The organism is Bacillus sp. EU52 (assembly GCF_037964975.1).
In the GTDB taxonomy this organism is placed as follows: Bacteria; Bacillota; Bacilli; order Bacillales; family Bacillaceae; genus Bacillus; species Bacillus subtilis.
Genome location: NZ_CP150177.1, coordinates 1 through 57,671, shown reverse-complemented (window position 1 = coordinate 57,671; position 57,671 = coordinate 1). Strand labels below are relative to the sequence as shown.

Here is a 57,671-nt window from a genome sequence, read left to right as displayed (position 1 = left end):
GTGCAATCACACGAGTCGCACCGGCTGTTTCAAGCAGGTTAGCGAAAAGTTTAGCTGTGATTGGCTCACGGGATCTTGCTTTTCTGTCTTGACGCGCATAACCGTAATAAGGAATAACAATGTTAATCGTTTTTGCAGAAGCGCGTTTTAACGCATCTACCATAATCAGCAGTTCCATAATATGCTCGTTAACGGGGTCACTTGTAGACTGGATGATGTAACAATCACATCCACGAATACTTTCTTCGATATTAATTTGGACTTCCCCGTCACTAAATCTTGTGACAGAACATTTCCCTAATTGAACTCCAACTATATCTGCGATTTCTTTTGCAAGCTCTGGATTCGAATTCAAAGAAAAAATCTTTAAATTCTTATCTCCGTATTGATTAGACATGGATAAACCTCCGAATTTAGGATTATTTTTTATGAATATTTTTCACATAATCGTCTTTATTTACTTGTCTCGCTCTGGCAATAGCAAGTGCTTTTCCAGGTACATCTTCCGTAACAGTTGAACCTGCCGCCACATAAGCGCCTTCTCCGACTGTGACAGGGGCAACCAAGTTGGAATTGCAGCCGATAAACGCGCCATCTTCAATTTTTGTCAAATACTTATTCTTTCCATCATAATTGACAGTAATTGAACCGCAGCCCAGGTTTACATCAGTGCCTACCTCAGCATCGCCGACATAGCTTAGATGAGATGCCTTGCTTCGGTCTCCGAATTGAGTCTTTTTAATTTCTACAAAATTCCCGATCTTCACTTCATTCCCGATGACAGAATCAGGTCTGATGTGAGCAAAAGGTCCTATGTTTACATCATTCCCCACTTTACTGTGATTGACTACCGATTGTTTAATAACCGTACGGCTGCCAATGGCACTATTCATAATCTCCGTATGAGGGCCAATAATCGTATCTTCTCCGATTTGCACCTCACCTTTAATCACAGTTCCAGGGTAAATCACAGTATCGCTTCCGATAACAGCGTCAGGAGAAATATACGTATTCATCGGGTCAATCAACGTCACGCCATTTTGCATATGCCGTTTATTAATACGCTCTTTCATAAATTGTTCTGCCTGAGAAAGAGCAACTCTATCATTAACTCCGAGCGTTTCTTGGAAATTACCAGTCTGGTAAGCGGCAACAGTTTCGCCTTCATTTTTAAGAATCTCTATGACATCCGGCAAATAATACTCGCCTTGGGCATTATCATTAGACACCTGATCAATAGCCCGAAATAGCGCTTCATTGTCAAAACAATACGTACCGGTGTTGATCTCAGTTACAAGACGTTCTTCTTCAGAGGCGTCCTTATGCTCAACGATTTTTTGAACCGCTCCGTTTTCGCTGCGAATAATGCGGCCGTATCCGGTTGGATCTTCTGCAACCGCAGTTAAAATCGTAGCTTTCGCTTCTCTTTGTGTATGTTCTTTCAGCATCTGTTCCATCGTCTCTGCTGTCAAAAGCGGCGTATCTCCGCAAATGACAATTGTGACGCCTTTTTCGTCAGCAAGAAATGGCTGCGCCTGTTTTACAGCATGAGCAGTGCCAAGCTGTTCTGCTTGAAGCGCGTACTCGCTTTTATCACCAAGCTGCTTTTTCACTTCTTCCGCACCATGTCCAACAATCGTGACAAGCTTCGATAAAGATAATTTTAAGGCTTCGTCCACGACGTGCTCTACCATAGGCTTACCGCAAACTGGATGAAGGACTTTATAAAGCTTCGATTTCATTCTCGTTCCTTGTCCAGCCGCTAAAACAACTGCAAACCGCTTATCCATTTATTGGCCTCCAATATCCCTTTTATCCATAGAAAAATATATCCTAAATATCTTCTGATTTCAAGGAGACTTCATGAAGTGCAAGAATTTTCTATTGAGTGCAACTAAGTTTGAAAAATCAGAATTAAAAAAGGACCGCCGGCAAAAGGCTTATGTCAGCCCTTTCAGCAGTCCTTGCTTTTTGGTTATTTTTTAAGAAGCTCCAGCTTCTTCGAATTCTAATGCTTCAGTGTCACCCAGACGATGATACTCATTTAACACGGCATCTTGAATCTTTCCTCGCGTGCTTGAATTAATAGGATGAGCAATATCGCGGAACTCTCCATCAGGGGTGCGTTTACTCGGCATCGCAACGAAAAGACCATTGTTTCCATCAATCACACGAATATCATGTACAACAAATTCGTGATCCAGCGTGATGGATGCAATCGCTCTCATGCGACCATCGGTATTCACGCGGCGTAATCTTACGTCAGTAACTTCCACAGTAGTTCACCACCTTTTCCCTATATAAAAGCATTAGTGTATCAATTCCACGATTTTTTCTGAAATCCTGCTCGTTTTTAAAATATTTTTTGAAAAAATAGGATATAGTTACACAATTAGGTCATAAAGCTTTCATTTCGGGCATAAGGTAAATAAAAAAGTGATCCCGGGCTCTCCCAGAATCACTTTTCTTATTATTTCACCAGTGCAATAACTTCAATCTCGACTAACGCATCCTTCGGGAGTCTCGCGACTTCAACACAAGATCTCGCCGGTTTGTGAGTGTCAAAGTATTGTCCGTACACTTCGTTTACTGCCGCAAACTGTTCCATATCCGCGATAAATACAGTTGCTTTTACAACTGTTTCAAAAGAAGCACCCGCTTCTTCCAGAACCGCCTTTAAATTGCTGAATACTTGATGAGTCTGCTCCTTAATATCGCCGTTCACCATTTCGCCTGAAGGAGTCAAAGGGATTTGGCCTGAGCTGTAAAACATATTGTTGACGATAATCCCTTGTGAATAAGGTCCGATTGCCGCTGGGGCATGTTTTGTGTGGACTGCTTTTGTCATGATTCTGTCTCTCCATTCTTTAAAAGATTGTCTTTAAAAAAACGCAGAAAATTGCCATTCTGAATTTCAATGGACTTCTCTTTCATGTTGATGGTTGAAAGAGTAAGAAGTGACATATATTCGTCAACAAGACGTTCATCTACTCCTTCGGCTTCAACTAAGACGCCGATTCCCGCCACATTTGCGTTAAACTCATCCAACAGGTTAATCATACCATTAATGGTGCCGCCTGCTTTCATAAAGTCATCAATAATGAGTACGTTTGAACCCGTTTTCATGCTTCTTTTCGCAAGTGACATTGTTTGAATGCGGTTTGAGGAGCCTGAAACGTAATTAATGCTGACTGTGGAACCCTCTGTTACCTTATTGTCTTTACGAACGATCACAACAGGCACATTCAAATAGCTTGCAGCTGCATACGCAAGAGGGATGCCTTTCGTGGCAACGGTCATGACAACATCAATTTCGCGTTCTGCAAACACGGAAGCAAACAGCTTCCCTACCTTGGAGAGTACAGATGGCTTTCCTAAGATATCCGTTAAATATACATAACCGCCCGGAAGGATACGCTCAGGATTTGCCAGCGACTGTCCAAGTGTCTGCACAAACTCTTCAGCTTCAGCCTGCTTCATTTTCGGAATATATTTAACGCCTCCGGCAGCCCCGGGAACAGTAAGCAAAGTACCAATCCCCTGCTGTTCAAAGGTTTGTTTAATAATTGTTAAATCTTCACTGATCGATGATTTTGCAGATTCATACCGCTCAGAGAAAAAGGTTAGCGGTATTAACTCGTGCGGATGGGTTAACAAATAATTTGTTAAGTCCACCAATCTGCCGCTGCGACGAAACTTCATGAACTTACCCCCAAAATCCGAATATTTTAAGATCAATATAACTTAACATACGGATTTAATCAAGAGCGTTCTGTTCGCCGATCATTCTCACCGCATAAACTTGATCGCAGAAGCCTCTTAACCCGTTATAAATTCTCTGCACCTTCGACTCATACTGAACCAGTCCAAACACTGTCGGGCCGCTCCCGCTCATTAACACGGCATCTGCACCAAAGCGTTTCATCTGGTTTTTGATCATCGCAACTTCAGGATGCATATCGAGTGTAACAGATTCAAGCACATTGCCTAACCGGCTGCACATCTTCTGAAAACTCTTCTCTTCTATCGCCTCGATCATGCCTTGTACATCGGGATGCTCTATACCATCCAGTTTCAGCGCTCTGTACACTTCAGCAGTTGAAACACCGATTGTCGGCTTCGCTAAAATGACCCAGCAGTGCGGAGGCGTGCTGATATGTTTAATTTTCTCGCCGCGCCCTGTTGCTAATGCAGTTCCGCCATAGACACAAAATGAAACGTCAGAGCCAATTTCCGCTCCAAGCTCAGCAAGCGTTTCCGCGGACAGATTTAAATTCCACAGTCTGTTCAGCCCTCTGAGTGTCGCCGCCGCATCACTGCTTCCGCCGGCAAGACCGGCAGCCACCGGAATTACCTTCGTAATCATGATGGAAACTCCCTTTTTCACGTTGTATCTGTCCTTGATCAGCTTGGCAGCCTGATAAGCTAAGTTTCTTTGGTCATCAGGCACAAATCGGTTGTGGGAGGAAACCCTCACTTCATCCTCTGCAAGCTCCGTCAATTCAATTCGATCAGCTAAATCAATTGTCGTCATGATCATTTCGACTTCATGATAGCCATCCGGGCGTTTTCGGGTGACGTCAAGTGACAGATTGATCTTAGCTGGCGCTTTTTCTAAAATACGCATAGCTTTCACCTACTTCTCCATCTAAACATAAGTATGAACATTGTATCACATTTGAAGTACAGGATGAACATATCCATATTCAGCCCATTATGTATTTAAATCCAAAATAAAAAAACCAGGGAACAGCACGTCCCCCGGGTCACATCCTTATCGGTTATTCTGATTCTGAGCCATTTGCTGTTCGGCGATTTCTATAGCGCGCTTTACCATGTTACCGGCATCGCGAGCCCGAATTTCGCCCCAGCCGCCATTTTTTACTGTGTCATAAAAACCAAGGTCTTTAGCCAGCTCATATTTAAACTCATCTGACATAACTCCACGACGTCTGCCCAAACGAAACAACCCCTTTTTTAGAAGTGATAGCCATTCGTGCACGTCACGATAATATGTGACTGTTTTATCTTTTGTTAAATCAGATGGAACTTTCGTTAAAATTATTGGAAACCAAAAAAGGGCAAAACAAAAAGCAGTAAACAAAAGGTTCACTGCCCGTTAAAATGCCACTGAGCTTGCGGCGTCATCATTAAATGTCAGCTCAACAGTCTCAGTCAAAATATCAGCATAACTGTATGAAACTCTTTCAAACGAGTTCTCGTCTTGATCTAGTTGTATCACAAAAACAGAAGGGTACGTCTCAGCTAAAATGCCCGAACGCTCAATCGTTTTTCGGCGGCCACCGTTTGCTTTTAACGTCAGCCTTTTACCTAAATTCCCATCAAGCGATCTTTTAATATCGGACAACGTCTTCGCCATTGCATCCACCTCACTACATTTATTGTACAACACGAGCCCATTTTTGTCAAATAAAATTTAAATTATATCAACGTTAATAAGACGTTGTCAATAAAATTATTTTGACAAAATTCTATGATTCCTCAATTATGTTCCGCAAGTTTCGGTAAATTATGTATCATTATGTAAAATAAAAAACCCGCATAGCTCTCCTATGCAGGTTTTCAACTGTTAATTGGACTTATAAGGCATACCAATTCTCAGAACTCCTCTTGTTTCAATACCTCCAAGCCCTTTCTCTCTTGTCAGCGTATTACGGAGCACTTCCCATACATTAATCCGTTCCATAAACGGCGTAAAGCTGATCTTCGCGACGATATATACCGGATCAAGCGCATGAATATTGACTCTTGACGGTGAACTCGCAAAATTCGCACCCGCTCTGATGAGTGATTCAAAATGGGATTGGCAGGCCCCCGCAAAAATAACAAGCTGATCTAAGTGAGGGATCTTTTTTCGGGCTGTTTGAACAGTTTCAACAAAGTGCTTAGAATGTCTGTACGCATTCAAATCATCAATGCCGCCCTTTTGCTTCGAATACGCATCATGCCCTGTGATCACCAGGATATCAGGTCGATATTTGTCGAGCAATTCTTCAATAGAAGCAGACATTTTCTTTTCATGGCAATGGATGCCATAGACCGGCACTCCAATTTTTTTATAGACATTCAGGCATTTTTTCAGATATGCTTCGTCACCATCCAGATGAAGCACTTTGCCCGGCATATGGAAATAATGCTCCTGATGCTGATATTGGCTTGTCGCATAGTACTCCTGTTTTTCTCTGAGCAGTTTATAATCCTGGCGGAGCAATTCGAGCGACTCATTCATTCTGCTCTCATCTTTCTTTTTCCGCATCATCTGCTCATCTTTTTTCACTGCCACCAGATCAGAAAAATCCGAATCAGCAATCAGCCTGACTTCATCTCCATGCAAAATGGCAATTGAATTTCCTTTGCTTGTTTGCTCTATTCCTATAATTCGAAACAAAACATCCATCTGATAGGATTTTCTGGCTACCATATCCCCTATTTGAAATTGCACATTCCTCACTCCACACATAGACTAAGCCTCATCATGAAAGAAAGAGCCTTGAGAAAGCGCCTTTTTTCGCTGAGTCCAAGTTTTTTCTTATCATTGAATGAAAGGTCCTTCTCTAGCCTATGTAGCGGCAGTCCATGTGGTGCGCAAAACAAAAAGCCCTTTTAGAAAAGGGCTTTATACAATCCGTTAGACAGCGCTGCGAACTCCTCAATAGACAGGGATTCACCTCGGCGCTTACCGTCAATATTTGTTTCTTCAAGCACTTGCTCGATTGTTGATTTTTGCGCTTTTCCTTCAGGCAGATTGTTAACTAAGTTATTGAGCAGCGTTTTACGACGCTGTGCAAAGCTTGCCTTGATGAGCTGAAAGAAAAAGGATTCGTTTTCCACGTCCACTGCCGGGCCGTCTCGGAGAACCAGACGGATGACTGCGGAATCGACATTAGGCTGAGGAACAAATACGGTTTTCGGAACGATCATCACCGTTTTGGCTTCTGTATAAAACTGCACCGCGATTGAAAGCGAGCCGTACTCCTTAGATGAAGGATCAGCCGCCATGCGCTCAGCCACTTCTTTTTGCAGCATGACCACAATTCCTTTCAGCGGAAGATGTTCTTCAAGCAGTTTCATGATAATCGGTGTTGTTACGTAATAAGGAAGGTTGGCAACTACCATAATCTCATCACAATCTTGAAATTGTTCTTCAATGACCGATTTGACATCAGCCTTTAACACGTCCTGATGAATGACAGTGACATTGTCGTAAGGTGACAGTGTATCCTTCAGAATCGGCAATAATCGCTGGTCAATCTCAAATGCCACGACCTTTTTCGCCCGCTTGGCAAGCTGTTCGGTTAAAGCCCCGATTCCCGGGCCGATTTCAATGACACCTGTTTTCTCAGTCACTTCCGCATGATCAACAATTCTGTTTAAAATGTTCGTATCAATTAAGAAATTCTGTCCTAAGCTCTTTTTAAAAGAAAAACCGTATTTCTTCAGTATCTCTTTCGTTCTAATCGGTGTCGCAATATCTTTATTCATTCTGTTCCTCCCGCATAACGGTATCGAGCGCACTCATAAAATCACTTTTTTTAATTTGAAACATTTGCAGCCGTTTTTGAAGCTGTTTGCCATTTGTATAGCCGATTTTCAACAGATCACCCAGTCGTTCCCGGCGGCGTTTGGCCGCAGGCCCGCCTATTAGTCCGGCATGAATCAAATCCTCAGCTGAAATGTCACTCGGCTGCGCTTCCATCTCCTCATGCACATTTTCTAAACATGCCCTAATGCTTTCAACCGATGCATGCTCCACACCAATCCCCCGCTTGTTTTTAGGTTTGGCAAGATGCTTTGGCAAAAATGCATGCTTACAGCCGGGTACAGCCTCTGAAATGGTTTTGCGAATCTTCTCTCCCGGAAAGTCCGGATCCGTTAAAATAATGACGCCTCTGGTCTTCTGGGCCAAACGGATTTGGTCAATCACATGATCATCGATGGCTGAACCATTTGTTTCAATTGTGTCTGCATCAACAGCCAATTTGATGCGGGCCGTATCGTCACGCCCCTCGACCACAATGATCTCTTTAATTTTCATTATTTCCTCCAAGACAAAATAAAAACTTTTGTATATTCATGAAACTTTTTCTTATATCGAGCGTCTAATAAGCAGAAAATGCACTTTGTCTATTATAACGAAAAAAACAGAGGGCGCAAAACCCTCTGAATACATAAGTATATATTAATTTAAGATTTTAATTTTGACTGTTTTATTTCCCCATCGGTACGCCGATGATTTCTCTGGGAAAAAGACGTCTATCTTGTTCCCTTTAATCGCTGAACCGGTATCTGCAGCAATGGCATATCCATAGCCTTCCACGTGGACTTTGGAGCCTAGCGGAATGACATTTGGATCCACAGCGATGACTTTGGCATTCGGATTATTTTTCAAATTGACGCCTGTCGCTGTATGTCCTGAACAACCGCTGCAGCTTGCCGTATAAGCCGTAGATGATACAGTCATGACTTTGCCTGTTGATTCATTGCTGCGGGACACAACTGTTTTTGAATCACCTGAAGCACTGACCGTTTCAACTTTTGGACTGCTTTGCTTTGTGCCGACAGCAATCACTTTATCTTTGCTTTGCTCAGCTGTTTCTTCTTTTACAAGCTCTCTGGACACTTCTTTGCCGTTTTCTTTAACGACTTCGTAATGTTTTTTTAGCTTGCCTTCTTTTCCTTTTTGGACGACCTTTTCTTTCCCTTTTTCAAGAGAAGCGTCTTCTTGCTTTTTCACATCGAACGCAATCTTCTCTTCAACTACATCGGTGACCTTTTCGATACGAGTAATTGTAATATCAGCCTTTCCTTTCGTCAGCTTTGCATCTAACGCAGGCTTGATTTTATCTTCGTCTTTTATGTTCATCTTTTGCTGTTTTAAAAAGTCAGCGACCGTAGTCGAAGTCGTCCAGATCTTCTTTTGTTTCCCTGCATCATTCACAGTAACCTGAAATGCGGGCTCTATGTTAATCTTCATGTCTTTCGAAATATCTGTATCTATTGCGGGATCAATTTGATCTTGTTCTTTCACATCAACATCTTGTTCGTCCAGTAATGCACCGACCGTTTTTGCTGTTGACCATAACGTCTTTTCTTCCCCGTTTATTGTAAGCTTCACAGGTTTTGCAGCCTCATACACAACGTCCATGTCTGCTGTTATCTTTGTCTGTTTAGCAGGTGTGATCTTGTCTTCGTCTCTTGTCTTTATATCAAGCGTCTCCAAAAGATCACCGACTGTATTTGCATGTGTGCGTATATGTTTCTTTTTGCCATTGATAGAAACTGAGACTGATTGTTTCGTCAGCTCATGAGCCGCGTACGCAGTCCCGCTTCCTGCCAAAAGCAAACAAGCAGCAACCAGAATGACTTTGCTTTTGCTAAGCTTTACGGAAAACAGCTTTTTCATTTTTTGTGTGATGAAAAACGCCTCCTTCTCCTCGGAGAGATTATATAGAGTATCTAAAAGGCTGTCAACCCTCCCTTCTCTTTCTCCCAAAAGCTCAGTGTCCTCTTCATTATCCTGAAATACACTGAGAAACGGAAGAAAGACTTGTCGACAAACCTATCCTATGAGGAGAAGAAAGCATGTAGAACTTTTATAGAAAAACGCTGTAAGGGACAAGCTCTTACAAAACCCGCTAGCGTTTTTTGTCAGTTTATACGGAAAAGTCTTTTCGCATTTTCAGTCGTGATGGAAGCAATCTCTTCAAAGGTCATTTCTTTTAATTCGGCGATTTGTTCTGCCACATATTTCACATAGCTTGGCTCATTTCTTTTCCCGCGGAAAGGGTGCGGTGTGAGAAACGGGCAGTCCGTTTCAATCAGCAGCCGGTCATTGGGAATTTCCTTCACTACTTCCTTCGGTTTCTTCGCATTTTTAAATGTCACCGGTCCCCCAAATGATAAATAAAAATTCATTTTCATGCATTCTCTTGCCACTTCCGCACTTCCTGTAAAGCAGTGCATGATTCCGCCCACAGCTTCTGCGCCTTCCTCTTTTAAAATGGTCACGACATCCTCCGTTGCATCACGGTTATGAATGATAATAGGCAAATTGACCTCTTTCGCTAAGGCGATTTGTTTTCTAAACACCTCTTTTTGAATATCTTTAGGTGATTTATCCCAATGATAATCCAGTCCCATTTCTCCTATCGCTACCACTTTCTCATGAGCAGAAAGCTCTTTAATCCACGCTAAGTCTTCCTCTGTCATGTCAATAGCGTCAACAGGGTGCCAGCCAATGGCTGCATAAATAAAATCATATTCCTCAATCATTTCCATCGCACGGGTAATCGTCGGACGGTCAAAACCAACTACGACAATTCGTTCAACTTTTTCAGCTTTTGCCCGTTCAATAACCTCTTCAAGATCAGTATCATATTGTTCTGCATTTAAATGCGCGTGTGTGTCAAACAACATAAGTGAAAAACTCCTTTCTTGTCGAAACACAAAAGGTGTTCGACGAATTGTTACACGTGAAACACCTTTTGTTTTATCATTATTTAATTCTTGTGCCTTTTGGTAACGACTGATCGATAGACACGACCTTTAAAACGCCGTCTGCTTCTCCTGCAAGGATCATACCTTGAGAAAGCTCTCCTCTGAGTTTAACCGGTTTTAGATTTGTTACACAAACGAGTTTTTTTCCAACAAGCTCTTCAGGCGTATAATGCTTCGCAATGCCGGATACCACTTGGCGCTTTTCAAAACCAAGATCAAGCTGCAACTTCAATAAACGGTCTGCTTTTTTCACTGGTTCTGCCTCAATGACCTCAGCTACGCGAAGCTCTACATCCATGAATTGATCAATCGTAATTTCAGGTAAACGATCGACCTCTTGAGGCTCTTCTTCTTTTGTTTCTTCTTTCGCTGGTGCTGAACCTTGCATTTTCCCTTTGATGTAAGCAATTTCTTCTTCTGCCTCTAAACGAGGGAACAATGGCTCGCCTTTTTGTACTTTTGTATCTTTCAGCTGGCCGAAAGCTGTAATGCTGTCCCAAGCTTTTAAAGATTCATCAGTAATGCCCAGCTGCTCGAACATTTTTTCAGGTGTTTTTGTTAAGAATGGCTGAAGCAGTACCGCTGAAATACGCAATGATTCAGCGAGATGATACATAACTGATCGCAATTCTTCTTCTTTTGCCGGATCTTTCGCAAGCACCCATGGAGCTGTCTCATCAATGTATTTGTTTGTGCGGCTGATGAGCTGCCATAAAGTCGAAAGTGCTACCGAGAACTCCATATTTTCCATTGCTTTCTCATAAGCTTTCACTGTTTCTTCAGCAACAGAAGTGAGCGTATGGTCAAATTCCGTAACAGCACCTTTGTAAGAACCGATTTGTCCGTCAAAATACTTATTAATCATCGCAACAGTACGATTCAATAGATTTCCTAAATCATTCGCTAAATCATAGTTAATCCGCTCAACAAATCCTTCCGGCGTGAATACACCGTCAGATCCGAACGGCACTTCGCGAAGCAGGTAATAGCGAAGCTCGTCTAAACCATAGCGCTCAATTAATGTAACCGGATCTACAACGTTTCCTTTTGATTTCGACATTTTTCCGTCTTTCATCAAAAGCCAGCCATGCGCGAATACTTGCTTTGGCAGCGGAAGATCCAGCGCCATCAGCATAATTGGCCAGTAAATAGTATGGAATCGTACAATCTCCTTACCGACTAAATGAACATCGGCAGGCCAATATTTTTGATAAAGCTCATCATTTTCTGTATCATAACCAAGTGCCGTTAAATAGTTAAATAGTGCGTCAATCCAAACATATACAACATGCTTTGGATTTTCCGGCACCTTCACGCCCCAATCAAAAGTGGTACGTGATACTGCCAAATCCTCAAGTCCAGGTTTGATAAAGTTATTAATCATTTCGTTTTTGCGTGATTCTGGCTGAATGAATGTCGGGTTTTCTTCATAGTATTTCAGAAGTCGATCCGCGTATTTCCCCATGCGGAAGAAATAAGATTCCTCTTTGATCAATTCAACTGGGTGACCGCTGTCAGGGCTTTTTCCGCCGATGACCTCTCCCTTTTCATTCCGCTCAATATCAACGAGCTGAGTTTCCGTGTAGAACGTTTCATCAGGGATGCTGTACCAGCCTTCATACTCATCAAGATAGATGTCCCCGTTATCAAGAAGCTTTTGAAACACTTTTTCAATGACAACTTTATGCCGTTTTTCTGTCGTGCGGATAAAGTCGTCGTTTGAGATTTCAAGCTGCTTCCACAGTTTTTGAATATCTGCCGCTGCGCGATCCACATACTCCTGAGGTGTAATGTTTTCCTGTTCAGCTTTTTGCTGGATCTTTTGTCCATGCTCGTCCGTTCCCGTTAAATAGCGAACATCGAACCCTTTTAATCTTTTGTAACGTGCCATTGCATCTCCCGCGACTGTCGTATATGCATGGCCGATATGTAATTTTCCGCTCGGATAATAAATCGGTGTTGTAATGTAAAATGTATTGTTTTCTTGCGGCATCTTGAAACCTCCTAATCAGAATGTCAAAAAGCTCCCGCCCAAAGGACGAGAGCGGCGATAAGTGCAAATCATATATGAATATTATTTATATTTATCCTTTATCTATGATACCATCTTAGCCTTTAAGATCAAGAATATATACATACGCCCTGAAAAAGAATAATTAAAATTAAAAATCTTTAATGAAAATAAAAAAAGTCTGTTCGTGTCGAATTTTGTCGTATATAATCAAATGAAATAAAAAACTTTGGTTCGAAAGTCTTGATTTAAAAGGATTTTTAGTAGGATAATAGCTTTATTAAATATTTATAAAATGCTGTTATTTCGGTAGTTTCTAAGACATTACTGACTATAAGAACTAATTCTTACAATCAATAGTAAACAAAATGATTGACGATTATTGGAAACCTTGTTATGCTATGAAGGTAAGGATTTTGTCGAATAATGACGAAGAAAAATATAATTTAAACAAATAAGTATCTCTTGGGAGGAGAATGTTTATGAAATCTACTGGTATTGTACGTAAAGTTGATGAATTAGGACGTGTAGTTATTCCTATCGAACTGCGTCGTACTCTTGGAATCGCAGAAAAAGATGCTCTTGAAATCTATGTTGATGATGAAAAAATCATCCTTAAAAAATATAAACCAAACATGACTTGCCAAGTAACTGGTGAAGTTTCTGATGATAACCTTAAACTTGCAGGCGGTAAATTGGTTCTTAGTAAAGAAGGCGCTGAGCAAATCATCAGCGAAATCCAAAACCAGCTTCAAAACCTTAAATAATCATTTCTTGTACAAAAAACGTTCTTGTTATGACACAAGAACGTTTTTTTATTGCTTAATATGGTAAGCATCGTACACTTCACGCTTTGGTACATTGCGATCGACTGCTGCTTTTTTAATGGCTTCTTTAGACGTAGCGCCTTTCGAGATGTAATGCTCGACATGTTCTTTCGCAGTGAGGGTTTCCCACCATTGTTCTTCCTCATCTACCTCTTCATTATTACTTCCTTCTACGACAAGACAAAACTCGCCGCGTATCTGATCCTCGTTTGCCCATCCAATGACCTCAGATATGGTTCCTCGGATAAACTCTTCATATTTCTTAGTGAGTTCACGCGTTACAGCAATTTCCCGATCTCCTAATATCTCTGCCATCACTGACAAGGTTTCCTTCAATCTGTGAGGCGCTTCATAAAAAATGATCGTTTCCCGCCGTTTTTTAAGGGCTTCAAGCTCCTTCTTCTTTTCTTTTTTCTGTCTGTTGAGAAAACCGTAAAAGAAAAAAGGCTGCGGTACAATACCTGAAGCAATAAGAGCTGTTAATGCAGCATTTGCTCCCGGCAACGGAACAACATAACCGCCTATATCCGTAAAATCCTTTACAATTTCCGCTCCGGGATCAGAAATCGTCGGCAGACCGGCATCACTGACAAGAGCAATGTTTTTTCCCGATTTCAGCCATTCAATAATTTTGTGCCCACTGCTTTCTTTATTGTGTTCGTGATAGCTGACGAGCGGTGTTTCAATTTCATATACATGACAAAGCTTTTTCGTTTGCCTCGTATCTTCCGCAGCAATCGCATCCACTGATTTCAGCGTGTCGATCGCCCGGAATGTCATATCCTCTAGATTTCCGATTGGGGTTGGGACCAAGTAAAGAATCCCCATGTCCGACTTTCCATTAAAGCTCATTTGGCGCCTTAACATATACAGCCTCCTTGCTGTTCCGCTTTTCTTCTATATAAAGCTCTTTTTTCTTCCGAGTTAGTTTTTTGAAATAATATTCCGCCTGCATAGCTTCCCGCTTTGTTGAAAAGCTCTCGGCAAAAATTAATTCAACCGGACGTCTTACTTTTGTGTACTTTGCGCCCTTTCCATCATTGTGTGTTTTCACTCGTTTATGCAGATCGTTGGTATACCCGGCATACCAGCTATTGTCTTTACATTTCACGACGTAGAAGAAATGGTTATTTGTCTCCATATAAAATGGTCCTGATTTCTTTTGTATATTCATTTTGTTCATCATAAACGAATAAAGGAGGAAGAATTTTCAAATCCGGGCGCCCGCCTTTGATACCTTCAACCAAAATGGTATTGGCTTCTTTCCCTTGCTTCGGATAGACAAATTGTACACGTTTTGGCTCGATTTGATAAGCCTTCATCAGTTCAAAAATCTCCAGAAGCCTTCCCGGCCGGTGAACAAGAGCTGCTTTTCCCCCTTGCTTGAGCAGCTTGCTGCTGACTGAAATGACATCCTCCAGCGTGCAGTGGATTTCATGTCTTGCGATTCGGAGATGCTCGTTCATGTTTTGTTCAGTTTGTTTCGGCGTTTTAAAATACGGCGGATTGCAGGTGACAACATCATATCGATTATGTCCAAGTTTCTCCGGCATGTTTTTCAGGTCATCATGTATGATCTGGATCTGATCGTCCAACTTATTATACTCCACGCTGCGAACAGCCATATCATGCAGTCTTTCTTGAATTTCGACTCCCAGAATGTCTGCTTTTGATCTTGTACTGAGCAGCAGCGGCACAATACCATTGCCGGTGCATAAATCAACAATTTTCCCTTTTTGAATCGGAACGTACGCAAATTTGGACAGAAGCACAGCGTCCAACGAAAAAGCAAACACTGTTGGGCTTTGTATGATTTTCATGTCCTCTGCCAGCAAATAATCTAATCTTTCATCATCATGTAATGAAACCATCTTCTTATCCTTTCAGTACCTTTGAAAAAGGCTCCCGTCTTATGCGGAAGCCTTTTCCCTATTTTTTATTTAAGAATGACAGACAGAAAAGACAATCCTCTTTTCGAACACTTCCATAGTGGACATTGCAGATATGAAATCCTTCTTGATACAGACGTGCCAGATTATCATATCCTTCCCCTATATCAGTTTGCTCTGTCTTCTGTGTTTTTGATTCTTTTTTATCAGCTTTGAACTTTTCAATCTGCTGCGTCGTATCGTCCAGCCGTTTGCGCAAATGCTTGTTTTCAAGCTGTAAATGATGATTTTCCTCAATCATCTCACCGATATGCTGCTTCAAATCCCCCAGCTGCCGGTACAGTGAGCCAATTTGTTCTTCTAAGTTAATGACTGTATCAAATAACTCTTTTTTATCCAAGGTTCCACACCTCGTTAATCTGTGGTTTGTGCGGATACGACGCCCTCTTCCAAGAGCTCTTCCCAAGTATATTCTATCACTTTTTCACGGTTTATCAGTTCCACCTGAAGCACCCGTTCCAGAATATTTAGTCCGACGACCTTCGCGGGACCGTTTGCTGTCGTAATCATTTCTCCTATATCCGGAAGCTGTTCTTTTGCCGTCTCATACTCATCGTTCTCATATTTTAGACAGCACATCAATCGTCCGCAAAGGCCCGAAATCTTCGTAGGATTTAAAGACAAGTTCTGATCCTTGGCCATTTTAATGGAAACGGGTTCAAAATCTCCAAGAAACGTTGAACAGCAAAGCATTCTTCCGCAAGGACCGATTCCTCCGAGCATTTTTGCCTCATCCCTCACTCCGATTTGGCGCAGCTCAATTCTTGTCTTAAAGATAGAAGCCAAATCCTTTACAAGCTCTCTAAAGTCGACTCGGCCGTCAGCAGTGAAGTAAAAAATGACTTTATTGCGATCAAACGTGAATTCAACATCGACCAGCTTCATATCCAAGCCATGCTCAATCACTTTCTTTTGGCAGATATCAAATGCTGATAGTGCTTCCTGTTTATTTTCTTCTACAATGAGAAGATCGCGCTCGTCTGCCACACGTATCACTTTTCGAAGGGGAAGCACCACATCATGCTCATCCACCTGTTTATTTGCAATTACGACCTGGCCGTACTCAACGCCTCTGACAGTTTCTACAATTACGCAGCTGTCATGTTCTATATGAAATCCATTCGGATCAAAATAATATATTTTACCCGCTTTCTTAAAGCGGACACCAATTACATTGTACAAGCTTATCCCTCCTGCAACATTAACACCAAGTGCTCCATTAATCCTTGTACATTCACATTGGAATGAAGCCGTTTCTTTGCTTCTAAAACAGCAAGTATCTGATTCGTAACGCTTTGTTGTGTTGATTGTAGCGCATGCTGTTTTATTGATTGGAATAAGTCTTGATAAATCAATTTATCTTCATTTCCTATTTGGATGGACAACACATCACGATATATCAATAAGAGCATATCAAGACCCATTTCTTGATGGGTTTTTTCTTTGAAAAAGGGCATCCATTGATCTTGAATAAAGAAAAAAGCATGTCCTTTCCGCTGGTGTAGGACTTCATACAATTTTATCACTTTCGCTCTAGACTCTGCAAACTCATCATTTCGACTTAATTCGACTGCTTCTGCTACATTATTGGTCATGTTGGCCAGAAGCCTTGCCATATGAGGCGAGACGTCCTGTTCGATCAGTCTATCTTCAATTGCTTTCGGTTGCAAAGGCTGAAAAGGAAGGGTTTGGCATCTTGAAATGATGGTATCCAATAACCTTTGGGGCTGCTCAGTGATGAGGACGGCCATTGTGTCTTTGTTCGGTTCTTCTAAAAATTTCAGCAGGCTGTTCGCCGCATTTGCTGTCATTTGATCTGCGTGCGAAATAATATACAGCTTTTTATGCGATTCAAGTCCTGTCTTAGAAAACTCTTCTTGGAGCGCTTGAATTTGCGCCTTTTTGATTGATAAGCCATCAGGCTGAACAAGATGGAGATCAGGATGGTTCCCTGACTCTATCCGTTTACAGTTTCGGCAGCTCTCACAAGGCTCCGCGCCATCCTCCAGACAAAAGAAGCTTTTTGCAAGAAGCAGCGCGGCATCAAGCTTGCCTGTTCCTTTTTTCCCCTCAAACAAATAAGCGTGTGATAGTCTGTCCTTCTCAATACTATTATATAAAAGCTTCATCACTCTGGGCTGAAGCTCGTTCATTTCCTTCCAGGATATTGCCATTGTATCACTCTCTATGTGTAAAGGTTAATTAATAAACCTTTTATTTCGCCAATACGCTCCAGCAAATCAATTGCCGGTTTTTCCTGATCCATCATCTCTTCCGTAAGCTGTATCAATTTGTCATCTATTTCTTTCACAAGTCCCAGCGTTCTGCTGTTCCCATAAAGGTCAAAGCTTTTCGATGTTTCATGTGAAAGGCCGCTGTCCACAGCTTCTTTGACAAAACGTTTCACAAGTCCTTTAAATCTCGCTAAGTCTTTAAAATTCCGAGATTTCGTTAGCCTTTTTCCGAATGCTTCTATATCAGATAACAGCCTGGTAAGCTGATCAAGCTTCATTTTGCTGCTTTGGTTTTCCATTGATGTTTTAAACGATGCTGTGATCTCTGATGTTTTCACAGAGGGAATCTGCTTATTATCTATAAATGTACGTATATCTTTATTAATTTTCACAGTTTCAGATCCTTAAAATTGATGAAATTCATCGACTGGAAGGACAAATACTGTCGCTCCGCCAACTTCAACTTCGACTGGATAAGGGACATAGGAATCAGCATTTCCGCCCATTGGAGATACAGGGGCAATCATCTGATCACGTTTCTGCCCGTTTTCTTTAATGAGACTCAACGCTTTATTGACGCGTATATCCTCGACACCGATCATAAACGTTGTATTGCCTGATTTAAGAAATCCTCCTGTCGTCGCAAGCTTTGTGACTCTGAAGTTGTGATCCGTTAAGGTTTTCAAAAGTCTGTTGCTGTCCTGATCTTGTACAACTGCCACTATCAATTTCATCTGTGAAGGCCTCCTTTAGATTGGAAACAACGTGATCTCGTTTACATTATTATATCAACTATTGGGAAACAGGTCACAATTGAATTTTTTTCAACGCTTCATCGATCACCTTTAGAACATCCTGAACGACGAGGTCTTTGGATTGCCCGGCATCAACTGAATGATATCTTTCCGGAAATCGCTTCATCAGCTCTTGATAACCTTCTTGTACTTTTGTATGAAAGTCCAGTTTTTCTAAATCGAGCCTGTTTTTCTCCCGTGAGCCGTTTGCGTAAATACGCTTCAGTCCTTCTTCCGGATCAATTGAAAAATAAACCGTTACATGGGGCATCATATCTCCAATGGCAAATTCATTAATGGACAGAACCTCATCAATTCCAAGCCCTCTTGCATATCCTTGATACGCAAGAGAACTGTCTATGAATCTGTCGCAAAGAACGATAAACCCCTGTTCTAAAGCAGGTTTTACTTTTTCAACTAAATGCTGGCGTCTTGCAGCCGCATATAAGAGAGCTTCTGTTTTTGGGTCCATTAATGTATTGTTCTCATTCAGAATAACCTCTCGAATTTGTTCTGCAATATCTATTCCGCCTGGCTCTCGAGTTGCCATAACCTGAAGGCCTTCTGCTGTCAGTATGTTTTTGATCTCCTGCAGAACAGTCGTTTTCCCTGCACCTTCAGGACCTTCGAATGTAATAAATAAACCGCTCATGATTTCTCCTCTTCTATATAAACAAGTAGTTGTTTCTCTTTGATTTTCATATTCCCTTGAACATGCGTTTTCATGCTGATCAAGCGGCTGAGCTTTTGCACACTTTCTTTTGTTATTCTTTCTCCCGCCATAATCATCGGGATACCCGGAGGATAAGGGATGATATCTTCTGCATTCAGCCGGCCAGCTGCTTCCTCAAAGCTCACATATTCTTTCTTAAACGAATGTAAGACCTTTTTTGGATAAGGCAAGACAGTAACAGGCTGCACTCCCCATTCTGCAGAAACAAACGCCTGATCCGGAGGCATTTTCTCAATCTCTTCATCAATGCTTCTAATGGTTTCAGCATTAATTCTCCGTTTTCCTCCCAATGGGAGAACGAGCAGTACTTGATTTTCATCAGCAAGCTCAGTGAATATATTGGCACGCTCTAATATGCTTTGCAGCGTATAGCCAGAATGCCCGCGTTTTGAACGAATTGTGAGCTTTAGCGGATCCGTGATGATCAGTGGATTAGCAGGGTTAACAGCTTCTGCATTTGTAAGTGAATCAAACGTTTGTTTAAGTGTTTCTATCCGCTGCAGAATGTCAGAAAGCTTTTGTTCTTCTATAATATGCTGTACATAAGCGCGGGCAATATCTAACGAAGCCATAATCGGATAAGACGGGCTGCTGCTTTGTAATCGGTTTAAATACTCTGCCACCCGATCCCTGTTAATCCTGCAGCTGCTGTTGAGATGCAAATAAGAACCCATCGTCATGGCAGGCAACGTTTTGTGGGCCGACTGAACAACAATATCTGCCCCCATTTTTAAAGCTGAGACCGGAAAAGGCTCACCTAAAATAAAATGTGCGCCATGCGCTTCATCGACCAAAACAGGAATCCCGTAATGATGGGCTTCAGTAATGATCTCAGTCAAATCAGCACTATGTCCGTAATATGTCGGATTGGTCAGTACCAATCCTTTCGCATCTGGATATGCTTCCAGGGCCTCTTTAATTGTTCCAAGCGGAACATGCGTAGGCACATGCATCGCTGAATCAACGTCAGGTGCAAGATAAACCGGCTCAGCACCGGACAAATCAACAGCATGAAATACAGATTTATGACAGTTTCTTTGAACCAGAATTGTATCACCAGGTTCACAAACAGATAAAATCATCGCTAAGTTTCCGACAGTCGTACCATTTACCAGAAAAAAACTTTCCACCGATCCATATAATTGACTGGCAAGCTCCTGAGCTTCCTTAATCACCCCAGAAGGATGATGGAGATCATCCAGTCCTGCCAGTTCAGTTACATCAATGGTGAGAAGCGGATCGAATATTGACTTTGCGTCATCAAAAAAGACATCTCCATTGTGATGTCCCGGAACATGAAATGAATGAGAATTTCTTCTCGCATGTTGAATTAATGCTTTATATAAAGGTGTGTTCATGAAAACAATCCTTTGAATGTGTCTTCTTACACCTTATTATATCGTGCCTCTGACAGAACTTAAAGCCAGACTTACTGGTAACTATCTTTCCTTTATTGTAATCAGCTTTTGCTTCAGGTCGCCTTCCATCATCATGAGCTCTTCTTCTGCCTGACGGCGTTTGATTCGTCCTTCTTCTTGTATAGTCAGTGTTTCTTCAAGCGTGCTTATTAAGCTTTCCTGCACCTTCTTCAAGGTATCTATATCAACAAGGCCTCTTTCATTTGCCCGTGCAGTTTCAATTGTATTGGTTTTTAAAAGCTCCGCATTTTTCAGCAAAAGCTCATTGGTTGTATCAGATACTTTCTGCTGTGCATCCACTGCATTGCGCTGCCTTAAAAGCGTCAGTGCAATGGCAACTTGATTTTTCCATAACGGAATCGCTGTCACAATGGATGACTGAATCTTTTCAGCTAACGCTTGGTTTGTATTTTGAATCAGCCTGATTTGCGGTGCACTTTGGATTGTAATTTGCCTGCTCAGCAGCAAATCATGCACCCTTTTATCTAACCGGTCAGCAAATTGAATTAAATCATTCACCTCTTGAACGGCCATTTGGTTATGATCACTCGATTCAGCCTGTTGCTTCAGTTCAGGAATCGTTTTTGTTTTTAATTCCTCCAGCTTCAATTCTCCTGCAGCAATATAAACATTCAGCGTGGCAAAATATTCTTTATTTTTTTCATATAAGTGCTCTAACAGCTTGTTGTCACTGATTAAAGCATTTTTAGAGTGCTCCAGCTTCAAACTGATTCTGTCTATCTGCACACTGGTCTTTTGGTATTTAGACAGCACCTCTTGAAGAGAACTTGATACTCTTCCAAACACGCGTGCCAAAAAACCCTTTTTCTTAGATTGGAGATCATCAGGATTTACTTGCTCCAGCTTTTTCATCAGCTCTCCAAGTATTTCGCCAATCTCCCCGACATCCTTCTTTTGAACATGATTAATCATATCATGAGAAAAGTTCAGCAGTTTAGATTGAGCTTGTGAACCGTATAAGACAATGCTTTGCATATTTTTATGATCAATCTGTCCAGCAAGCTGAATTGCTTTTTCCTTGTTTTCCTCAGGAAGAACATCAACAAGCCGTACTTGCTCTTTCTCTGCTTTTACAGCCTCCGAACCTGGTATCTCTATGTTACCACCAAAAGGATCTGCCAATAATTCATCTATATGAAGGTCGCTTTGGTCTCGGTTCATCGCTCTTACCCTCTTCCCTTATTTCTTTAATGAATGTTTTGCTGCGTCTAATTCAAAGTGCAACTCGTCAATGTCATCACCCATTACTTGAGTTAAATCTTCCTCTAAACGCTTGGTCAATTCAGTAAGAGTGATGCGTGTCTCACTTAACGACATCGACAGTTCTTTGCTTTTTTTTGGGTGAGATGATAGAAAAGCATACTTCTCTGTCAATTCAACAACCGAATCGAGAGTTTGATAAAAAAATCGTTCTGCCTGATAAAACCGCTTTGGCTCTTTTTTGGTGAGGAGATAAATCCTTCTCACAATCCTTAGCATTTCTGCATTTTGCTTAAACATTTGAATGCTTTTAGCCTGAAACAAGGCTTTCCTAAGACGGATCATTTTCTGCCTTGCTTCCTCTAAGTTTTTCTTAATGTAAGCATACTCTCTTCCTGTCAATGCATGCTTTTTAAGAAATAACCGTCTTGCATTCCAGATGCCAGCTATATATACGGCTGCTCCAGAAGCAAGCCCATAAACAATAGATAAAAAAAGCGACTGGTTTAAACCGAAAAAGCTCAATATTCCAATGAAAACAAAAGTCGCACTGCTAGTTAAACTCCACATCAAAAAGTGAAAAAATCTCTGCATGAGATAATCGACTCCTGTGTCTATACTCAGTTTTAATATTATTATCTACTACGTTCAATCCTTAAACAAGTTTCATCTTCTTTTTATTATTAAGAGTACAAAAAAAGACCTTTTCAGGTCTATGAATATAATGGCGGTGTATGAATGCTCTTTAGTTTTTTTACGTAAAACGCATAGTCAGGATCAGAAGTTGATGTAGAAATTACTTTTCTCTCACAATCTAAGCATATGAATTTCGTATAAAGATGAATGCCTCTATTCTTCTCTTGATCACAAATCACACATGTATGATTAAGTTTAACTGTTTCGTCCATCTTCTCCACCTCCGTACAGTTAGCCTCCCCTTAAAACGGATATTGTATACACTATTTAGACCTTTTTGAAACTTTAAATCAGTATATGGGCTATATAAGCCCTCGGTGTTTGTATTTGTTTGATTTTCTCGATCTTGAGTAAACAAAAAACCCAGCTCAATGAGCTGGGTTTAAGCTTGCTTGGCGGCGTCCTACTCTCACAGGGGGAAACCCCCGACTACCATCGGCGCTGAAGAGCTTAACTTCCGTGTTCGGTATGGGAACGGGTGTGACCTCTTCGCTATCGCCACCAAACAAATGCCTTCAAGATGAAGGTACTAGGCGTTTCTCACAGGATGTGAGAGCCCTTAGCGGAGTTTCCTTACCTTCCGCCTTTAGAGAGGTGTTCTCTCAAAACTAGATAACAGGTGTGACATCATTCAAAAATATGGTTAAGTCCTCGATCGATTAGTATCTGTCAGCTCCATGTGTCGCCACACTTCCACCTCAGACCTATCAACCTGATCATCTTTCAGGGATCTTACTTCCTTGCGGAATGGGAAATCTCATCTTGAGGGGGGCTTCATGCTTAGATGCTTTCAGCACTTATCCCGTCCGCACATAGCTACCCAGCGATGCCCTTGGCAGAACAACTGGTACACCAGCGGTGCGTCCATCCCGGTCCTCTCGTACTAAGGACAGCTCCTCTCAAATTTCCTGCGCCCGCGACGGATAGGGACCGAACTGTCTCACGACGTTCTGAACCCAGCTCGCGTACCGCTTTAATGGGCGAACAGCCCAACCCTTGGGACCGACTACAGCCCCAGGATGCGATGAGCCGACATCGAGGTGCCAAACCTCCCCGTCGATGTGGACTCTTGGGGGAGATAAGCCTGTTATCCCCGGGGTAGCTTTTATCCGTTGAGCGATGGCCCTTCCATGCGGAACCACCGGATCACTAAGCCCGACTTTCGTCCCTGCTCGACTTGTAGGTCTCGCAGTCAAGCTCCCTTGTGCCTTTACACTCTGCGAATGATTTCCAACCATTCTGAGGGAACCTTTGGGCGCCTCCGTTACCTTTTAGGAGGCGACCGCCCCAGTCAAACTGCCCACCTGACACTGTCTCCCCGCCCGATAAGGGCGGCGGGTTAGAAGGTCAATACAGCCAGGGTAGTATCCCACCGATGCCTCCACCGAAGCTGGCGCTCCGGTTTCCAAGGCTCCTACCTATCCTGTACAAGCTGTACCAACATTCAATATCAGGCTGCAGTAAAGCTCCACGGGGTCTTTCCGTCCTGTCGCGGGTAACCTGCATCTTCACAGGTACTATAATTTCACCGAGTCTCTCGTTGAGACAGTGCCCAGATCGTTGCGCCTTTCGTGCGGGTCGGAACTTACCCGACAAGGAATTTCGCTACCTTAGGACCGTTATAGTTACGGCCGCCGTTTACTGGGGCTTCAATTCGCACCTTCGCTTACGCTAAGCGCTCCTCTTAACCTTCCAGCACCGGGCAGGCGTCAGCCCCTATACTTCGCCTTACGGCTTCGCAGAGACCTGTGTTTTTGCTAAACAGTCGCCTGGGCCTATTCACTGCGGCTCTCTCGGGCTTGCACCCTAACAGAGCACCCCTTCTCCCGAAGTTACGGGGTCATTTTGCCGAGTTCCTTAACGAGAGTTCTCTCGATCACCTTAGGATTCTCTCCTCGCCTACCTGTGTCGGTTTGCGGTACGGGCACCTCTCACCTCGCTAGAGGCTTTTCTTGGCAGTGTGGAATCAGGAACTTCGCTACTATATTTCGCTCGCCATCACAGCTCAGCCTTATGGGAAACGGATTTGCCTATTTCCCAGCCTAACTGCTTGGACGCGGATATCCAATACCGCGCTTACCCTATCCTCCTGCGTCCCCCCATTGCTCAAATGGTGAGGAGGTGGTACAGGAATATCAACCTGTTGTCCATCGCCTACGCCTTTCGGCCTCGGCTTAGGTCCCGACTAACCCTGAGCGGACGAGCCTTCCTCAGGAAACCTTAGGCATTCGGTGGAGGGGATTCTCACCCCTCTTTCGCTACTCATACCGGCATTCTCACTTCTAAGCGCTCCACCAGTCCTTCCGGTCTGGCTTCACAGCCCTTAGAACGCTCTCCTACCACTGTTCGAAGAACAGTCCGCAGCTTCGGTGATACGTTTAGCCCCGGTACATTTTCGGCGCAGAGTCACTCGACCAGTGAGCTATTACGCACTCTTTAAATGGTGGCTGCTTCTAAGCCAACATCCTGGTTGTCTAAGCAACTCCACATCCTTTTCCACTTAACGTATACTTTGGGACCTTAGCTGGCGGTCTGGGCTGTTTCCCTTTCGACTACGGATCTTATCACTCGCAGTCTGACTCCCAAGGATAAGTCATTGGCATTCGGAGTTTGACTGAATTCGGTAACCCGGTAGGGGCCCCTAGTCCAATCAGTGCTCTACCTCCAAGACTCTTACCTTGAGGCTAGCCCTAAAGCTATTTCGGAGAGAACCAGCTATCTCCAGGTTCGATTGGCATTTCACCCCTACCCACACCTCATCCCCGCACTTTTCAACGTGCGTGGGTTCGGGCCTCCATTCAGTGTTACCTGAACTTCACCCTGGACATGGGTAGATCACCTGGTTTCGGGTCTACGACCACGTACTCATGCGCCCTATTCAGACTCGCTTTCGCTGCGGCTCCGCATCTTCTGCTTAACCTTGCACGGGATCGTAACTCGCCGGTTCATTCTACAAAAGGCACGCCATCACCCGTTAACGGGCTCTGACTACTTGTAGGCACACGGTTTCAGGATCTCTTTCACTCCCCTTCCGGGGTGCTTTTCACCTTTCCCTCACGGTACTGGTTCACTATCGGTCACTAGGGAGTATTTAGCCTTGGGAGATGGTCCTCCCGGATTCCGACGGAATTTCACGTGTTCCGCCGTACTCAGGATCCACTCAGGAGAGAACGAAGTTTTGACTACAGGGCTGTTACCTCCTATGGCGGGCCTTTCCAGACCTCTTCATCTACCTCGTTCTTTTGTAACTCCGTACAGAGTGTCCTACAACCCCAAGAGGCAAGCCTCTTGGTTTGGGCTAATCCCGTTTCGCTCGCCGCTACTCAGGGAATCGCATTTGCTTTCTCTTCCTCCGGGTACTTAGATGTTTCAGTTCCCCGGGTCTGCCTTCTCATATCCTATGAATTCAGATATGGATACCACTCCATTACGAGTGGTGGGTTTCCCCATTCGGAAATCTCCGGATCAAAGCTTGCTTACAGCTCCCCGAAGCATATCGGTGTTCGTCCCGTCCTTCATCGGCTCCTAGTGCCAAGGCATCCACCGTGCGCCCTTTCTAACTTAACCGTTAAAAAGAATCACTATGTGATATCTTGTGTTACTAATTGAATGTGATGTCTACTGTTATCTAGTTTTCAAAGAACACGTTGGTGGAGCCTAGCGGGATCGAACCGCTGACCTCCTGCGTGCAAAGCAGGCGCTCTCCCAGCTGAGCTAAGGCCCCGTTATATAAGATGGTGGGCCTGAGTGGACTCGAACCACCGACCTCACGCTTATCAGGCGTGCGCTCTAACCAGCTGAGCTACAGGCCCATCTTAACTTATTCAAGGAACAAAGTTCCTTCAAAACTAAACAAGACAGGGAACGTTCTGTTTATAAGACCCAAGGTCTTATATTCCGTATAATATCCTTAGAAAGGAGGTGATCCAGCCGCACCTTCCGATACGGCTACCTTGTTACGACTTCACCCCAATCATCTGTCCCACCTTCGGCGGCTGGCTCCTAAAAGGTTACCTCACCGACTTCGGGTGTTACAAACTCTCGTGGTGTGACGGGCGGTGTGTACAAGGCCCGGGAACGTATTCACCGCGGCATGCTGATCCGCGATTACTAGCGATTCCAGCTTCACGCAGTCGAGTTGCAGACTGCGATCCGAACTGAGAACAGATTTGTGGGATTGGCTTAACCTCGCGGTTTCGCTGCCCTTTGTTCTGTCCATTGTAGCACGTGTGTAGCCCAGGTCATAAGGGGCATGATGATTTGACGTCATCCCCACCTTCCTCCGGTTTGTCACCGGCAGTCACCTTAGAGTGCCCAACTGAATGCTGGCAACTAAGATCAAGGGTTGCGCTCGTTGCGGGACTTAACCCAACATCTCACGACACGAGCTGACGACAACCATGCACCACCTGTCACTCTGCCCCCGAAGGGGACGTCCTATCTCTAGGATTGTCAGAGGATGTCAAGACCTGGTAAGGTTCTTCGCGTTGCTTCGAATTAAACCACATGCTCCACCGCTTGTGCGGGCCCCCGTCAATTCCTTTGAGTTTCAGTCTTGCGACCGTACTCCCCAGGCGGAGTGCTTAATGCGTTAGCTGCAGCACTAAGGGGCGGAAACCCCCTAACACTTAGCACTCATCGTTTACGGCGTGGACTACCAGGGTATCTAATCCTGTTCGCTCCCCACGCTTTCGCTCCTCAGCGTCAGTTACAGACCAGAGAGTCGCCTTCGCCACTGGTGTTCCTCCACATCTCTACGCATTTCACCGCTACACGTGGAATTCCACTCTCCTCTTCTGCACTCAAGTTCCCCAGTTTCCAATGACCCTCCCCGGTTGAGCCGGGGGCTTTCACATCAGACTTAAGAAACCGCCTGCGAGCCCTTTACGCCCAATAATTCCGGACAACGCTTGCCACCTACGTATTACCGCGGCTGCTGGCACGTAGTTAGCCGTGGCTTTCTGGTTAGGTACCGTCAAGGTACCGCCCTATTCGAACGGTACTTGTTCTTCCCTAACAACAGAGCTTTACGATCCGAAAACCTTCATCACTCACGCGGCGTTGCTCCGTCAGACTTTCGTCCATTGCGGAAGATTCCCTACTGCTGCCTCCCGTAGGAGTCTGGGCCGTGTCTCAGTCCCAGTGTGGCCGATCACCCTCTCAGGTCGGCTACGCATCGTTGCCTTGGTGAGCCGTTACCTCACCAACTAGCTAATGCGCCGCGGGTCCATCTGTAAGTGGTAGCCGAAGCCACCTTTTATGTTTGAACCATGCGGTTCAAACAACCATCCGGTATTAGCCCCGGTTTCCCGGAGTTATCCCAGTCTTACAGGCAGGTTACCCACGTGTTACTCACCCGTCCGCCGCTAACATCAGGGAGCAAGCTCCCATCTGTCCGCTCGACTTGCATGTATTAGGCACGCCGCCAGCGTTCGTCCTGAGCCAGGATCAAACTCTCCGATAAAGTAGTTTGACTGACTACGCACATCGCTGTGCGATTTATAAAAATGAATTAACAGGTACGTTTTGTCTTGTTTAGTTTTCAAAGAACTTTGTTTGCCGCTCATTTAAGCGACTTTATTATCATAACATTTACCGTCACTACTGTCAACAACTTTTTAACATTTCCTTTTCAAAAAAGCTGTTCGTCATCAGCGACGTATATTAGAATAACACCTTCAATTGTCTAAGTCAATACATAATATCAATTAAATGATAAATTGCTTAATAACGACTAACGCAGCTATTCCGGGTATCCCTAAAATTCCGCTGATAGCTGTTGTAACCAGATTAATCGGCACATGAATGCCAAGACTGCCGCCAAACATATTTACACAAACCAGCAGCAAAGCACCTGCCACAAATTTAACAGCTGTGATGCCAATCCACTTTAAAGGCTTCGCAGCTGAACCTGATAAAAAAAGAAGAATAACCAGTCCTAAAATAATCCCAATAATAAAAATAGGCTCCATGAATCTTCTCATCTCCTTCGCTTGTTCTAGTACAAGCTTATGAGAAGATCCAGGAGTTTAGACCACTTACTTCCACCGGCTGATTTTTAAATTTCGCTGCTTCGCTTCCCTTAAGTAAAAAAAATACTTCGCTTCAGCTACTTTCAGTTCGTATAACACTTCAGCAGACGGTTCTAAGCTTTTTTCGACCAGCTTTTTTTGCCTGTTCCACTCTTCCTTTTGCTTAAAAAGCTGCTCGGTTAGTTTTTCATCAAACTCTCTTCTTAATGTTTTCTTGCGAAGAAAACCCATGGATCGCTTTTTCCTCCTTACAATTCACGTCTTCCTTCAAGTGCTTTAGAAAGAGTGACCTCGTCAGCATATTCCAAGTCACCGCCGACGGGCAGTCCGTGGGCAATACGGGAGAGCTTAATACCAGACGGCTTGAGGAGCCTTGATATATACATCGCCGTTGCTTCCCCTTCTATATTAGGGTTTGTCGCGAGGATCACTTCTGTCACTTGATCATCCTGTAATCGTTTTAACAATTCTGGTATTTTAATATCCTCCGGTCCGATGCCGTCCATTGGAGAAATAGCGCCGTGAAGAACGTGATACTGTCCGTTGTATTCCTTCATTTTCTCCATAGCGATAACATCCTTAGGGTCTTGCACAACACAGATAACAGACTTATCCCTGCGCGTATCTTCACATATATAGCAAGGGTCCTGATCTGTAATATGCCCGCAAACTGAACAATATGTCAGGTTGCGTTTCGCATTTACTAATGCTTTCGCAAAATCTAATACTACATCTTCTTTCATACCTAGAACAAAAAAAGCCAGACGAACCGCTGTTTTCGGTCCGATCCCTGGCAATTTCATAAAGCTGTCAATCAGCTTTGATATTGGTTCAGGATATTGCATGTTCTTTTATCCCCCTAGAATAAACCTGGCATGTTCATTCCCTTTGTAAATTGACCCATTGTTTCGTTTGTGATTTCGTCAACTTTTTTCAAAGCTTCATTCGTTGCAGCAAGCACTAAATCTTGAAGCATATCAATATCTTCAGGATCAACGACTTCTTCTTTGATGATAACATCCAGGATTTCTTTTTGGCCGTTTGCTTTTACTGTTACCATACCGCCGCCTGCAGTTCCTTCAACAACCTTTTCTGCAAGCTCTTCTTGAGCCTTCGCCATGTCCTTTTGCATTTTTTGCATTTGTTTCATCATTTTTTGCATATTACCCATTCCGCCACGCATAGCATTCACTCTCTTTCATTTTGTTAGTCTTTTATTTCAATTAGATCCGCTCCAACAAGCTTTTTCGCTTCGGCAATAAGCGGGTCTTCTTCAGCCGGTTCATTTGATCCTTCATTTTCCTGCTGATGATCTTCTAAAAATTCTTCTCTTATTTTACCCCATTGTGCTTCTGGAACGCCAATCAAATCCATTCTTTTTCCGAGCATCGATTCTAAAATCTGCTCAAGATTAGTCCGGACTCCGTTGTTATCCTCAGCGACCATTTTACAATGAATTTCATATTTGAATTTCAGAACAAATGCCGCCGATCCGGCAGCCACAGGTTCACTGTCATTCAGCAAAGCGGCATGTGATACTTTGTTTTGCTGTTTGAGATGAGCAAGAAGCTTGCCCCAACTGTTTCTGAGCAGATCAAGATCCGGTCTTGTGGCTTCCTTCAAAATCTCATGAATTCTGCCTACTGGCGCTTTGTAATTGGATTTCCCGCCCTTTGGCACACGCGGCGCTTCTTTTTTCGGGCTTTCCGCAGCTGCTTTTATGCCCGTTGTTTTGAGCCGCTCTACTTCCTGTTCGAGCTGCTGGATTTTTTTCATCAGCATATCCACTTCCGGGAGATCAGCAGCAGATTGATGTGAGGTTTGGCAAATCTTCACAACGGCCACTTCGAAAAAGATACGCGGATGATTTGTCCATTTCATTTCCTGATGGCTCTTGTTCAGAATATCAATCATTTCATATAGGGCCTGAGCCGGAATTTGTTCACTTAGTTCCCGGAACGTTTCATCGACTTTTACTTTCTCAAGCACTCCCTCTAAGCCAGGGGCTGTCTTGTACAGCAGCATGTCCCTGAAATAGAAAATCATATCTTCTATCAGCTTAGCTGGATCTTTTCCTTGCTGAAGCAATTCATTTAATGTTTCCAGTGCGTCAGAAACGTTTTTATCATGCAGGGATTGTGCAAGCTTCCCGATATATAATTGAGAAACAGCACCCGTAATTAAAAGCGCATCTTCGATTTTCAGGATATCGCCGCTGAATGATATTGCCTGATCAAGAAGGCTCAGGGCATCCCTCATCCCTCCGTCTGCAGCACTCGCGATGATATCCAGCGATCCTTCCTCCACTTGCAGCTGTTCAGCATCAACAATTTTATTCATGCGGCCTACAATCGCTTGGGAGGTAATTCGTTTAAAGTCAAAACGCTGACATCTAGAGATAATGGTTAAAGGAATTTTGTGTGGTTCAGTTGTTGCTAATATGAAAATACAATGCTCAGGCGGCTCTTCTAATGTTTTTAGTAATGCATTAAAAGCGCCGATAGAAAGCATATGCACCTCATCTATGATATATACCTTATATGTGACGGCCGATGGGGCAAACTTCACTTTATCGCGAATGTCACGAATCTCATCAACACCGTTATTAGAAGCGGCGTCAATTTCTATGACATCGGATATTGACCCGTTTGTTATCCCTTTACAGGCCGCACATTCGTTGCATGGCTCATCAACAGGAGCATGTTCACAGTTGACAGCCTTAGCAAATATTTTGGCTGCACTGGTTTTTCCGGTTCCTCTTGGCCCGGAAAACAGATAGGCGTGAGAAAACTTTTTTTGCAAAAGGGCATTTTGCAGCGTTTTTGTAATGTGTTCTTGTCCGACCACATCTTCAAAGCGCTGAGGCCTGAATACTCGATATAAAGCTTGGTAACTCACGGGTTTGCCCTCCTCCGTTATTCATCATTCCCATTATACATGAACCTTGTTTCGATTCCAAAAGCTCTTTTTACATAACAAAAAACTCACCTAATGTTAGGTGAGTCTGAAAATTTGATGATTGATTTACCGTGCACCTTCTGTCGATTCGCTACCCTAAGCGTTACTTAAGCAGTTAGCTCGGCCCAGGCAACCCTGCGGCACATGAGAGGTTTCACTTAATGCTGCTTCCTTCCGGACCTGACATGGTTCATGAATTCCCATTGCGCAGGACCCAAACGTCAACACCACTTACTTAAGGCAGGCCTTAAAGTAAACGAACCTCGAGAAGGGATTCGGCCCTGCTAGAGCGGATTGCAGGTACAGGGCACCGCTACCTCCCCGCTTAGCACGGCAAAATAAATATCAAATTTTATGTTGCATCTATTACGATGCACACTTAAGTATATCTGTTTCCCCTAAAAATTGCAACCGTACTATTCAGACAAGTTTTTCCTGGCGGCTTTCTTCTTTTTTCTTAGTTCTCTGAAAAACGCACTGAGCATTCCGCCGCATTCTTCCTCAAGTACACCGCTCACCACTTCAGCCTGATGATTAAAGCGTTCCTCCTGAAGAAGGTTCATTAGCGTGCCTGAACAGCCGCCTTTCGGATCAAATGCGCCAAAAACCACTTTTTCCACTCGAGAAAGTACGACTGCACCAGCACACATTGGACAAGGCTCAAGCGTCACATAAAGAGTCGCACCTTCCAGCCGCCATGTTCCGAGTGCCTTACACGCTTCATCAATTACAAGCATTTCTGCATGGGCAATAGATCGTTGCTCAGTCTCTCTTAAATTATGTGCACGCGCTATAATTTCATCATTAACGACAAGCACCGCACCTATTGGCACTTCACCTTTCTCTTCAGCCTTTTTCGCTTCTTTAATTGCTTCTTTCATATAAAGTTCATCTTGTGTCATAAGGATAAGCTCTCTTTTCAAAGTTTTTTCATTGCCTAAAAAGGCTACATATTAACTATAACTGAAACGGAAAGGAGACTGTCGATTGTCCAAAGCAGATACAGCCCTTCTCATTGTAGACATGATCAATAATTTTGAATTCGATATGGGAGAAACCCTCGCTAAAAAAACAGAAAAAATCGTTCCTCATATTTTATCATTAAAGGAGCACGCGAGACAAAATGAATGGCCGATTATTTACATCAATGATCATTATGGACTTTGGCAAGCTGACATTAAAAACATTCAGCAAGAATGCACAAATGAAAGAAGCAAGGATATCATCACTAAGATAGCCCCGGAAGATGCTGATTATTTTTTAATCAAACCAAAACATTCCGCTTTCTACGAAACTGCACTTCACACCCTTCTTACTGAGTTGCAGGTGAGACATATTATCTTAACAGGTATAGCCGGCAATATATGTGTGCTGTTTACCGCTAATGACGCTTATATGAGGGAATACAGCATCACGATTCCTAAGGACTGTATCGCGTCAAACAGTGACGAAGATAACGAATTCGCCTTAACTATGATGGAGAATGTTCTTTTCGCAGAAATTACGACGGAAGAACAAATTACAGAAAAATAAACATGATCAGCGCTTTTCTTTCATACATTGATAGCGATATGAAAGGAGGCGTTTTTCATTCAAATTTATGTGGTAAAACAAGGCGACACTCTTTCTGCTATCGCTTCACAATACAGAACAACCGCAAATGAGATCACTGAAACGAATGAAATACCGAATCCCGACAGCCTTGTTGTCGGACAAACCATTGTCATTCCAATAGCCGGCCAGTTCTATGATGTGAAGCGAGGTGATACCCTGACATCCATCGCCCGGCAGTTCAATACAACAGCAGCCGAGCTCGCAAGGGTTAACCGCATCCAGTTAAATACCGTGCTTCAGATTGGTTTCCGTTTATACATCCCTCCAGCTCCTAAACGAGACATCGAATCAAATGCTTATTTGGAGCCCCGAGGAAATCAAGTCAGCGAAAATCTCCAGCAGGCGGCCAGAGAAGCGTCGCCCTACTTAACGTACCTTGGCGCATTCAGCTTCCAGGCACAGCGGAACGGAACCTTAGTCGCACCGCCTTTAACGAATTTAAGGAGCATTACAGAAAGTCAAAATACAACATTGATGATGATTATAACGAACCTAGAAAACCAGGCATTTAGTGATGAACTTGGCCGGATCCTTTTGAACGACGAAACTGTAAAAAGAAGGCTTCTAAATGAAATAGTGGAGAATGCCAAGAGATATGGCTTCCGTGACATTCATTTCGACTTTGAATATTTGCGGCCCCAGGATAGAGAGGCCTATAATCAATTTCTCCGCGAAGCAAGGGATCTTTTTCATCGAGAGGGCTTAGAAATTTCTACGGCTCTTGCTCCTAAAACAAGTGCAACACAGCAGGGCAGATGGTATGAAGCTCATGATTACAGGGCACATGGCCAAATTGTCGACTTTGTTGTTCTCATGACATATGAATGGGGCTATAGCGGCGGGCCGCCTCAAGCGGTTTCTCCAATTGGACCTGTCCGTGATGTCATAGAATATGCTTTGACTGAAATGCCTGCGAACAAAATTGTCATGGGCCAGAATTTATATGGATATGACTGGACGCTGCCATATACAGCAGGGGGAACTCCAGCAAGAGCAGTAAGCCCTCAGCAAGCCATTGTCATAGCTGATCAGAACAATGCTTCCATTCAGTATGACCAAACCGCTCAAGCTCCTTTCTTCCGCTATACTGATGCAGAAAACAGAAGGCACGAGGTATGGTTCGAGGATGCCCGCTCGATTCAAGCAAAATTCAATCTGATTAAAGAGCTGAATTTAAGAGGCATCAGCTATTGGAAGCTGGGTCTTTCCTTTCCACAAAACTGGCTGCTGCTGTCTGATCAATTTAATGTTGTCAAAAAGACGTTTCGATAATTTGGAAACGTCTTTTTTTCATGGGGGCACCCAAGGGTTGTGATACAATATGAAGGTCGGTAACTGACGCACGTTTTTCAGATATAAGGAGGATTCCGATGAATACAGCCCCTTTTATTGCAATAGAAGGTCCTATCGGGGCAGGAAAAACAACTCTCGCAACGATGCTCTCACAAGAGTTCGGATTCCCTATGATCAATGAGATTGTAGAGGATAACCCGTACCTTGATAAGTTTTATGACAATATAGAGGAATGGAGCTTCCAGCTCGAGATGTTTTTTCTTTGTCACAGATACAAACAGCTTGAAGACACCAGTGATCACTTTTTAAAAAAGGGACAGCCTGTAATAGCTGATTATCATATTTATAAAAATGTGATTTTTGCGGAACGCACCTTGTCTCCACATCAGCTGGAAAAATACAAAAAGATATATCACCTGCTAACGGATGATCTGCCAAAGCCGAATTTCATCATTTACATAAAGGCCAGTCTGCCTACATTGCTACACCGCATTGAAAAACGCGGGCGCCCCTTTGAGAAAAAAATTGAAACTAGCTATTTGGAGCAGCTGATTTCAGATTATGAAGTCGCCATCAAGCAGCTGCAGGAAGCAGACCCTGAACTTACAGTGTTAACCGTAGATGGTGATTCAAAGGATTTCGTTTTGAATAAGAGCGACTTTGAACGCATTGCCGCCCATGTAAAGGAGCTTATCGTATGAAGGAACATCATATCCCTAAGAATTCAATTATTACAGTAGCAGGAACAGTAGGTGTCGGAAAATCGACTTTAACAAAAACTTTAGCTAAACGGCTTGGATTTAAAACATCTTTGGAGGAAGTCGATCATAATCCATACTTGGAAAAGTTCTATCATGATTTTGAACGTTGGAGCTTTCACCTTCAAATTTATTTCTTAGCTGAACGCTTCAAAGAACAGAAAACAATTTTTGAAGCCGGCGGAGGTTTTGTACAGGATCGTTCGATTTATGAAGATACAGGAATTTTCGCAAAAATGCATGCTGATAAAGGGACAATGTCAAAGGTTGATTATAAGACTTACACAAGCCTTTTCGAAGCAATGGTGATGACACCGTATTTCCCACACCCAGATGTGTTGATCTATTTAGAAGGAGATCTGGAGAACATTTTAAACCGGATTGAACAACGCGGCCGTGAGATGGAGCTTCAGACAAGCCGGTCTTATTGGGAAGAAATGCATACACGCTACGAGAACTGGATAAGCGGTTTTAATGCCTGCCCTGTTTTAAAACTTCGCATTGAAGATTATGATCTTCTTAACGACGAAAACTCGATTGAACATATTGTAGATCAAATTGCTTCAGTTATTCATGATAATCAAAAAAAGTGAATCTCAGTCGAGATTCACTTTTTCTTTAAAATAAAAAATCCGCCGCACCGAATGCAACGGACAAAACAATCTCCAATATATGCTTGTGTTTCATTAGAATTAAAATCAATATGGCGGAGGAAGAGGGATTCGAACCCCCGCGGGCTTTGACACCCCTGTCGGTTTTCAAGACCGATCCCTTCAGCCGGACTTGGGTATTCCTCCGTATCGACAAGACTTACTATATCACGTATGTTCTCGTGTGGTCAAGCATTTTTAAAAACTTTTTTTGTTTTTATGAAAATGCCGTGTTTACATAAGCAAAAAGGCGCACCTTGTCAGGCATGCCTTTCCATAATTTACGGTTTCATTACTTCTCTATTCCCCATATAAGGACGAAGCACTTTCGGAATCACAACGCTTCCGTCTTCCTGCTGATAATTTTCTAAGATAGCAGCAACTGTTCTTCCAACCGCCAGTCCTGAACCGTTCAGTGTGTGTACATGCTCAGGCTTGCCTTTCGCTTCACGTCTGAAACGAATATTCGCACGTCTCGCCTGGAACGCTTCGAAGTTGCTGCAAGAAGAGATTTCTCGATATGTGTCTTGGCTTGGAATCCAAACTTCGATATCGTATTTTTTCGCAGCCGTAAAGCCTAAGTCACCCGTACACATGCTCATGACACGGTATGGAAGCTCAAGCAGCTGAAGAACCCGTTCTGCTTGGTTTGTAAGCTTCTCTAATTCTTCATAAGAATCTTCAGGCTTCACAAACTTTACAAGCTCAACTTTATTAAATTGGTGCTGACGAATTAATCCGCGTGTGTCACGTCCTGCTGAACCAGCTTCAGAACGGAAGCAAGCACTGAATGCCGCATAGTTGATCGGCAGGCTGTCACCTGAAAGGATTTCATCGCGATGCATGTTTGTAATCGGCACTTCCGCCGTTGGAATTAAGAAATAATCTTCTTCTCTGATTTTAAATGCATCCTCTTCAAATTTAGGAAGCTGCCCCGTTCCCGTCATGCTTGCGCGGTTTACCATATATGGCGGGATCACTTCAGTGTAGTTATACTCATCCACATGCAGATCAAGCATAAAGTTATAAAGCGCACGCTCCAGACGAGCACCTAAGCCTTTATAGAACACGAAACGGCTTCCTGTTACTTTGGCAGCACGTTCAAAATCCAGAATACCCAGCTCATCCGCAATATCCCAGTGCGGCTTCGGCTCATAAGCAAATGAAGGCTTTTCACCCCATTTACGCACTTCTACGTTGTCGTCTTCTGTTTCACCGACAGGTACAGACTCATGCGGAATATTCGGGATTGAGAGAAGGATTGTATCAAGCTCAGCTTCCACTGTTCGCAATTCTTCATCAAGCTTTTTAATTTTCTCGCCGACTTCACGCATTTCTTTAATAATGTGATCCGCGTCTTTTTTCTCACGCTTCAGCACAGCAACCTGCTGAGAAACTTCATTTCGTTTTCCTTTTAACTCTTCAACCTTGCCGATAAGCTCTCTTCGTCTATCATCCAGCGCCTCAAACTTATCAAAATCAGTTAAGTCTTCGCCTTTGTGTACAAGCTTTGCTTTAATTTCTTGAAAATTTGCTCTCAGCATTTTCGTATCAAGCATGCGAAACACTCCTTTTTTTATTGATTTGTCGAAAATAAAAAGAGCCCTCATCCCCATAAAGGGACGAGAGCTCTCGCGTTGCCACCCTGATTGAAAACAAATCAAAGACTCGTTTTCCACTTTCAAACATAACGGTTATCCCGTAAATGCCTACTTGTTTCAGCATTTCGCTCAAGGATGGATTCAGACAGCATCTTTCACCGATTCGCACCAACCATCGGCTCTCTTAGAAAGAGAGGCTCCCTACTAGTTCCTATCAACGCTTTTCGATCTTTATTTGTGCTTATAATGTACTATAAGTTTCCACAGCTTTCAACTGTTTTATACAAGTGCCTTTTGCTTATATTCCTCAACCATTTCAACAAACAGCTGTGTCACTCGGTGATCTTCTGTCAGCTCCGGATGGAATGAGCAGCCAAGGAATTGCCCCTGTTTCGCGGCTACAATACGACCATTATGCTCCGATAGAACTTCAACATTTTCACCAGCTTCTAAAATATGCGGAGCACGGATGAATACCCCTGTAAAAGGCTCGTCCAAGCCTTTAATTTTTAAATCAGCTTCAAAGCTGTCAACCTGCCGGCCAAATGAATTACGTTCTACAACCACATTCAGAAGACCTAAATGAGGATTATCTGAACCGGCAATTTCTTTTGCTAATATAATTAATCCGGCACATGTTCCAAACATCGGTTTGCCCTGAGCAGCGAATTCACGAAGCGGCTCCATGAATTGATACGTATCGATCAAACGGCGCATCGTTGTGCTCTCACCGCCCGGCAAAATCAACCCGTCAACTTCGTTCAGCTGCTCCGGACGTTTTACGACAAGACCAGCCGCGCCGCATGCTTCAATCGCATGGATGTGCTCTCTAACTGCTCCTTGAAGTCCTAGTACACCTATTGTTAACATGTCAGCAGCGCTCCTATGTTCTTACCAGCCGCGTTCTTGCATACGCTGTTCTGGAAGTAAGTTTGAGATTTCAATCCCTTTCATTGCAGTACCAAGCTCTTTTGACAGCTCAGCGATCAATTTGTAATCAGTGAAGTGAGTTGTTGCTTCCACAATTGCTTTCGCAAATTTAGCAGGGTTGTCTGACTTGAAAATACCAGAACCAACAAATACTCCGTCAGCACCGAGCTGCATCATGAGAGCAGCATCAGCTGGAGTTGCTACGCCGCCAGCGGCAAAGTTAACGACAGGAAGCTTGCCGTCTTTTTTAATTTGAAGAAGAAGCTCGTAAGGAGCACCTAGGTTTTTCGCTTCTGTCATTAGTTCATCCTCACTCATCGCAACTACTTTGCGCACTTGAGCGTTAACTTTACGCATATGGCGAACAGCCTCAACAATATTACCTGTTCCAGGCTCACCTTTTGTGCGAAGCATAGAAGCACCTTCCGCAATACGGCGTGTTGCTTCACCAAGATCACGGCAGCCACAGACAAAAGGAACTGTGTATTCATTTTTATTTAAATGAAATTCTTCGTCAGCCGGCGTCAGAACTTCACTTTCATCAATATAGTCAACACCCATAGCTTCAAGCACACGCGCTTCAACAATATGTCCGATACGCGCTTTTGCCATTACCGGGATAGATACTGCATTCATTACTTCTTCCACGATTGTAGGGTCAGCCATACGGGCAACTCCTCCAGCCGCGCGAATATCTGCTGGCACACGTTCTAGCGCCATTACAGCGACAGCTCCAGCTTCTTCAGCGATTTTCGCTTGTTCCGCATTGATGACGTCCATGATGACGCCGCCTTTTTGCATTTCTGCCATTCCGCGTTTTACACGTTCAGTACCTGTTTGAGCCATTTCTTGGTCCCCCTAATCAAGGTATAGTTATATGATTTCTAATTCTTATTGTATCCTAGAAATCCAATAATTCATATGGATATATACTATTTTATTCGGTTTTTAACGCTTTGAAAATCATTTTTTATTAAAAATTGGGTTTTTTCAGTATATTACGCGAAAGAGCCCTAACATCCATCAGAGCTCTTTCAATTGATTAAAACCAGCCGGTTACCGTATCAACAATGCTTCCCCAAATTCCGGCAAAAAATCCGCCGATACTGCGCATTGTCAAAACAAACCAGTTTGCTTTTTCTACATTTTCTTTTGTAACAAGGTCTACGCCAGCCAGATCGCTGTTAATGAATCCGTAATCCTTTTCATCACCTGTGTATTCCGCAGTCAGCTTCCCAACCTTGGTTCCTTTTTTCACAGGAGCAGTTAAGTTGTCTTTATTCAGTGTGACCTTCGCTTTGTAATTCTTTTCTTCACCATTTTTGACAGGAAGAGAGAACGCCTTGTTTGTCACAATGCCTACTTCTTTCTCTTTACCCTTATCAACTGAAATTGTTTTATGGCCTTTTACTTGATCGCCTTCAGCATAAATTTCTTTCATGGAGAAATTGTCGAAAGCATAATCAAACATTTTTTTCGTTTCATCGAAACGGCCTGTATGAAGGTTGCCCTTTGCGTTTAAAACAACAGTGATGACACGCATACCGTTGCGTTCAGCTGTTCCTGTAAAGCATGAACCCGCAGAGTCAGTAGAACCTGTTTTCAGTCCGTCTACAGTCGCTTTTTTATACTCGCTGACAAGCCCCTTCAGCATAAAATTCCAGTTCGGCATGTCCATTTCATCATCGGTGCCTTCTCTGAATTTCGTTTTGGCGATACTGGAAGTCTCCAGTATCTCAGGGTAGTCAGTAATCAAGTGATCCGCAAGAATTGCCATATCCTTTGCAGAAACTTCACTTTCTTCATTTACGCTTGTCCCCTCAGGCTGATGCCCGTGAAGATCTTTGTTTTCAAGACCTGTTGCGTTAACAAATTTGTAATCTGTTAAGCCTAGTTCTTTTGCTTTTGCATTCATTTTTTCAACAAACTTAGTTTCAGAACCGGCAACGATTTCTGCAATCGCAATAGCAGCAGCATTTGCAGAATAAATTGCTGTAGCTTGATATAATTCTTTTACTGTGTATTTCCCGTCTTTCCGAAGAGGAACGTTTGATAAGCTGTTATCTTGGGAAATTTCATACACATAGTCATCAGGCGTATAGGTTTGGTCCCATTTCACTTTACCTTGATCAATTGCTTCCAATAACAGATACTCTGTCATCATTTTTGTCATACTAGCAATTGGCAGTCTCTTATCTGCATTTTTACTGTAAAGAATTTTACCTGAAGAAGCTTCGATCATAATAGCAGCAGATGCATTGATATCAATTGGATCGCTGGCTGCTTTTGCTTTTGACATTGGAGCCAGACACGTGACAGCTAGAGTTAACACAACCAATGACATCAGTAGCTGTTTACATTTCTTGATGTTCAATCGTACGACCTCCGTATTTCATTTTCTTCATCTATAATTAAGCCGTTAAGGACATTTTCAATGCACAACAGTATAAATTTTATCATAATCAGTATAAAAAAAATAGACAGAGTCAGAGACCCTGTCAAATGTTTTTAATTTGTAACAATTTATTATGAAATTGTATAGTTAGGTGATTCTTTTGTAATCTGTACGTCATGCGGATGGCTTTCGCGAAGTCCTGCGCCTGTCATGCGAATGAACTGAGCTTCTTCTCTTAGCGCACGCAGATCTTTGGACCCGCAATACCCCATACCAGAACGAAGGCCTCCGACTAGCTGATAAACGGTTTCTTCAACTGGTCCTTTGTAAGGTGTGCGTCCTTCAATTCCTTCAGGAACAAATTTTTTGTTTTCTTCTTGGAAGTAACGGTCTTTACTTCCTTTTTCCATTGCAGCAACTGATCCCATGCCGCGGTATACCTTAAATCTTCTGCCTTGGTAGATTTCAGTTTCACCAGGGCTTTCTGATGTGCCTGCAAGCAAGCTTCCGAGCATAACAGCATGTCCGCCGGCTGCCAATGCTTTAGTGATATCGCCAGAGAATTTAATCCCACCGTCGGCGATGATTGTTTTGCCGTGTTTTCTTGCTTCAGTCGCACAATCATAAATTGCTGTAATTTGCGGAACACCGACGCCGGCTACAACACGTGTAGTACAAATTGAACCAGGCCCTATTCCAACTTTGACAACGTCTGCTCCAGCTTCGATAAGCGCTCTTGTCGCTTCAGCTGTTGCCACGTTTCCAGCAATAATGTTTAATTCGGGATACGTTTCACGGATTTTTGTGACTGTGTTTAAAACGCCTTGAGAGTGTCCGTGAGCTGTATCGATAACAATCACATCAACATTGGCTTCAACAAGCTTTTTGACGCGAGTCATTGTATCGCCAGTTACACCAACTGCCGCGCCAACGATCAGGCGGCCGTGAATGTCTTTAGATGAGTTCGGGAACTCAATGACTTTTTCAATGTCTTTAATTGTGATAAGACCTTTTAATTTATTCTGGTCGTCTACGAGAGGAAGCTTTTCAATTTTATGTTTCTGCAAAATCTTTTCAGCTTCATCCAGAGTAGTTCCTACAGATGCAGTAACTAGCTCTTCTTTCGTCATGACATCGCTGATTTTCATTGAGTAGTCAGAAATAAAACGAAGGTCACGGTTTGTAATAATTCCAACAAGCTTCTGGTCTTCTTCGTTATTTACAATCGGAACACCGGAAATTCTGTATTTCCCCATCAAATGCTCCGCATCAAATACTTGGTGATCAGGAGTTAAAAAGAAGGGATTTGTGATAACGCCGCGCTCAGAACGCTTTACTTTATCAACTTGTTCAGCCTGCTGTTCAATGGACATATTTTTGTGAATGATGCCCAAGCCGCCCTGTCTTGCCATTGCAATTGCCATTGCTGATTCTGTTACAGTGTCCATACCTGCGCTGATGACAGGAATATTTAGCTTTAACGTTTTTGTAAGTTCTACAGATAAATCCACATCACGCGGAAGTACCTCAGACTTTGCTGGCACAAGCAGCACATCGTCGAACGTTAAGCCTTCTTTTGAAAATTTACTTTCCCACATTAGTAAATCCCCCTCTTTTCGGCAAAATATTATATGTAGATTATCAACTAGCCAAGAGCATGTCAAGGAAGCGGGAAAGAGTTGAAATATTTAGATAACGGAAAGGATTAAGAAATATACATGACATATCATGAGTGGAAAGACTTAGCGCTATTTTACTCCGTTGAATCAACCCAGAAATTTCTAGAAAAGGTTTATATCTTAAACGGTATTGACGATGCGAAAAAAAACTCTTTTAAAAACAGTGAACGGTTTATTTATTTCTTAAAGCATGCCGAATCGTTTTATAAACAAGCCGCATATTCTCCCTTAGAAATCAAACCGATTCTTTTATTTTATGGAATGGCACAGCTTATCAAAGCATGCTTAATTACACGTGATCCTCATTATCCAAGCCATACATCAGTACTGGCACATGGCGTAACAACAAGAAAACGAAAGAAACAAAATTATTGTTTTAGCGATGATGAAGTGAAAATACAACGAAATGGCCTATGCGTGCATTTTATGAAACATTTATTCGGACAATCGGATATAGTAGATGAACGGTATACCATGAAAAAATTATTAATGGCCATTCCAGAACTTAGCGATATTTTCTACTTTCAGCAGAAAGAACGATTTATGACAAAAGTTGAGAAGGATAAGAACGAAATTTTTGTACCGGAGGAAGTAGTAATCAATTACAAAATGTCTGATTCAAGGTTTGCTGAATACATGTCCCATCATTATCAATGGTCTTTTACAAAAAAAAATGAACACGGGCTGCTGTTCGAAATTTCACCACAAGACAAGGAGCCATGGACATCGACCAGCTTATTGTTTGACATGGAAAAGAACCAATATTATATCCCTTCTCAAAGGGAGCAATTTCTGAGGCTTCCCGAAATGACAATTCATTATTTGATTTTGTACAACGTTGGGATGATTGCAAGGTATGAAACAGAATGGTGGTATGAGTTATTAACACAGCATATAAGTGATGACTACGTGTTAATTCAGCAGTTTTTATTAGTATCAGAAAAGAAATTCCCTAAATACGCTTCACAGTTTCTTCTTCATTTTTAACAAACAAAAAACCCAGCTCAATGAGCTGGGTTTAAGCTTGCTTGGCGGCGTCCTACTCTCACAGGAGGAAACCCCCGACTACCATCGGCGCTGAAGAGCTTAACTTCCGTGTTCGGTATGGGAACGGGTGTGACCTCTTCGCTATCGCCACCAAACAAATTGAGAGTGTTCTCTCAAAACTAGATAACAGGTGTGACATCATTCAAAAATATGGTTAAGTCCTCGATCGATTAGTATCTGTCAGCTCCATGTGTCGCCACACTTCCACCTCAGACCTATCAACCTGATCATCTTTCAGGGATCTTACTTCCTTGCGGAATGGGAAATCTCATCTTGAGGGGGGCTTCATGCTTAGATGCTTTCAGCACTTATCCCGTCCGCACATAGCTACCCAGCGATGCCCTTGGCAGAACAACTGGTACACCAGCGGTGCGTCCATCCCGGTCCTCTCGTACTAAGGACAGCTCCTCTCAAATTTCCTGCGCCCGCGACGGATAGGGACCGAACTGTCTCACGACGTTCTGAACCCAGCTCGCGTACCGCTTTAATGGGCGAACAGCCCAACCCTTGGGACCGACTACAGCCCCAGGATGCGATGAGCCGACATCGAGGTGCCAAACCTCCCCGTCGATGTGGACTCTTGGGGGAGATAAGCCTGTTATCCCCGGGGTAGCTTTTATCCGTTGAGCGATGGCCCTTCCATGCGGAACCACCGGATCACTAAGCCCGACTTTCGTCCCTGCTCGACTTGTAGGTCTCGCAGTCAAGCTCCCTTGTGCCTTTACACTCTGCGAATGATTTCCAACCATTCTGAGGGAACCTTTGGGCGCCTCCGTTACCTTTTAGGAGGCGACCGCCCCAGTCAAACTGCCCACCTGACACTGTCTCCCCGCCCGATAAGGGCGGCGGGTTAGAAGGTCAATACAGCCAGGGTAGTATCCCACCGATGCCTCCACCGAAGCTGGCGCTCCGGTTTCCAAGGCTCCTACCTATCCTGTACAAGCTGTACCAACATTCAATATCAGGCTGCAGTAAAGCTCCACGGGGTCTTTCCGTCCTGTCGCGGGTAACCTGCATCTTCACAGGTACTATAATTTCACCGAGTCTCTCGTTGAGACAGTGCCCAGATCGTTGCGCCTTTCGTGCGGGTCGGAACTTACCCGACAAGGAATTTCGCTACCTTAGGACCGTTATAGTTACGGCCGCCGTTTACTGGGGCTTCAATTCGCACCTTCGCTTACGCTAAGCGCTCCTCTTAACCTTCCAGCACCGGGCAGGCGTCAGCCCCTATACTTCGCCTTACGGCTTCGCAGAGACCTGTGTTTTTGCTAAACAGTCGCCTGGGCCTATTCACTGCGGCTCTCTCGGGCTTGCACCCTAACAGAGCACCCCTTCTCCCGAAGTTACGGGGTCATTTTGCCGAGTTCCTTAACGAGAGTTCTCTCGATCACCTTAGGATTCTCTCCTCGCCTACCTGTGTCGGTTTGCGGTACGGGCACCTCTCACCTCGCTAGAGGCTTTTCTTGGCAGTGTGGAATCAGGAACTTCGCTACTATATTTCGCTCGCCATCACAGCTCAGCCTTATGGGAAACGGATTTGCCTATTTCCCAGCCTAACTGCTTGGACGCGGATATCCAATACCGCGCTTACCCTATCCTCCTGCGTCCCCCCATTGCTCAAATGGTGAGGAGGTGGTACAGGAATATCAACCTGTTGTCCATCGCCTACGCCTTTCGGCCTCGGCTTAGGTCCCGACTAACCCTGAGCGGACGAGCCTTCCTCAGGAAACCTTAGGCATTCGGTGGAGGGGATTCTCACCCCTCTTTCGCTACTCATACCGGCATTCTCACTTCTAAGCGCTCCACCAGTCCTTCCGGTCTGGCTTCACAGCCCTTAGAACGCTCTCCTACCACTGTTCGAAGAACAGTCCGCAGCTTCGGTGATACGTTTAGCCCCGGTACATTTTCGGCGCAGAGTCACTCGACCAGTGAGCTATTACGCACTCTTTAAATGGTGGCTGCTTCTAAGCCAACATCCTGGTTGTCTAAGCAACTCCACATCCTTTTCCACTTAACGTATACTTTGGGACCTTAGCTGGCGGTCTGGGCTGTTTCCCTTTCGACTACGGATCTTATCACTCGCAGTCTGACTCCCAAGGATAAGTCATTGGCATTCGGAGTTTGACTGAATTCGGTAACCCGGTAGGGGCCCCTAGTCCAATCAGTGCTCTACCTCCAAGACTCTTACCTTGAGGCTAGCCCTAAAGCTATTTCGGAGAGAACCAGCTATCTCCAGGTTCGATTGGCATTTCACCCCTACCCACACCTCATCCCCGCACTTTTCAACGTGCGTGGGTTCGGGCCTCCATTCAGTGTTACCTGAACTTCACCCTGGACATGGGTAGATCACCTGGTTTCGGGTCTACGACCACGTACTCATGCGCCCTATTCAGACTCGCTTTCGCTGCGGCTCCGCATCTTCTGCTTAACCTTGCACGGGATCGTAACTCGCCGGTTCATTCTACAAAAGGCACGCCATCACCCGTTAACGGGCTCTGACTACTTGTAGGCACACGGTTTCAGGATCTCTTTCACTCCCCTTCCGGGGTGCTTTTCACCTTTCCCTCACGGTACTGGTTCACTATCGGTCACTAGGGAGTATTTAGCCTTGGGAGATGGTCCTCCCGGATTCCGACGGAATTTCACGTGTTCCGCCGTACTCAGGATCCACTCAGGAGAGAACGAAGTTTTGACTACAGGGCTGTTACCTCCTATGGCGGGCCTTTCCAGACCTCTTCATCTACCTCGTTCTTTTGTAACTCCGTACAGAGTGTCCTACAACCCCAAGAGGCAAGCCTCTTGGTTTGGGCTAATCCCGTTTCGCTCGCCGCTACTCAGGGAATCGCATTTGCTTTCTCTTCCTCCGGGTACTTAGATGTTTCAGTTCCCCGGGTCTGCCTTCTCATATCCTATGAATTCAGATATGGATACCACTCCATTACGAGTGGTGGGTTTCCCCATTCGGAAATCTCCGGATCAAAGCTTGCTTACAGCTCCCCGAAGCATATCGGTGTTCGTCCCGTCCTTCATCGGCTCCTAGTGCCAAGGCATCCACCGTGCGCCCTTTCTAACTTAACCGTTAAAAAGAATCACTATGTGATATCTTGTATTACTAATTGAATGTGATGTCTACTGTTATCTAGTTTTCAAAGAACACGTTGGTGGAGCCTAGCGGGATCGAACCGCTGACCTCCTGCGTGCAAAGCAGGCGCTCTCCCAGCTGAGCTAAGGCCCCGTTATATAAGATGGTGGGCCTGAGTGGACTCGAACCACCGACCTCACGCTTATCAGGCGTGCGCTCTAACCAGCTGAGCTACAGGCCCATCTTAACTTATTCAAGGAACAAAGTTCCTTCAAAACTAAACAAGACAGGGAACGTTCTGTTTATAAGACCCAAGGTCTTATATTCCGTATAATATCCTTAGAAAGGAGGTGATCCAGCCGCACCTTCCGATACGGCTACCTTGTTACGACTTCACCCCAATCATCTGTCCCACCTTCGGCGGCTGGCTCCTAAAAGGTTACCTCACCGACTTCGGGTGTTACAAACTCTCGTGGTGTGACGGGCGGTGTGTACAAGGCCCGGGAACGTATTCACCGCGGCATGCTGATCCGCGATTACTAGCGATTCCAGCTTCACGCAGTCGAGTTGCAGACTGCGATCCGAACTGAGAACAGATTTGTGGGATTGGCTTAACCTCGCGGTTTCGCTGCCCTTTGTTCTGTCCATTGTAGCACGTGTGTAGCCCAGGTCATAAGGGGCATGATGATTTGACGTCATCCCCACCTTCCTCCGGTTTGTCACCGGCAGTCACCTTAGAGTGCCCAACTGAATGCTGGCAACTAAGATCAAGGGTTGCGCTCGTTGCGGGACTTAACCCAACATCTCACGACACGAGCTGACGACAACCATGCACCACCTGTCACTCTGCCCCCGAAGGGGACGTCCTATCTCTAGGATTGTCAGAGGATGTCAAGACCTGGTAAGGTTCTTCGCGTTGCTTCGAATTAAACCACATGCTCCACCGCTTGTGCGGGCCCCCGTCAATTCCTTTGAGTTTCAGTCTTGCGACCGTACTCCCCAGGCGGAGTGCTTAATGCGTTAGCTGCAGCACTAAGGGGCGGAAACCCCCTAACACTTAGCACTCATCGTTTACGGCGTGGACTACCAGGGTATCTAATCCTGTTCGCTCCCCACGCTTTCGCTCCTCAGCGTCAGTTACAGACCAGAGAGTCGCCTTCGCCACTGGTGTTCCTCCACATCTCTACGCATTTCACCGCTACACGTGGAATTCCACTCTCCTCTTCTGCACTCAAGTTCCCCAGTTTCCAATGACCCTCCCCGGTTGAGCCGGGGGCTTTCACATCAGACTTAAGAAACCGCCTGCGAGCCCTTTACGCCCAATAATTCCGGACAACGCTTGCCACCTACGTATTACCGCGGCTGCTGGCACGTAGTTAGCCGTGGCTTTCTGGTTAGGTACCGTCAAGGTACCGCCCTATTCGAACGGTACTTGTTCTTCCCTAACAACAGAGCTTTACGATCCGAAAACCTTCATCACTCACGCGGCGTTGCTCCGTCAGACTTTCGTCCATTGCGGAAGATTCCCTACTGCTGCCTCCCGTAGGAGTCTGGGCCGTGTCTCAGTCCCAGTGTGGCCGATCACCCTCTCAGGTCGGCTACGCATCGTTGCCTTGGTGAGCCGTTACCTCACCAACTAGCTAATGCGCCGCGGGTCCATCTGTAAGTGGTAGCCGAAGCCACCTTTTATGTTTGAACCATGCGGTTCAAACAACCATCCGGTATTAGCCCCGGTTTCCCGGAGTTATCCCAGTCTTACAGGCAGGTTACCCACGTGTTACTCACCCGTCCGCCGCTAACATCAGGGAGCAAGCTCCCATCTGTCCGCTCGACTTGCATGTATTAGGCACGCCGCCAGCGTTCGTCCTGAGCCAGGATCAAACTCTCCGATAAAGTAGTTTGACTGACTACGCACATCGCTGTGCGATTTATAAAAATGAATTAACAGGTACGTTTTGTCTTGTTTAGTTTTCAAAGAACTTTGTGTGCTTCTCTCGAAGCGACTACTTAATAGTAACATTTTTAGTTAACTAGGTCAATACTTTTTTAAAAAAGTTTTTACTAGTCATAATGGTCATGCTTGTGTCTTTAAAAAGACAACAGAAATGATTATACCATAATTTTTATGACTGTAAAGGGTTATGACACAAAAAAGCGCAGCTATTTCAGCTGCGCTTTTTCTCACACTTCTTCTTGTTCTTCTTCATTCTCATCTTCTTCGTTTTTCTCTACTAAAGCTACTGTAGCAACATGCTCTTCTTCTGCCATTCTGATGAGACGCACACCTTGAGTGACACGTCCGGTGATGGAGATATCATTGATGTCCATTCTGATGAGTACGCCGCTAGCTGTAATAATCATTAGATCCTCTTCACCTTTAGTAGCTTTCACTGCTACTAGTTGACCGTTGTTCTCGGTGATTTTCGCTGTTTTGAGTCCTTTTCCGCCCCGGCTTTGGGTTCTGTACTCTTCAGCCGGAGTTCGTTTTCCGTACCCTTTTTCAGTTACGATAAGGACGTGTGATTCTTCCTCTAATATCTCCATGCCGACAACAACGTCGTCATCCGTCAGGGTGATGCCTTTTACGCCCGCCGCAGTTCTTCCCATCTCCCGGACATCTGTTTCAGGGAAACGGATCAGTAAACCGTTTTTCGTTCCAATGATGATTTGTTTTGTGCCGTCAGTCAGACGTACACCCATCAGTTCATCATCTTCACGAAGACCTAGAGCGATTAGACCATTGTTGCGGATATTAGCGAATTGAGATAGCGATGTTCGTTTTGAAACCCCATGCTTTGTAGTGAAGAAAAGGTAAAGCTCCGCATTGAATTCCGTGACTGGAATAATCGCGTTGATCCACTCACCCTTTTCTACCTCCAGCAGGTTAATAATCGGGATTCCTTTTGCAGTTCTGCCGTATTCAGGGATTTCATACCCTTTTGCACGATACACTTTCCCCTTGTTCGAGAAGAAGAGAATCGTGTCATGAGTTGACGTAGAGATCAAATGCTCAACGAAATCATCTTCGTTTGTTCCCATACCTTGTACACCTTTTCCGCCTCGTTTTTGACTGCGGTAAGTTGATGCAGGAAGACGTTTGACGTATCCGTTGTGCGTCAGAGTAACTACGATATTTTCTCTCTCGATGAGATCTTCATCTTCAATTGTCTCCAGTCCAGAAGTGACAATCTCAGTACGTCTTTCATCGTTAAAACGCTCTTTGATTTCCGTGAGTTCTTCACGAATGATCTCAAGCACTTTATATTCATTTGCCAAGATGTCTTTAAGCTCTGCAATTAATTTAACAAGAGATTGGTATTCTTCTTCAATCTTTTCACGTTCCAGTCCCGTTAAACGCTGGAGCCTCATATCAAGGATCGCTTGTGCTTGCTTCTCTGTCAGTGAGAATTGTTCAATTAAACCTGTTCTCGCAATTTCAGCCGTTTGAGAATTACGGATAAGGGAGATAACTGCATCGAGATGATCCAGTGCAACTCTCAATCCTTCCAAGATATGAGCTCTCGCTTCTGCCTTACGCAATTCATAAGCAGTACGGCGTCTAATGACAACTTTTTGATGGTCAAGGTAATGCTCCAGGCATTGCTTAAGAGTTAAAACTTTCGGCTGGCCATCAACAAGTGCAAGCAGGTTGATGCCAAAAGATGTTTGTAGAGCAGTTTGTTTGTACAGATTGTTTAAGATGACATTCGCATTGGCATCGCGTCTGATTTCAATGACAATTCTCATACCTGTACGATCTGACTCATCACGCAGATCTGTGATACCCTCTATCTTTTTGTCCCTTACGAGATCGGCAATTTTCTCAATTAATTTCGCCTTATTTACTTGGTAAGGTAACTCTGTAACGATAATTCTTTCTTTACCCGAAGATGTTTGTTCGATCTCAGCTTTTGCCCGAATCGTGATAGAGCCTCGGCCTGATTCGTATGCTTTCCGGATACCGCTGCGTCCCAAGATTTGACCCGCGGTCGGGAAATCAGGCCCTGGAATGACTTCCATAAGCTCTGGAATGGTAATGTCCGGATTCTCACTGACAGCAAGTACACCGTCAATGATTTCTCCCAGCTGGTGCGGAGGAATGTTTGTTGCCATACCTACCGCAATGCCGGCAGCACCGTTCACGAGCAGATTCGGGAACCTTGAAGGCATAACGACAGGTTCTCTTTCTGACCCGTCATAGTTATCCTGGTAATCGATTGTGTCTTTTGTGATGTCGCGAAGAATCTCCATTGAGATTTTAGACATTCTTGCTTCTGTATAACGCATGGCCGCCGCTGAGTCTCCGTCAACAGAACCGAAGTTTCCGTGACCGTCAACGAGCATATAACGGTAGTTGAAATCCTGAGCCATTCTGACCATGGATTCATATACCGCTGAATCACCGTGCGGGTGGTATTTCCCGATAACTTCTCCAACGATACGCGCGGATTTTTTATAAGGCTTGTCACTTGTCATGCCTAAATCATTCATTGCATACAAAATCCGTCTATGAACCGGTTTTAAACCGTCTCGAACATCCGGAAGAGCACGGGACACGATAACGCTCATTGCATAATCCAAGAAGGACGTACGCATTTCCTGACTGATATTTATTTCACGAACTTGTGGTGTGTTTTGTTCACTCATTAAAAAACCTCCCTGAAGTATCACATGAAATATGTGGGAGTAGATTGTCCATTATGACCTTCAATACGATTTCACTATTCTCCATTATATCAATAAACTTATGATTATACACATTAAATTGCTAGAATATATAGGTACTGCAAGCATTGCTGCATCTGATCTTGTTCAGAAAAAAGCCTTATTTCTTATTGGAAATAAGGCTTTTTATGATTAGATGTCAAGATTTTTAACGTATCTCGCATTCGCTTCTATGAAGTTTCGGCGCGGTTCTACCTTGTCGCCCATAAGCATTTCAAAAGTCTCGTCCGCATCCATTGCATCTTCAAGAGTTACCTGAAGAAGTGTTCTGGAGCTAGGATCCATGGTTGTCTCCCATAGCTGGGTGGCATTCATTTCACCAAGACCTTTGTAACGCTGCAGTCCAGGCTTAGGCGTTTGAGGAAGAGTTTTTAACAGCTCTTCAAGCTCCTTGTCATTGTACGCATATTCAACGCGTTTCCCCTGTTGAACCTTGTAGAGCGGCGGCTGCGCAATGTACACGTAGCCATTTTCGATAATTTGGCGCATATATCTGTAAAAGAACGTTAACAGAAGTGTTCTGATGTGCGCGCCGTCAACATCGGCATCTGTCATAATGACAACTTTGTGGTAACGGGCTTTCTCAAGGTTGAAGTCTTCCCCAATGCCTGTGCCGAGCGCTGTGATCATAGAGCGAACTTCGTTGTTAGAAAGAATTTTATCCAGTCTGGCCTTTTCAACGTTTAGGATTTTACCTCTAAGCGGCAAAATGGCTTGGAAATGTCTGTCGCGTCCTTGTTTAGCAGATCCTCCGGCAGAGTCACCCTCTACGATATATAACTCGGAAATGCTCGGATCTTTTGAAGAGCAGTCCGCTAACTTACCGGGCAAGTTTGAAATTTCCAAAGCACTCTTACGGCGTGTTAGTTCACGCGCTTTTTTCGCAGCCATTCTTGCTCTTGCCGCCATTAAGCCTTTATCGACAATTTTTTTGGCTGCATCTGGATTTTCCAGCATAAATGTTTCCATCGCCGTAGAAAATAACGTATCGGTGATCGTCCGTGCTTCTGAGTTGCCCAGCTTTGTTTTCGTTTGGCCCTCAAACTGCGGATCAGGGTGTTTGATTGAAATAATCGCTGTCAGCCCTTCCCTTACGTCATCTCCGCTTAGGTTTGGATCATTTTCTTTAATAAGCCCTTTTTTTCTGGCGTAATCGTTGATAACACGAGTCAGGCCCGTTTTGAAGCCAGCTTCATGGGTACCGCCTTCGTACGTGTTAATGTTGTTTGTAAACGAGTAAATGTTGCTTGTGTAGCTGTCATTGTATTGCAAAGCCACTTCAACCGTAATGCCGTCCTTTTCGCCTTCAATGTAAATCGGCTCTTCATGGACAACCTCTTTAGAGCGGTTTAAATACTCTACATAACTTTTAATTCCGCCTTCGTAATGGTATTCATTTTTGCGCTCTTGTCCTTCACGTTTATCTTCAATCGTGATGTTTACGCCCTTTGTTAAAAAGGCTAATTCACGCACGCGGTTGGCAAGCAGATCGTAATCATACTCGGTTGTTTCCGAGAAAATTTCAGGGTCCGGGACAAAATGTGTCGTCGTTCCTGTATGATCCGTTTCGCCAATGATTTCAAGGTCTGTAACCGGAACTCCGCGTTTATAGGTTTGGCGGTGAATTTTACCGTCACGGTGAACCGTCACATCAAGCTCTGTTGATAGTGCGTTTACGACCGACGCACCTACACCGTGTAATCCTCCGGATACTTTATAGCCGCTTCCGTCAAATTTTCCTCCGGCATGAAGCACCGTCATAATGACTTCTACCGCAGGACGGCCCATTTTTTCATGAATACCGACTGGAATACCGCGGCCATTATCTACAACCGTGATACTGTTGTCTTTTTCGATTTGGATATTGATATCCGTACAATAACCGGCCAGGGCTTCGTCAATACTATTGTCGACAATTTCCCATACCAGGTGGTGAAGGCCTTTGCTGTTTGTCGAACCGATATACATCCCCGGTCTTTTACGAACAGCTTCCAATCCTTCTAGTACCTGTATCTGATTTTCATCATAACTGTTTTGCTGCTGTTCCATAGCCACGTCATTCACCTACACTTTTCTAAACGATATATTCGTGATAAAAAATTTCTAAGAATCTATTTCAAACATAAATTGCGCACGTTTTTTTAATGTGCTGGAAGATAAGGGAGAGTAATATATATTCTGAACCGTGACTACGATAGATTTGGGCGTGCCGTTTACGGAAGGCACCACCTTGTGTTTCTGTTTTTTCAGAAATTCTTCAACAATAGGCGACATGTTGGCTTTAAAGTCAAAAATGCCGACAATATCTCGTGTTGAAACCACAAAGTCATCACCTAAATGAATATACAATTGCTCACCTCATTTCTTCACTTCACTAACGCACCATTTTGCACACGGAACATTCCTGCTTGACGTAAGGTTTCGTGATCAATGCCATCAACGCTTGTCGTTGTGACAAACGTTTGTACACGGCCTTGGATCGTATGAAGCAAGTGTGACTGGCGATAATCATCCAGTTCACTCAGTACATCATCCAATAGTAAAATGGGATATTCTCCGATTTCTTCATGGATCAGGTCAATCTCCGCCAGCTTAAGGGACAACGCCGTCGTTCGCTGCTGTCCTTGAGAACCATACGTCTGCACATCGCGTCCGTTCACATAGAAAAGAACATCATCGCGATGAGGCCCTGACAGCGTCACACCACGCTCAATTTCTTTTTCTCTTAATTTAGAAAACGCTTCTTGATAGCTATCTCCTATTTTCGACAAATCTAGGGGATCTGATACATCAAGAGCTGTATGGTATTTCAGGGTAAGTTCTTCAAGCCCTCTTGAGATGCCTGCATGGATGGGCTGCGCCCATTTCTCGAGCTGTGCTGTAAACTGCAGGCGTTTTACGACGACTTTTGCTGCAACTTCTACAAGCTGATCGGTCAGAACATCGAGCATCGTCCGGTCAGTATGTTTTCTTGTTTGCAGCTGTTTCAAAAAATGATTCCGCTGGGAAAGGATTTTCTGGTAAAGAGAAAGATCATGAAGGTAGACGGGAGAAACCTGTCCGATTTCCATGTCAAGAAACCGCCTTCTCACTTGAGGGCTTCCCTTTACAAGATTTAAATCTTCCGGCGCGAACATAATGGTGTTGAGGGCCCCGACATACTGGCTGAGCTTTTGCTGTTCAATATGATTGACCTTGCCCTTTTTACCCTTTTTGGAGATGACGAGCTGCATCGGGATCGCCCCGTTTTGCTTCATCACTCTTCCCTCTATTTTAGCATAGTCTTTGTCCCACCGTATAAGTTCTTTGTCATTTGATGTCCGGTGCGATTTCGCCATGGACAAGACATAGATCGCCTCCATGAGGTTTGTCTTCCCCTGGGCGTTTTCTCCGATGATCACATTTACTTTATTTTCAAATTGAAGTTCAGCATGGTCGTAGTTGCGGTAAGATGTCAGTTCTAAGTTCTGGATATACAATCAGTGTCACCCGCTTTAATTGACGACTTGAAATGAACCAAATCCTTCAATCTCTACCACATCTCCAACATACAGCTTTCTGCCCCGGCGGTTGTCCGGCTCATCGTTCACAAGCACTTCATGCTCGCTTAAAAACCACTTCGCCATACCGCCAGACTGAATCACATCGGCTAATTTTAAGAATTGTCCGAGTGTAATCATCTCTGTATCAATTGAAATCGGATTTGCCATTATATCGACCTCTTTCAAATATCACTAATATCTAATTGTACTAAAAAAAAACGAATTAGGGAAAGGGAAAACTTGTCGGAGCAGATACCGAATAGAAAAGCTGCCGACGGGTCGGCAGCAGTGTATCGGATTAATAGGTTCTGACAGGGAGGATAAGCTGTACAATCGTTTCATCATTCGGTGTGCGAATTAAGAAAGGTCTCATTGCGCCTGTAAAGCTTACGCGTATTTCTGCTCCTTCAAGCACCTTTAGTGCATCCAGCATATATTTTGGACTAAAAGAGATATTTAATTCCTCACCTTCAATTTGATCCGCAGCAATTGCTTCCACAACTTTACCGATTTCCGGGGAATTGGAAGAAATTTCAATGGATTCAGCCGGTTTTGCGGACAGTTTTACAACGTTGTTGCGTCCCTCTCTAGCTAAAAGAGATGCACGATCAATGGCCTGAAGGAATTCTTTTGTGTTCACAATGATTTCTGTTTTGCTGTCTTGCGGAATCAGGCTGGTTGTGTCTGGATAATTCCCGTCCAGAAGCCGTGAGAAGAATAAGACGTTTTTCGCTTTAAACAGAACTTGGGTTTCTGTGATGACGATATCTACAAGTTCTTGGTTGTCATCTAAAATCTTGCTGAGTTCAGTTAAACTTTTTCCCGGAATCACGACGTTATAAGATCTGTCTTCTGGAATATCAAGTTTTGCCTTTCTTAATGCAAGACGGTGGCTATCCGTTGCAGTGCATAATAATTCACTTTGCTCCACTTTCCAGTTTACACCTGTCAAGATAGGGCGTGTTTCTGAGGTGGACACTGCAAATACTGTTTGTCTGATTAGATTTTTTAACAAATCAGTTGGGATCTGAATCGCATGATGCTCTTCAATCTGAGGCAAGTGCGGATACTCATCAGCATCCAGTCCGTTTAGATTAAATTCAGCTTTACCAGAACGGATAATCGTCAAATACTGATTTTGGACTTCGATTTCTACAGTTGCCATCGGCAATTTTTTTACAATTTCACTAAAAAAGCGAGCCTGTAAAACGATGCTTCCGGGCTGTTCAATAGTGACAATTTCTTTATCTCCTTCTTCTTTTGGAATGAAGGATTCAATAGAAATATCTGAGTCACTCCCTGTAAAGGATACTCCATCATCTGATGCAACAATTTTAATACCAGTCAGAATGGGAATCGTGGTTCTGGATGAAACTGCTTTTAATACATCTTGGACACTTTCAACAAGACGATCTTTTTGAATCGTGAATTTCATTTTTATCCTCCTAACGGATAATGTATTAATATATATATTTATAAAAAATAGTAGAAGTAATAGTAGGGCCTGTGGATTTGTGGATAAGTTGTGAAAAAGACAGGAAACACAGCCTATCCACATGTGGACAGACTGTGTATGACTTCCGAAAAGTTATTCACACTTTCCCCGATTGATCCCCGGTCCTGCTATTTAAGCTGTTCTTTAATTTCTTTTACATGCTGCTGAAGCTGTTCATCATCTGCCAGCAGTTTTGAAATTTTTTCATGCGCATGAATAACGGTCGTATGATCACGTCCTCCAAACTCTTCACCGATTTTAGGAAGAGAGGAATCAGTCATTTCCCTTGATAAGTACATGGCGATTTGACGCGGAAAAGCTACTGACTTTGTCCGTTTTTTTGCTTTGAAATCCTCGAGTTTAATATTAAATTGCTGGCCTACTACCCTCTGAATTTCTTTTATCGTAATGACTTTCGGTTTTGAGGAAGGAATAATATCTTTCAACGCCTCAGCGGCTAGATCAGCATTAATATCTTTATTAATTAAAGATGAATAAGCGACAACTCTGATTAATGCTCCTTCGAGTTCCCGAATATTGCTGTCGATTTGATTCGCGATGTAAAGCATAACCTCGTTCGGAATATCGAGGCCTTCTGCTTTGGCTTTTTTTCTTAAAATCGCAATTCTCGTTTCTAGATCAGGCGGTGTGATATCTGTAATAAGTCCCCATTCAAAACGTGAGCGCAATCTGTCCTCAAGTGTCGGAATTTCCTTTGGCGGCCGGTCACTTGAAATGACGATTTGTTTGCTTTCTTCGTGCAATGTGTTAAATGTATGGAAAAATTCTTCCTGGGTTTGTTCTTTCCCCGCTAAAAATTGAATATCATCTATCAAAAGCACATCAACATTTCGATAGCGATTGCGGAAGTCGACGGCTTTATTATCTCGGATAGAGTTGATGAATTCGTTTGTAAATTTCTCAGAAGACAGATAAACCACTTTGGCAGAAGGATTATGATCTATTACATAATGGCCGATCGCATGCATTAAGTGCGTTTTCCCTAAGCCGACGCCCCCATAGATAAATAAAGGGTTGTAAGCTTTCGCGGGTGCTTCCGCTACTGCGAGGGAAGCTGCGTGTGCAAATCGGTTTCCAGATCCGATGACAAAAGTATCAAAAGTATATTTTGGATTGAGCATATTTTGAGGAAAATCAGATGTATCTTCTTTGACCGCTTTTTTGACTTGCGGTTTCGGCATAAAGTCCTCAACATCTTGATTTTGAGGAATGACAAACTTAATGCTCAATTCTTCCCCGGTTAATTCATATATAGTATCTGCAATCAGATGCAAGTATCTGGACTCCAGCCAGTCTCTGGCAAATTCATTGGGAGCCGTGATTGTTAATGTATCGCCTTGCAGTGAGTGGGCTTTGGTTGACTTCATCCAAGTCTCAAAACTCGGTTTGCTCAACTTTTTTTCGATTTGAGCAAGGGCTTGGTTCCACAGGTCTAATATATTTTCCAT

At 43.7% G+C, this 57,671-nt stretch carries 51 protein-coding genes, 5 tRNA genes, 6 rRNA genes, 1 other RNA gene and 1 other annotated feature (1 of these 64 running past the window's edge); of the genes, 6 read left to right on the top strand and 57 right to left on the bottom strand.

The genetic code is table 11. From position 1 onward, the window contains the following. The 14 genes from NSU05_RS00315 to metG all read right to left on the bottom strand — a co-directional run. Positions 1–397, bottom strand: the 5' end (the start) of a protein-coding gene (locus tag NSU05_RS00315; protein ID WP_003218353.1) for a ribose-phosphate diphosphokinase. The gene continues 557 nt to the left of window position 1, outside the view; 397 of the gene's 954 nt are visible here — the first part of the coding sequence; it begins with the start codon at positions 395–397; its stop codon lies beyond the left edge, outside the window. A 22-nt stretch (positions 398–419) separates the two neighbouring features. Continuing rightward, entirely contained in the window at positions 420–1,790 is a 1,371-nt protein-coding gene (gene glmU / locus NSU05_RS00310; RefSeq protein WP_015382564.1) for a bifunctional UDP-N-acetylglucosamine diphosphorylase/glucosamine-1-phosphate N-acetyltransferase GlmU, read from the bottom strand. A gap of 192 nt (positions 1,791–1,982) precedes the next feature. Further along, complete coding sequence (gene spoVG, locus NSU05_RS00305) at positions 1,983–2,276, bottom strand: septation regulator SpoVG (RefSeq protein WP_003218346.1); 294 nt, start codon at positions 2,274–2,276, stop codon at positions 1,983–1,985. Between the two features lie 194 nt (positions 2,277–2,470). Continuing rightward, positions 2,471–2,848 carry a 2-iminobutanoate/2-iminopropanoate deaminase gene (ridA, locus tag NSU05_RS00300; protein ID WP_038428264.1) on the bottom strand — a complete coding sequence of 126 codons (378 nt, stop codon included), beginning with the start codon at positions 2,846–2,848 and terminating at the stop codon, positions 2,471–2,473. Then, positions 2,845–3,702 carry a pur operon repressor gene (gene purR / locus NSU05_RS00295; RefSeq protein WP_003218342.1) on the bottom strand — a complete coding sequence of 286 codons (858 nt, stop codon included), beginning with the start codon at positions 3,700–3,702 and terminating at the stop codon, positions 2,845–2,847. Before purR ends, ridA begins: the two co-directional genes overlap by 4 nt. 55 nt (positions 3,703–3,757) lie before the next feature. Continuing rightward, a complete protein-coding gene (gene ispE, locus NSU05_RS00290; protein WP_003226742.1) occupies positions 3,758–4,627 on the bottom strand; it encodes a 4-(cytidine 5'-diphospho)-2-C-methyl-D-erythritol kinase in 870 nt (289 codons plus the stop codon). Positions 4,628–4,774: 147 nt separating this feature from the next. Next, positions 4,775–4,960 (bottom strand): small, acid-soluble spore protein, alpha/beta type, encoded by a 186-nt coding sequence (locus NSU05_RS00285; protein ID WP_003218333.1) that lies wholly within the window; start codon positions 4,958–4,960, stop codon positions 4,775–4,777. Positions 4,961–5,119: 159 nt separating this feature from the next. Next, complete coding sequence (locus NSU05_RS00280) at positions 5,120–5,380, bottom strand: Veg family protein (RefSeq protein WP_003218330.1); 261 nt, start codon at positions 5,378–5,380, stop codon at positions 5,120–5,122. Positions 5,381–5,590: 210 nt separating this feature from the next. Further along, positions 5,591–6,463: a sporulation-specific protease PrtG gene (prtG, locus tag NSU05_RS00275; RefSeq protein ID WP_014475574.1), complete on the bottom strand. Its 873-nt coding sequence runs from the start codon at positions 6,461–6,463 to the stop codon at positions 5,591–5,593. A gap of 161 nt (positions 6,464–6,624) precedes the next feature. Then, positions 6,625–7,503: a 16S rRNA (adenine(1518)-N(6)/adenine(1519)-N(6))-dimethyltransferase RsmA gene (gene rsmA / locus NSU05_RS00270; RefSeq protein ID WP_015715101.1), complete on the bottom strand. Its 879-nt coding sequence runs from the start codon at positions 7,501–7,503 to the stop codon at positions 6,625–6,627. After that, positions 7,496–8,056, bottom strand: a complete 561-nt coding sequence (gene rnmV / locus NSU05_RS00265) for a ribonuclease M5 (protein ID WP_015253010.1) — start codon at positions 8,054–8,056, stop codon at positions 7,496–7,498. The genes rsmA and rnmV overlap by 8 nt, the downstream gene beginning before the upstream one ends. 144 nt (positions 8,057–8,200) lie before the next feature. Further along, positions 8,201–9,514: a ubiquitin-like domain-containing protein gene (locus NSU05_RS00260; protein WP_038428263.1), complete on the bottom strand. Its 1,314-nt coding sequence runs from the start codon at positions 9,512–9,514 to the stop codon at positions 8,201–8,203. A 155-nt stretch (positions 9,515–9,669) separates the two neighbouring features. Beyond that, entirely contained in the window at positions 9,670–10,437 is a 768-nt protein-coding gene (locus NSU05_RS00255) for a TatD family hydrolase (RefSeq protein ID WP_014475570.1), read from the bottom strand. A gap of 79 nt (positions 10,438–10,516) precedes the next feature. Then, on the bottom strand, positions 10,517–12,511 hold the full coding sequence (gene metG, locus NSU05_RS00250) for a methionine--tRNA ligase (protein ID WP_003226758.1): 1,995 nt from the start codon (positions 12,509–12,511) through the stop codon (positions 10,517–10,519). 494 nt (positions 12,512–13,005) lie between these two features. Between metG and abrB the strand changes: the two genes are divergently transcribed. Further along, entirely contained in the window at positions 13,006–13,296 is a 291-nt protein-coding gene (gene abrB / locus NSU05_RS00245) for a transition state genes transcriptional regulator AbrB (RefSeq protein WP_003226760.1), read from the top strand. Positions 13,297–13,344: 48 nt separating this feature from the next. Here the strand turns inward: abrB and rsmI are convergent, their stop codons facing one another. The 25 genes from rsmI to tadA form a co-directional block, all read right to left on the bottom strand. Then, positions 13,345–14,223: a 16S rRNA (cytidine(1402)-2'-O)-methyltransferase gene (gene rsmI, locus NSU05_RS00240; protein WP_038428262.1), complete on the bottom strand. Its 879-nt coding sequence runs from the start codon at positions 14,221–14,223 to the stop codon at positions 13,345–13,347. Then, positions 14,198–14,497: a GIY-YIG nuclease family protein gene (locus NSU05_RS00235; protein ID WP_003242983.1), complete on the bottom strand. Its 300-nt coding sequence runs from the start codon at positions 14,495–14,497 to the stop codon at positions 14,198–14,200. The genes rsmI and NSU05_RS00235 overlap by 26 nt, the downstream gene beginning before the upstream one ends. Further along, a complete protein-coding gene (locus NSU05_RS00230) occupies positions 14,484–15,227 on the bottom strand; it encodes a tRNA1(Val) (adenine(37)-N6)-methyltransferase (RefSeq protein WP_003244526.1) in 744 nt (247 codons plus the stop codon). Before NSU05_RS00230 ends, NSU05_RS00235 begins: the two co-directional genes overlap by 14 nt. 58 nt (positions 15,228–15,285) lie before the next feature. Further along, entirely contained in the window at positions 15,286–15,645 is a 360-nt protein-coding gene (gene yabA, locus NSU05_RS00225; RefSeq protein ID WP_003218308.1) for a replication initiation-control protein YabA, read from the bottom strand. Positions 15,646–15,659: 14 nt separating this feature from the next. Next, positions 15,660–16,487: a competence/sporulation regulator complex protein RicT gene (ricT, locus tag NSU05_RS00220; protein ID WP_003226767.1), complete on the bottom strand. Its 828-nt coding sequence runs from the start codon at positions 16,485–16,487 to the stop codon at positions 15,660–15,662. Between the two features lie 2 nt (positions 16,488–16,489). Next, on the bottom strand, positions 16,490–17,479 hold the full coding sequence (gene holB, locus NSU05_RS00215) for a DNA polymerase III subunit delta' (RefSeq protein ID WP_003226770.1): 990 nt from the start codon (positions 17,477–17,479) through the stop codon (positions 16,490–16,492). A gap of 11 nt (positions 17,480–17,490) precedes the next feature. Then, on the bottom strand, positions 17,491–17,931 hold the full coding sequence (locus NSU05_RS00210) for a YaaR family protein (protein ID WP_009966249.1): 441 nt from the start codon (positions 17,929–17,931) through the stop codon (positions 17,491–17,493). A gap of 12 nt (positions 17,932–17,943) precedes the next feature. After that, positions 17,944–18,273, bottom strand: a complete 330-nt coding sequence (gene darA / locus NSU05_RS00205; RefSeq protein ID WP_003242755.1) for a cyclic di-AMP receptor DarA — start codon at positions 18,271–18,273, stop codon at positions 17,944–17,946. A 73-nt stretch (positions 18,274–18,346) separates the two neighbouring features. Continuing rightward, entirely contained in the window at positions 18,347–18,985 is a 639-nt protein-coding gene (gene tmk / locus NSU05_RS00200) for a dTMP kinase (RefSeq protein WP_038428261.1), read from the bottom strand. Next, on the bottom strand, positions 18,982–20,424 hold the full coding sequence (locus tag NSU05_RS00195; protein WP_038428260.1) for an aminotransferase class I/II-fold pyridoxal phosphate-dependent enzyme: 1,443 nt from the start codon (positions 20,422–20,424) through the stop codon (positions 18,982–18,984). The genes tmk and NSU05_RS00195 overlap by 4 nt, the downstream gene beginning before the upstream one ends. Positions 20,425–20,505: 81 nt before the next feature. Continuing rightward, entirely contained in the window at positions 20,506–21,666 is a 1,161-nt protein-coding gene (locus NSU05_RS00190) for a toxic anion resistance protein (protein ID WP_038428258.1), read from the bottom strand. A gap of 18 nt (positions 21,667–21,684) precedes the next feature. Then, positions 21,685–22,299, bottom strand: coding sequence for a 5-bromo-4-chloroindolyl phosphate hydrolysis family protein (locus NSU05_RS00185; protein ID WP_038428256.1), 615 nt, complete (start codon positions 22,297–22,299; stop codon positions 21,685–21,687). Between the two features lie 119 nt (positions 22,300–22,418). After that, entirely contained in the window at positions 22,419–22,613 is a 195-nt protein-coding gene (gene csfB / locus NSU05_RS00180; RefSeq protein ID WP_003243294.1) for an anti-sigma-G factor, read from the bottom strand. Between the two features lie 178 nt (positions 22,614–22,791). Next, a 5S ribosomal RNA gene (gene rrf, locus NSU05_RS00175) occupies positions 22,792–22,907 on the bottom strand. A gap of 133 nt (positions 22,908–23,040) precedes the next feature. Then, a 23S ribosomal RNA gene (locus tag NSU05_RS00170) occupies positions 23,041–25,968 on the bottom strand. An 81-nt stretch (positions 25,969–26,049) separates the two neighbouring features. Next, positions 26,050–26,125: transfer RNA gene (locus tag NSU05_RS00165), tRNA-Ala, on the bottom strand. 11 nt (positions 26,126–26,136) lie between these two features. Then, positions 26,137–26,213 (bottom strand) — tRNA-Ile (locus NSU05_RS00160). A gap of 102 nt (positions 26,214–26,315) precedes the next feature. Beyond that, positions 26,316–27,865, bottom strand: a 16S ribosomal RNA gene (locus tag NSU05_RS00155). The 16S, 23S and 5S rRNA genes sit together here with 2 tRNA genes alongside, the layout of an rRNA operon. A 244-nt stretch (positions 27,866–28,109) precedes the next feature. Then, on the bottom strand, positions 28,110–28,373 hold the full coding sequence (gene bofA / locus NSU05_RS00150) for a sigma-K factor-processing regulator BofA (protein WP_003225421.1): 264 nt from the start codon (positions 28,371–28,373) through the stop codon (positions 28,110–28,112). Positions 28,374–28,439: 66 nt separating this feature from the next. Further along, a complete protein-coding gene (locus NSU05_RS00145) occupies positions 28,440–28,664 on the bottom strand; it encodes a YaaL family protein (RefSeq protein WP_003242387.1) in 225 nt (74 codons plus the stop codon). Between the two features lie 17 nt (positions 28,665–28,681). After that, complete coding sequence (recR, locus tag NSU05_RS00140) at positions 28,682–29,278, bottom strand: recombination protein RecR (RefSeq protein ID WP_003225425.1); 597 nt, start codon at positions 29,276–29,278, stop codon at positions 28,682–28,684. Positions 29,279–29,292: 14 nt separating this feature from the next. After that, the gene (locus tag NSU05_RS00135; RefSeq protein WP_003225427.1) at positions 29,293–29,616 is read right to left on the bottom strand and encodes a YbaB/EbfC family nucleoid-associated protein; all 324 of its coding nucleotides are present in this window, start codon (positions 29,614–29,616) and stop codon (positions 29,293–29,295) included. Positions 29,617–29,639: 23 nt separating this feature from the next. Then, positions 29,640–31,331, bottom strand: a complete 1,692-nt coding sequence (gene dnaX / locus NSU05_RS00130; RefSeq protein ID WP_014475560.1) for a DNA polymerase III subunit gamma/tau — start codon at positions 31,329–31,331, stop codon at positions 29,640–29,642. A 129-nt stretch (positions 31,332–31,460) separates the two neighbouring features. Then, an RNA gene (ffs, locus tag NSU05_RS00125) (signal recognition particle sRNA large type) lies at positions 31,461–31,725 on the bottom strand. An 82-nt stretch (positions 31,726–31,807) separates the two neighbouring features. Next, the gene (gene tadA, locus NSU05_RS00120; protein ID WP_003226784.1) at positions 31,808–32,293 is read right to left on the bottom strand and encodes a tRNA adenosine(34) deaminase TadA; all 486 of its coding nucleotides are present in this window, start codon (positions 32,291–32,293) and stop codon (positions 31,808–31,810) included. A gap of 85 nt (positions 32,294–32,378) precedes the next feature. Between tadA and NSU05_RS00115 the strand changes: the two genes are divergently transcribed. From NSU05_RS00115 to dck, 4 genes are all read left to right on the top strand, one after another. Beyond that, entirely contained in the window at positions 32,379–32,924 is a 546-nt protein-coding gene (locus NSU05_RS00115) for an isochorismatase family cysteine hydrolase (protein ID WP_003226786.1), read from the top strand. Positions 32,925–32,993: 69 nt separating this feature from the next. Then, the gene (locus NSU05_RS00110) at positions 32,994–34,277 is read left to right on the top strand and encodes a glycoside hydrolase family 18 protein (protein WP_003226788.1); all 1,284 of its coding nucleotides are present in this window, start codon (positions 32,994–32,996) and stop codon (positions 34,275–34,277) included. A 98-nt stretch (positions 34,278–34,375) separates the two neighbouring features. Next, positions 34,376–34,999 carry a deoxyguanosine kinase gene (dgk, locus tag NSU05_RS00105; RefSeq protein WP_003226790.1) on the top strand — a complete coding sequence of 208 codons (624 nt, stop codon included), beginning with the start codon at positions 34,376–34,378 and terminating at the stop codon, positions 34,997–34,999. Continuing rightward, positions 34,996–35,649, top strand: a complete 654-nt coding sequence (gene dck / locus NSU05_RS00100) for a deoxyadenosine/deoxycytidine kinase (protein ID WP_015715086.1) — start codon at positions 34,996–34,998, stop codon at positions 35,647–35,649. The genes dgk and dck overlap by 4 nt, the downstream gene beginning before the upstream one ends. Before the next feature lie 111 nt (positions 35,650–35,760). On the opposite strand, the gene NSU05_RS00095 is transcribed toward dck, so the two are convergent. The 6 genes from NSU05_RS00095 to guaB all read right to left on the bottom strand — a co-directional run bounded on the left by NSU05_RS00095 (position 35,761) and on the right by guaB (position 42,230). Beyond that, a tRNA-Ser gene (locus tag NSU05_RS00095) sits at positions 35,761–35,853 on the bottom strand. Between the two features lie 134 nt (positions 35,854–35,987). Beyond that, on the bottom strand, positions 35,988–37,265 hold the full coding sequence (gene serS / locus NSU05_RS00090; RefSeq protein WP_038428252.1) for a serine--tRNA ligase: 1,278 nt from the start codon (positions 37,263–37,265) through the stop codon (positions 35,988–35,990). Between the two features lie 56 nt (positions 37,266–37,321). Next, positions 37,322–37,534, bottom strand: a binding site (T-box leader). A gap of 52 nt (positions 37,535–37,586) precedes the next feature. Further along, on the bottom strand, positions 37,587–38,177 hold the full coding sequence (gene pdxT, locus NSU05_RS00085; protein WP_038428251.1) for a pyridoxal 5'-phosphate synthase glutaminase subunit PdxT: 591 nt from the start codon (positions 38,175–38,177) through the stop codon (positions 37,587–37,589). A gap of 21 nt (positions 38,178–38,198) precedes the next feature. Beyond that, positions 38,199–39,083: a pyridoxal 5'-phosphate synthase lyase subunit PdxS gene (gene pdxS, locus NSU05_RS00080; protein ID WP_003247145.1), complete on the bottom strand. Its 885-nt coding sequence runs from the start codon at positions 39,081–39,083 to the stop codon at positions 38,199–38,201. Positions 39,084–39,279: 196 nt separating this feature from the next. Beyond that, positions 39,280–40,611, bottom strand: coding sequence for a D-alanyl-D-alanine carboxypeptidase (dacA, locus tag NSU05_RS00075; RefSeq protein WP_032676922.1), 1,332 nt, complete (start codon positions 40,609–40,611; stop codon positions 39,280–39,282). A 152-nt stretch (positions 40,612–40,763) separates the two neighbouring features. Further along, complete coding sequence (gene guaB / locus NSU05_RS00070) at positions 40,764–42,230, bottom strand: IMP dehydrogenase (RefSeq protein WP_003226803.1); 1,467 nt, start codon at positions 42,228–42,230, stop codon at positions 40,764–40,766. Between the two features lie 120 nt (positions 42,231–42,350). Here guaB and NSU05_RS00065 point away from each other — a divergent pair, with 120 nt between their 5' ends. Continuing rightward, positions 42,351–43,298 (top strand): YaaC family protein, encoded by a 948-nt coding sequence (locus NSU05_RS00065; protein ID WP_029317163.1) that lies wholly within the window; start codon positions 42,351–42,353, stop codon positions 43,296–43,298. 39 nt (positions 43,299–43,337) lie between these two features. Here NSU05_RS00065 and rrf (NSU05_RS00060) read toward each other — a convergent pair. The 12 genes from rrf (NSU05_RS00060) to dnaA all read right to left on the bottom strand — a co-directional run bounded on the left by rrf (NSU05_RS00060) (position 43,338) and on the right by dnaA (position 57,671). Then, a 5S ribosomal RNA gene (rrf, locus tag NSU05_RS00060) occupies positions 43,338–43,453 on the bottom strand. 55 nt (positions 43,454–43,508) lie between these two features. Beyond that, positions 43,509–46,436, bottom strand: a 23S ribosomal RNA gene (locus NSU05_RS00055). 81 nt (positions 46,437–46,517) lie between these two features. Further along, positions 46,518–46,593: transfer RNA gene (locus tag NSU05_RS00050), tRNA-Ala, on the bottom strand. Between the two features lie 11 nt (positions 46,594–46,604). Next, positions 46,605–46,681 (bottom strand) — tRNA-Ile (locus tag NSU05_RS00045). A 102-nt stretch (positions 46,682–46,783) separates the two neighbouring features. Then, positions 46,784–48,333, bottom strand: a 16S ribosomal RNA gene (locus tag NSU05_RS00040). 288 nt (positions 48,334–48,621) lie between these two features. Continuing rightward, positions 48,622–51,087: a DNA topoisomerase (ATP-hydrolyzing) subunit A gene (gene gyrA / locus NSU05_RS00035; protein WP_014475555.1), complete on the bottom strand. Its 2,466-nt coding sequence runs from the start codon at positions 51,085–51,087 to the stop codon at positions 48,622–48,624. Between the two features lie 210 nt (positions 51,088–51,297). Then, a complete protein-coding gene (gene gyrB / locus NSU05_RS00030) occupies positions 51,298–53,214 on the bottom strand; it encodes a DNA topoisomerase (ATP-hydrolyzing) subunit B (RefSeq protein WP_003226808.1) in 1,917 nt (638 codons plus the stop codon). Positions 53,215–53,268: 54 nt separating this feature from the next. Then, positions 53,269–53,514 carry an extracellular matrix regulator RemB gene (remB, locus tag NSU05_RS00025; RefSeq protein WP_003219266.1) on the bottom strand — a complete coding sequence of 82 codons (246 nt, stop codon included), beginning with the start codon at positions 53,512–53,514 and terminating at the stop codon, positions 53,269–53,271. A 17-nt stretch (positions 53,515–53,531) separates the two neighbouring features. Next, the gene (gene recF / locus NSU05_RS00020) at positions 53,532–54,644 is read right to left on the bottom strand and encodes a DNA replication/repair protein RecF (RefSeq protein WP_038429975.1); all 1,113 of its coding nucleotides are present in this window, start codon (positions 54,642–54,644) and stop codon (positions 53,532–53,534) included. 15 nt (positions 54,645–54,659) lie between these two features. Beyond that, positions 54,660–54,875, bottom strand: a complete 216-nt coding sequence (rlbA, locus tag NSU05_RS00015; RefSeq protein WP_003226810.1) for a ribosome maturation protein RlbA — start codon at positions 54,873–54,875, stop codon at positions 54,660–54,662. Positions 54,876–55,005: 130 nt separating this feature from the next. Then, positions 55,006–56,142 carry a DNA polymerase III subunit beta gene (gene dnaN, locus NSU05_RS00010; RefSeq protein ID WP_003226811.1) on the bottom strand — a complete coding sequence of 379 codons (1,137 nt, stop codon included), beginning with the start codon at positions 56,140–56,142 and terminating at the stop codon, positions 55,006–55,008. A gap of 188 nt (positions 56,143–56,330) precedes the next feature. Continuing rightward, positions 56,331–57,671, bottom strand: coding sequence for a chromosomal replication initiator protein DnaA (dnaA, locus tag NSU05_RS00005; RefSeq protein WP_003242674.1), 1,341 nt, complete (start codon positions 57,669–57,671; stop codon positions 56,331–56,333).

Coding starts and splice junctions, on each gene's coding strand:
- glmU (WP_015382564.1), bottom strand. CDS start 1,790: ATGGATAAGCGGTTTGCAGTTGTTTTAGCGGCTGGACAAGGAACGAGA.
- ridA (WP_038428264.1), bottom strand. CDS start 2,848: ATGACAAAAGCAGTCCACACAAAACATGCCCCAGCGGCAATCGGACCT.
- purR (WP_003218342.1), bottom strand. CDS start 3,702: ATGAAGTTTCGTCGCAGCGGCAGATTGGTGGACTTAACAAATTATTTG.
- ispE (WP_003226742.1), bottom strand. CDS start 4,627: ATGCGTATTTTAGAAAAAGCGCCAGCTAAGATCAATCTGTCACTTGAC.
- NSU05_RS00280 (WP_003218330.1), bottom strand. CDS start 5,380: ATGGCGAAGACGTTGTCCGATATTAAAAGATCGCTTGATGGGAATTTA.
- rsmA (WP_015715101.1), bottom strand. CDS start 7,503: ATGAATAAAGATATTGCGACACCGATTAGAACGAAAGAGATACTGAAG.
- rnmV (WP_015253010.1), bottom strand. CDS start 8,056: ATGAAAATTAAAGAGATCATTGTGGTCGAGGGGCGTGACGATACGGCC.
- NSU05_RS00255 (WP_014475570.1), bottom strand. CDS start 10,437: ATGTTGTTTGACACACACGCGCATTTAAATGCAGAACAATATGATACT.
- metG (WP_003226758.1), bottom strand. CDS start 12,511: ATGCCGCAAGAAAACAATACATTTTACATTACAACACCGATTTATTAT.
- abrB (WP_003226760.1), top strand. CDS start 13,006: ATGTTTATGAAATCTACTGGTATTGTACGTAAAGTTGATGAATTAGGA.
- rsmI (WP_038428262.1), bottom strand. CDS start 14,223: ATGTTAAGGCGCCAAATGAGCTTTAATGGAAAGTCGGACATGGGGATT.
- NSU05_RS00235 (WP_003242983.1), bottom strand. CDS start 14,497: ATGGAGACAAATAACCATTTCTTCTACGTCGTGAAATGTAAAGACAAT.
- NSU05_RS00230 (WP_003244526.1), bottom strand. CDS start 15,227: ATGGTTTCATTACATGATGATGAAAGATTAGATTATTTGCTGGCAGAG.
- holB (WP_003226770.1), bottom strand. CDS start 17,479: ATGGCAATATCCTGGAAGGAAATGAACGAGCTTCAGCCCAGAGTGATG.
- darA (WP_003242755.1), bottom strand. CDS start 18,273: ATGAAATTGATAGTGGCAGTTGTACAAGATCAGGACAGCAACAGACTT.
- tmk (WP_038428261.1), bottom strand. CDS start 18,985: ATGAGCGGTTTATTTATTACATTCGAAGGTCCTGAAGGTGCAGGGAAA.
- NSU05_RS00195 (WP_038428260.1), bottom strand. CDS start 20,424: ATGAACACACCTTTATATAAAGCATTAATTCAACATGCGAGAAGAAAT.
- NSU05_RS00190 (WP_038428258.1), bottom strand. CDS start 21,666: ATGAACCGAGACCAAAGCGACCTTCATATAGATGAATTATTGGCAGAT.
- NSU05_RS00185 (WP_038428256.1), bottom strand. CDS start 22,299: ATGCAGAGATTTTTTCACTTTTTGATGTGGAGTTTAACTAGCAGTGCG.
- csfB (WP_003243294.1), bottom strand. CDS start 22,613: ATGGACGAAACAGTTAAACTTAATCATACATGTGTGATTTGTGATCAA.
- bofA (WP_003225421.1), bottom strand. CDS start 28,373: ATGGAGCCTATTTTTATTATTGGGATTATTTTAGGACTGGTTATTCTT.
- NSU05_RS00145 (WP_003242387.1), bottom strand. CDS start 28,664: ATGGGTTTTCTTCGCAAGAAAACATTAAGAAGAGAGTTTGATGAAAAA.
- recR (WP_003225425.1), bottom strand. CDS start 29,278: ATGCAATATCCTGAACCAATATCAAAGCTGATTGACAGCTTTATGAAA.
- NSU05_RS00135 (WP_003225427.1), bottom strand. CDS start 29,616: ATGCGTGGCGGAATGGGTAATATGCAAAAAATGATGAAACAAATGCAA.
- tadA (WP_003226784.1), bottom strand. CDS start 32,293: ATGACACAAGATGAACTTTATATGAAAGAAGCAATTAAAGAAGCGAAA.
- dgk (WP_003226790.1), top strand. CDS start 34,376: ATGAATACAGCCCCTTTTATTGCAATAGAAGGTCCTATCGGGGCAGGA.
- dck (WP_015715086.1), top strand. CDS start 34,996: ATGAAGGAACATCATATCCCTAAGAATTCAATTATTACAGTAGCAGGA.
- serS (WP_038428252.1), bottom strand. CDS start 37,265: ATGCTTGATACGAAAATGCTGAGAGCAAATTTTCAAGAAATTAAAGCA.
- pdxT (WP_038428251.1), bottom strand. CDS start 38,177: ATGTTAACAATAGGTGTACTAGGACTTCAAGGAGCAGTTAGAGAGCAC.
- pdxS (WP_003247145.1), bottom strand. CDS start 39,083: ATGGCTCAAACAGGTACTGAACGTGTAAAACGCGGAATGGCAGAAATG.
- guaB (WP_003226803.1), bottom strand. CDS start 42,230: ATGTGGGAAAGTAAATTTTCAAAAGAAGGCTTAACGTTCGACGATGTG.
- NSU05_RS00065 (WP_029317163.1), top strand. CDS start 42,351: ATGACATATCATGAGTGGAAAGACTTAGCGCTATTTTACTCCGTTGAA.
- gyrA (WP_014475555.1), bottom strand. CDS start 51,087: ATGAGTGAACAAAACACACCACAAGTTCGTGAAATAAATATCAGTCAG.
- gyrB (WP_003226808.1), bottom strand. CDS start 53,214: ATGGAACAGCAGCAAAACAGTTATGATGAAAATCAGATACAGGTACTA.
- rlbA (WP_003226810.1), bottom strand. CDS start 54,875: ATGGCAAATCCGATTTCAATTGATACAGAGATGATTACACTCGGACAA.
- dnaN (WP_003226811.1), bottom strand. CDS start 56,142: ATGAAATTCACGATTCAAAAAGATCGTCTTGTTGAAAGTGTCCAAGAT.
- dnaA (WP_003242674.1), bottom strand. CDS start 57,671: ATGGAAAATATATTAGACCTGTGGAACCAAGCCCTTGCTCAAATCGAA.